Here is a 56570-nt window from a genome sequence, read left to right as displayed (position 1 = left end):
TATACAGCTGAACCGTTTCACGAGAGCGTTCTAAAACACGGCAAAAGATGCGGAGTAAACGGGATAATTCGTCAGCATTCGTTGCGTCATAGGCATCTGCGACTTGATGGAACAGGATGATCGAGACATCGACTTCTCCACTTGTAATCGAGGGAATGGCTAGCATCGAATGGCGATCGACAGGTAAATCGATTTGAATATCATTTCCCCAGTCGCACCGAAGACCATAAATGATTGGGGTATGCAGATCGTCAGCTTTCAGTGAGTGGAACAGAGGTAACACATCAATCGGCTGCTTCGTTCGAATGTTATAGATGACTTGCTTCCGTTGCTGTTGAATCGAGATCCACCCTTCTGAAAAAGATAAAAGATGTGTTAAATCGAAGAGCAGCGAGTCGATCGTCTCTCGTTCAAAGCGGGAAATCAATAAGTGTTCTTTCGCATCATCAAATCGTTTGGCATTATCGTTTGCTTCGAGTGAATCCCCACGTTCTTGCAATAGACGCTTGAATAAAAAGAGAATTAAGGCAGACACCGTTGCTGCGACAAGCGGGCTTTCATCATAAAACCAGATGCCAAGTAGAGCACTTAACATGCTGATTCCATAGACGAGAGATTGAAGCTTGACGAGACGTCGCCAATCATATTTCAAATAAAGGAAACGATTAACGAATAAACATTGGAAGTAAGAGACAAGGAAGACTGTGATCAAAAAACCGCTAAAAGGAATCAGTGCTTTCGTATACGTAAAACTCGAGCCGATTGGACCACCGAGTGCATAATACGCAAATGCCGGAAGCGAGATGTAGACTAAGTCAAATAGAGCGTTGATCGGATAGAGGTACACGAAACGTTTCCAGCGAATCGCTTTACGGTGAGACATGAATTGAAAGACGAGAATACCAATTTGGCTCAAAATCAAGGCATATGTTAAACCGTAATTTAAAAATAGAAATAAGATGATTCCTTCTTGGAACGTATAGTAAATACCGCCACGGCGGACATTATCGAACTGAAACAAGAGAACGAGTCCAAATAAGTAAAGCGTATTGATGATGGAGACAGAAGGATGGAAGGTCGGTGGATGAACGATACCAATCAATAACAATGTCAAAGCGACGAGACCGAAGACGATCCAGCTCGCCCGGGCTACGTGTTGATAGTAGCGCATGAAACATCCCTCCCCCTGAGAAGTATCTTTTATCCCTATACCCGAATTGTGGAAATTTTGATAAGGCATTTACCAAAAAAATAAGGTTGAGAGAAAAGAAAGAATTGCGTATAATGTGAAAGATATCAAATACAGTCGGTGATGAAGAGAGTAACGGTTGATTGTCGTCAACTAGCGAATCAGGGAATGGTGGAAGCCTGAGGACGAAACAGTCGTGAAACGCACTTCTGAGACGCTGCCCGATTCCTGATGGAAAAGGCGTAGCCGGGGGAACCCCGTTATCCCCGAACAAGGTGGGTGTCGAGTGACACCAAGAAGAGTGGTACCGCGGTTATTCCGTCTCTTTGCGCGTGGCGCAAGGGGCGTTTTTTATTGCAAAAAATCAGTGAAGCAGGAGGAAATAAAGATGAGTTATAAAGCGCAGTATGCAGAAGTGTTACATCAAGTCATGGAAGGTGCCTTATCGGTTGAACAAATCGAACAACTGATCGAGCAACCAAAACATGAAGATCATGGAGATCTGGCATTCCCATGCTTCATGCTCGCTAAAGCATTCCGTAAAGCACCAAACATGATTGCTTCGGACCTCGCAGAAAAAATCGACACGCCGTTGTTCTCAAACGTTCAAGCCGTAGGTCCTTACATCAACGTCTTCTTGAACCGGGAGGTCGTCTCGCAAGAAATCGTCAACCAAGTCCTGACGGAAAAAGAAACATTTGGATCAAGTGAAGCGAACGGAAAAACGATCGTCACGGATTTCTCATCACCAAACATCGCGAAACCATTCTCGATGGGTCACCTGCGTTCAACGGTCATCGGGAACGCGCTCAACCAGATCTCACGTAAAAAAGGGTATGATGTCGTCGGCGTCAACCATTTAGGAGACTGGGGAACACAGTTTGGGAAATTGATGGTGGCTTACACGATGTGGGGTGAGGAAGAAGCAGTCCGTGCAGAACCAATCAAAGAATTGTTGAAATTGTACGTTCGCTTCCATGAAGAAGCGGAAACGAATCCAGCACTTGAGGATGAAGGACGTCTCTGGTTCAAAAAACTCGAACAAGGTGATGAGCAGGCGACAACGCTTTGGACGTGGTTCCGCGAAGTCTCCCTCGTCGAATTCAACCGTGTCTATGACATGCTCGGCGTCAAATTCGATAGCTTGAATGGAGAAGCCTTCTACAACGATAAGATGCAACACGTCATCGATTTACTCGAAGAAAAGAATCTCCTCGTCGAATCAGAAGGGGCAATGGTCGTTGACCTAGAAGCAGAAGGTATGCCGCCTGCTTTGATCAAAAAGAAAGATGGCGCAACACTTTATGCAACGCGCGATTTAGCAGCTGCTGTCTACCGTCTTGAAAAATACCGTTTTGAACAGGCGTTCTATGTCGTTGGTGGCGAGCAAGCCCTTCACTTCAAGCAATTGTTTGCCGTCCTGAAGAAGCTTGGATTTGAAAATGTCGACGGCATGCACCATGTACCGTTCGGTTTAATCATGAAAGACGGAAAGAAAATGTCGACGCGTAAAGGTCGGATCGTCTTGCTTGAAGAAGTACTACAAGAAGCGATCGACGTCGCGAAGAAAAACATCGCGGAAAAAAATCCGAACCTAGCGAATGCAGAAGCAACGGCTCGTCAAGTTGGTGTGGGTGCGGTCATCTTCCATGACTTGAAGAACGAACGGATGAACAACATCGAGTTTGATCTTGAGCATATGTTGAAATTCGAAGGTGAAACAGGACCATACGTCCAGTATACGAATGCCCGTGCGCACTCGTTACTCCGTAAAGGTGGTTATGACGGGACACCATTCGCTGGCAGTACTGATGATCATGCATGGGGTGTCGTATCGATGCTGAACCAATTCTCAACGGTCATCGATCGGGCATTCGCGCGTCGTGAACCATCGATCATTAGCCGTTACGTCTTAGATCTCGCACAAAGCTTCAATAAATACTACGGGCACGTCCGTGTTCTCGAAGATGACGCAGCAAAACAATCACGTCTTGCACTCGTCAAGTCTGTCACGATTGTCTTGACAGAAGGTCTTCGTTTACTTGGTGTCGGCGCTCCAGAAGAAATGTAAGACCAATCCACGAATAAGAAGAGGTAGATTATGAAGACTGAAACGAAAGAACGATTACAGCAAGCTGCTTCACAGATGAAGCAGGAGCCTTTGGCGGAAACGGTCGCATTCATGGCTGATTTTCACGGGAAAGTCGCGGCGTGGTTACCGGGAGAGTCTGTCGATTTCGTTCACGACTTCGTAACGGCACCAGAAGCAGAATTGATCGCTCCAATTGAAGGCGATGCATTACGAACGAAAGATAATTTTGAATTTTTCATGCGTAAAAAACAGACGCGTAAAAAACTGGGCGAACTGTTGACGCTTTGGAAGTCAGCGCGCACGACAGAGACATTGAGTCAAATCGATGCGATTGGATTGAAAAAGTGGCTTGCACGTAATGAATTCCGTTCGGAAGACAAACCATGGGATTATTTGAACCGTCTGCACGTTCTGTTGTTCCTTGATTTGATGACGACAATCATCGATGATCATCGATTAACGAGTCTGCATGAGCAACTTGTTGGTACGACGCCAGTTCCGACGAGCTTCGTTCGTCGCCAAGGTGATGTCCGTCAAGTCATTGAAGCCTTTGCAGAAGAGTCAAACTTCACACAAGTCGATGTCGTTAAAGCATCGCTTGTCCGTTACCTCTGATATTAAAGATGCATGAACAAAAGCCATCGAGCCTTGCGCCCGACGGCTTTTGTTGTATCGCCTCAGTTTGCCTGATGGAATACGATCGATTGTTGCTCCGTATCGTAGAGACACCATTCCCGTTCGAAGACGACAGGTCCAAGATTGACCGCATAACGCTCTCCTGCGATCGATAAGGGTTCGTGTAATGGACTAGGGAGTGCATTCCCGTTTTGAAACAAACCTCTGATATGACTATGACCAAAAAAGAGTAACGGTTCGCGTTGCTGTGACAGATCGGGCAAAAAATCACGCGACCAACTTAATTGGTCTCCATGCATCAATAGCGCTCCCTCGATACGTTGTTTTCGAGGGCAATCGCGTAACGCATCGATGACAGGAGACAGATGCGGTGGAACGAGTGATAGGATGCGTTCTTCTTGATTGCCAAGCAATGTTTTAAAATCAATCAGTTCTAAAAAAGCATCATCGAGCGTCACGACGAGGGAGAGCGATTCAAAGGAATAGCGCTTCGCTCGCTTTTTACCGACGTGGCATTCGTGAATATCACCAAGACAAAACAGACGCGCATCGGGAGCGAGCCGCCGTATGTCAGCTAGGACAGCCGATGTGTCGGCTACTGAGCTGTGAAGATCTGCAAAAAGGGCATAACGCATAATCGACCACTCCTTTGTTAAGGAAATACCCGAAAATGCGTCATGCCCATCTTTTTTGAATCAAATCGTGCGTAGATTATTCAGTTTCGACTGTGACGCCTCGTTCTGCGAAGACGACTTTCGCGACTTCGAGTGCGTTCAAGACACGTGGGAATCCAGTGTAAGGAACAAGGTGCATGATAGCTTCGACGATTTCGTTTCCTGTTAAACCAGCTGTTAATCCAGTGTTAATGTGGAGAGCGAGCTGTGGTTCTGTACCTTGTGTGACGAGAGAAGCAATCGTGACGATCGCGCGGTCACGGTTGACGAGACCATCGCGGCTGTAAACTTCACCGTATGCGAAATCTGTGATCCACTCACCGACTGCTGGAGCGATATCTTTCAGGGATTCAGAGATTTTATCATGTGTCGATTGTGCAGCGTTTGCGTCTGTGAATTCGCTGAGTTTTTTGACGCCTGTTTCGTGACGTGATTCAAAATGAGTTGCCATGGTAAAGGACTTCCTTTCTTTTTTAACGATGTTCTTATCGTAAAGGAAGAAATACCATGCTACAAATACATGGTTTTTATAAAAGGTATGCTTATTTGGAATACATATCACTGACGAACTGAATCCATTTTCGCGTCACGTACGATTGATAGCGACCGGTCGGGACAGCAATTCCTAAATGCCATGGCACACGCGTTTTCAGGGGAATCGTTTTGACACCACGAATCGAAAAGCGATCTGCGATCGAACGCGGAAGGACGGTCGCAGCATTTCCTTCTGCGACCAGCAAACAGAGGAAGTCCCACTGCGAACTAATTCGGGAAACGTGTGGTGTGAACCCTGCATCGTGACAAGCATTCAAAACGACATCATGAAGCGAGAACGTTTCGTTAAACAAAACGAATGGCATATCAGCGACTTCTTCTAACGCAATTATCGACCGATCAGCGAGTGGATGATCACTAGGTAAAAACAAATGGAGTTCTTCTTCGATGAAGGGATGCGTCGTTAAATGCTCATCCGAAGGAAGGACCGTTGCGATTAGATCCACTTCACCGGCGACGACTGCTTTTTCTAACGCATGTCCACCGGCTTCGATCAATTCGATTTGAATCATTGGATATGTCTCTTCGAAACGCCGCAGGAGACCCGGGAAAAACAGCGAGCCGATGAGTGGAGGAACACCGAGGCGGATCGTTCCTTTCGTCAGATGCATGACATCATAGAGATGGGAAGGTAAATCGGATAACTGACGCAGAATCTTTTCACCTTCGATCAATAATGTCTCACCGGCATCCGTTAGGGCGATTTGTCGTTTACTCCGGTCGAACAATTCCATCTCGAGTTCTTCTTCTAAGTGACGAACCATTTTACTGAGCGTCGGTTGCGTGACATGGAGATGTTCAGCCGCACGAGTGAAGCTTTTGAAGCGTGCCACTTCCGTAAAGTATTCCAGTTGGCGGAAATCCATCAGTATTCTCCTATTCTTTTGAGTTATAGATGTCATAACAAGTATTCATTTTTATTATTCTTTCAATCAGCGTACAGTAAAGAAACCGAACACGTAAAGATAAAGAAAGAAGGAATCCATCATGATGAAACAACTCGAAGGAAAAGTCGCGTTAATTACAGGAGCAGCAAGCGGAATCGGTCTTGAGATCGCTGAAGAATTCGCTCAAGAAGGCGCGAAGGTCGTCATCGTCGATCTTCAAGAAGAAGCTGCTAAACGCTCAGCTGAAACGCTTCGTGAAAAAGGCTTCGATGCGTTTGCCGTCGCAGGTGACGTGACGAATGAAGAAGCAATCAAATCAAGTATCGATCAGACGGTCGCACATTACGGAACGATTGATATCGTCATCAACAACGCGGGAATGCAACACGTCTCACCAATCGAAGAGTTCTCGACTGAGAAATTCGACTTGCTTCAAAGCATCATGCTTCGTGCACCATTCCTCTATACGAAATACGTCTTCCCGATCATGAAAAAACAAGGCTCTGGACGAATCTTGAACATGTCGTCAATCAACGGATTGATTGGTTTTGCTGGGAAAGCTGCCTATAACAGTGCGAAACACGGCGTCATCGGTTTAACAAAAGTTGCCGCATTAGAAGGAGCAACTTCTGGTATCACGGTCAATGCGATCTGCCCAGGATATGTCGATACACCACTCGTCCAAAACCAATTGTCTTCGCTCGCTGAAACACGAAATGTACCGCTCGAACGTGTACTCGAAGAAGTCATCTACCCACTTGTTCCGCAACAACGTTTACTCCAAGTCAAAGAAATCGCGGATTACGCGATTTTCCTTGCAAGTGACAAAGCGGCAGGTGTTACGGGTCAAGCTGTCGTTCTCGATGGTGGTTATACAGCGCAGTAAGAAACAGAAAAAAGGGAGGTACTTTTTGGATACGATCCAGAAAGTACCTCTCTTTTTTTAGTTTGATGGACTGAGCAAGAACGTTCAGCCGATATGATGTGAATCGATTAACGGAAGTTAATGAATTGAACGTCGACTGATAATGGAAGCTCACGAACGATCTGCATGACTTGTTGTAAGTCGTCTCGTGATTTACCTGTGACGCGGATTTGGTCATCTTGGATCTGTGTCTTCACTTTTAATTTTGATTCCTTGACGGCGTTGTTGATCTTTTTCGCATCGTCACGATCGATTCCACTTTTGAGGATGACACGTTGACGGACCGTATTACCGGCAGCCTGCTCGACTTTTTCGTACTGCAGGTTTTTAGTCGGAACGTCTCGCTTGATCAATTTTGCTGTTAAGACGTCTTTGACTTGATCGAGTTTGAAATCGTCATCTGAGATCAAAATCAAATCCTCTTTTTCAAGCTTCATGTCACTCTTTGAACCTTTAAAGTCGAAGCGGTTCGTGATTTCCTTCAGTGCAATCTGAACCGCGTTCTTCACTTCCTCGATGTTGATTTGTGACACGATATCAAATGAATTATCTTTTGCTGCCATTTTAATCTCCCCTTTCATTCCACTCTCTATTTTAGAGAGGAATACCGGAAGCGTCCACTGCTTTAAAATTTTGTTATAATAAAAACCATGAAATGAAAGGGGTGCTTAGCTTTGAAACAAACAGCAGACATGTTGACGCTCACACCGCAAGAACTGGATGAGCGATTTGCCTATAGTGGAAATGATTTAGGAGCGACTTTCTCAGAGAAAGCGATTCACGTGCGATTATGGGCGCCGACAGCAGAGCATGTCGTGATTCGTCTCTACAAGACGTTACGCGCACGAAAAGTCGAAGAGATCGAGATGGTGGCGGGCGAACGGGGAACGTACGTCGTTGAACTCGATCGAGCGACATATGAAGGTTACTTCTATACGTTTCAAGCGAGCATCAACGGACAAAAGGTCGAAGCAGTCGATCCGTATGCAAAAGCCGTCGGAACGAACGGAAAACGCGGTGCGTTGATTGACCCGACAAGTGTGACACCAGAACGATGGATCGAAGAACGCCCACTGTTTCATTCTTCGCAAGACGCAGTTGTCTATGAATTGCATGTACGCGATGCAACGAGTCATCCGGCTAGTGGTGTCGTCGCACGTGGCACATTTGCTGGTCTAACGGAAGCAGGGACGCGGACACCAAATGGTGGATTGACAGGACTTGATTATTTAGCGGATCTCGGTGTGACACATGTCCAGTTACTGCCGATCTACGATTTTGGCTCAGTCAATGAGACAGCACCGAACGACCCGGATAACTATAACTGGGGTTACGACCCAGTGAACTACTTTGCGCCGGAAGGTTCGTATTCATCGAATCCCGATGATCCACGAACGCGGATCCTTGAATTAAAACAATTAGTACAAGCGTTACATGACCGTGGTATCCGTGTCATCATGGACGTCGTCTTCAATCATACGTATGATGCGGCAACAGTTCCGCTTGGTCAGTTCGTTCCTGGATACTTCTATCGTCAAGAGGCAGATGGTAGTCTGTCAAACGGTAGTTTCTGTGGAAATGATACGGCGTCTGAACGTCTGATGATGCGGAAGTTCATCCTTGATTGTGTGACGTACTGGGCGAAAGAATACCACCTGGATGGTTTCCGATTCGACTTGATGGGGCTTCATGATGTTGAGACGATGAATCAAGTACGTCATGCGCTTGATCGTATCGATCCGTCGATTTTAATCATCGGGGAAGGCTGGGATCTCGATACACCACTTGATCCGGAAGAGAAAGCGAATTACTTCAATGCACCGAAAATGCCAGGAATCGCTCATTTCAATAATGGCTTACGAGACGGCGTCAAAGGCGACGTCCAAACGCCGGAAGACCGTGGTTTCATCAGCGGTGCATTCGACCGAACGAGTGAAGTCAAACGGGGAATCGCCGGTAACGTCTCTTCGCAAGGATTTGCCGATGAACCGAATCAGGTCGTGTCGTACGTCGAAGCTCACGATGATTTAACGATTTGGGACAAGTTATCGGTATCTCGTCCAGAGGATACGGAAGAGATTCGACGTAAGCGTCAAATGCTCGCAAATGCGATCATCTTGACGGGACAAGGAATTCCTTTCCTCCACGCTGGACAAGAATTTTTCCGAACGAAGGACGGTATTCGTGACAGCTTCAATGCCGGAGAGGTCGTCAATCGTCTCGACTACGAACGGGCGGAAACAGAGCGTCCGGCAGTTGAGTACGTCAAAGGACTGATTGCCCTTCGTCGTCAGTATCCGATGTTCCGTCTCGCAAATGCGGCGATGATTAAAAAACATCTGCGCTTCCTTGAAGAAGGGGAAGGTGTTATTGCCTTTGAACTAAAACGCACCTATGAAGGATATGTCGAGCGGCAACGTGTCTACCACAATGCGACGGAAGAGGATATCACGATTGAATTGCCAAACGGTGAATTCGAGGTATTGGTTGAGTCGGGGGCCGTTAAGTTGCACGCACCACGGTTGCACGAAGAGAAACAGTTAGTCATCCAAGCATTGACGACGACGGTCATTGCCGAACGAAAAGCGGACTATAAGAAATATGCGGTGGCAGGTGGTGCTGCATTAACGATCATCGGATTGTTGTACGCAGCGAACAAGCGTCGAAAGAAGACTGATTAAATGCAGAAGGACGAAGCGTAAGATGGCTTCGTCCTTTTTTACGTGGATGACAGTCCGATGTCAGCCTGTCATGAAATTGACTTGCCTGAATTTATCGAAACTTTGTTTGAAGCGTCATCTTTCGGGAAAAAACCTCTTAAGTAGTATATAGGATGTTGTTTTTATGAAAGGATGTACGGTGTATGTTTGGTTTTGAGGATTTATGGAAATTCTTTTTGTCGTTCTTTTTACTGTTGCCTATCGTGACATTGATTCATGAGATGGGGCATTACTTTTTTGCCCGATTGTTCGGTGGAAACATGGAGATCAATATTGGTTCCGGAAAATCGTTACTTCGTGTCGGACCGATTCGACTGAATCGTATCTATTTTTGGGATGGGTGGTGTCAATATGAGGCACTACGTCATGAAACGAAATTTGCTAACATTATGGTCTATGCAGGTGGATCGATCGCAAACTTAGTGAGTATCTTAGTCGTCAATGGTCTCATTTATGCTGGTGTGTTCGAGGCATCGATTTTTACGTACCAATTCGCATATTTCTCATTCTATTTCGTCTTTTTCTCACTCTTTCCGATTGATCATCCGAATGGTTATCCGAGTGACGGGAAAGCAATCATTAATGTCTTTCGATACGGTAAATCAGATTATCATCCGCAATCCTAGATTTAAAGTAAAGCCTCTTTCCATCGTTGGATAAGAGGCTTTATTGCTTAAGATTCAGTTTCGTTAGACGGGTCAGTTTCTGTTTTCGCTTGTTCTTGCTCTAATTCGACGAGCTTTTGAATCAAGATATGGCGGGGCATATGCATCAATTGCTCGAGGGGTACGTTCAGACGTTTCGAAAGTTCGACAGCCGTCTCAGCGGATAGTTGTAAAGGTTTCATCCGGTTCATCCTCCTTTTTCCATGAGGTTAGTATAACAGGAGGTGCAAGTCGAGCGCATCAATAGTAGCGAGAAATGAAGAAGGTTGATACCGTATGAAGTAGGAAGTGATGCATATGTATAAACCTGCTGCAGAGCTGTTACTCCATGAATCCGTCTCACTGTTCGATCGAATCGGAGAGGATTTGCTTCTTTTTCGAGATCGCCACGGATTTATGAAATGTGATGCGGATTTAAAACCACTATGGGAAACAGCATGTGCGTATGTTCCATTCTCCTGGTACATTGAGCCAGGCGGTGGACGATTGTTCATCGTATTTGAAGAGTCAGCTTATTTTGGTTTATTAGATTTAGAGCAAGGGCATTTAGAATATATCAAGCGACCTGCTGCTTTTTCCGAGGCATGGTTCAGTAATTTATTCTTGTGGCAAGAAGATGAGATTTTCCTGTACACGGCAGAAACAGATGTCGTCTGCGTAAACGTTCAAACAGGGAACTGGCGGTACTCTGACTATGAAGAGGCACCGTTGTTCGGACGCTTGGTTGAGCGGGGATATGATACACGTTTGACGTTCGAACGATTCATTGCTCCTACTACGATCATCTCCTATGACGACCAAAAGGAACGATACGTCATTTGGGATGCTGCGACGAATGAGGAGTCGATCATTCCCTTTTCGGATTACGCGGAGTATTCGCTCGTTGACCACAGGCACCAATTGTTTTCGATCACCGATTCATCTCGTTTTTACTTGTATGAGAAGAATCAGCTGAAATATAAGTTTGAGGGATGTCATTCCTCCGTTTTACTCAAAAGTGTGTTACTCGATGAAGAGGCACGTCGTCTTGCTATCGTTTCGACGTCCGCGACGTTCGGCAACACATGGGTTCAAATTTTTCAAAAGACGTAATGGAAACATCCTTTTCGCTTTTCAGCAAGAAGGATGTTTTTTGTACGTTTGTTAGAGAAAGGGGACGCATCATGGAACGGCTTGGTCATCTGATTAGTGCGTATTTTCGAGGAGTATTGGTCGTTTGGGCGATCCTGCTCGTCGCGCTCGGTTATTTTGCGTATCAATTACCGGATCGCTTAGAAGGAAACGGATTTACACGTGACGGCGACTTTCAACGCGTCGAGACGACATTAGATAAGGATTTTGATCAGGATCCACACACAATCATCGTTTTATTTGAAGACCAAGAGAATCTACAACAAACGATGGTGCAGCATGTCGAGCGTTTCCGTGATATTAAAGGCGTCGGTAACGTGACTGGACCCGTCGAAAATCCACAAGCGATTCGTGATGATAAGGGATATGTAACGGTCGGTGTACCGAACCTTGATTCGAAATGGGCAGCTGCGGTCACCCGTCAACTGGATGATACCGGGACGATTCGGCTGACCGGTGAACCGGTCGTCGTCGATGATTTGAATACGGCTTCGAAAAATGATTTGATTCGAGCGGAGTTGATCGGTATTCCGGCGGCATTGATCGTTTTATTACTTGTCTTCGGTACACCGATTGCTGCGATTTTACCGTTGATCATGGGGCTTGTTACCTTTGTTTTTGGGGCAGGTGTCCTCTATTTTGTTGCCGGGCAACAAGAGTTATCGATTTTCGTCTTGAATGCAGTCGCGATGATTTCGCTTGCGCTTGGGATTGATTTTTCATTGCTATACGTCAATCGCTTCCGCGAAGAACGTCAGGGTGGGCAAAGTATCCGAGCAGCAGCGATTCGCTCGGTCGAGACGGCAGGGCGCTCGATTTTATTTTCGGGGATTTGTGTGTTCGTCGGACTTGCCGGACTTTTATTGATTGATGTTGATGTCTTCCGGGCTGTCGCGATCGGGACGCTCGTTTCGGTTCTTGGAGCAGTCGTCAGCGCGTTGACGCTCTTACCGGCATTGTTGATCGTCTTCGGAAAAGTGCTAGAGAAAGGACGACTCTTCCGACAGCGTGCAGGGCGTAGTGAAGATCGCTGGCGTCGTCTCGCTCGTTTCGTCATGAAGCGTCCGGTTGCCGTGACCGTGTTATCTCTGTTGCTATTGTTACCTTGTTTACTTCCTCTCCGTGATTTGACGTTGAATATTCCACAAGCAACTGCCTTACCGGAATCGTATCCGTCGCGTCTTGCCTTTGAATCATGGGAGAAAACATTCGGGAACGATGGAACGGATGCTGTTCTTATTTTATCTGCTGATGCTTCCTCAGAGGTGGGACGAGAAAAAATCGAAGATGTGACGATCCGACTCGAGTCGGATCCGGAAGTGCGTTCCGTTGTTTCGGCTGTAACAATCGCCGAGCAGCAACAGGTTCCGCTCGAACAGTTACTCGCTGTTCCTGCCGGGAGCGAAGCCTTGACAGCATTTCTATCAGAGGACGATCAAGCACGGATCGATGTCAATTTAAAAGGGGACCCGGGGGACGCTGCCTCGCAGGACTGGGTGCGAAACATGCAGGCGGATGGTTATCTCGTCGGGGGACCTGCAGCTTTCAATCAAGAAATTTACGACGCCATTGAATCGAAACTTCCCTTAGCAGTCGGTGTCGTCGTCTTGGCAACGTTCATCATTTTGCTGATCGCTTTCCGGTCTATCTTGATCCCAATCAAGGCGATTTTGATGAACTTACTCAGTTTAGGAGCAACATTTGGATTACTCGTTATCTTGTTTGAGTCCGGATGGATTCTTCCACAGGAGACGATTGGCATACTGACACCTGTTTTCATTTTCTCACTCGTTTTCGGTTTATCGATGGACTATGAAGTCTTTCTCGTTTCTCGGATGGAAGAATACTACGACGAGACGGGGGATAACGATTATGCGACCGAGATGGGACTTGCGAAGACAAGTAAGATCATTACGTCTGCTGCTTTAATCATGATCGTCGTCACTGGGGCGTTTGCCTTCACAGGTGTCAGTCCGATCAAACAACTGGGTGTCGGTATCGCACTCGCAATCTTCATTGATGCAACGATCGTCCGGATGTTGCTCGTTCCCGCATTGATGAAGCTCTTTGGTCACTGGAACTGGTGGTGGCCAGGTGGTCGTCGTAAAGTAATCCGTAAGTGACACATTGCGTAAGCACATCAGTAGCTATTCAGAGGAAGACGAGCGTATACTGTCGATATTCAATTCAAGAAATTAGAGGAGGCACTTCACTCATGGCAACTCAAGCAATGTTTGAACCATTTACATTACCAAACGGTGTGACGCTGAAAAACCGCGTCTTAATGGCACCGATGACGAACTATGCAGCGCAAGAAAACGGCGAAGTATCCGATGCTGAACTCGCGTATTACGCAGAACGTTCAGGTGGCGTCAGTGCAGTCATTACAGCATGTGCGAATGTTACAGCAGACGGTCAAGGATTCCCGAATGAATTCGGCGCGCACCGTGACGATCTCGTTCCAAGTCTGAAGCGACTTGCAAAAACGATTCAAGACAAAGGCGCAAAAGCAATCTTGCAAATCTTCCATGCTGGTCGTATGGCACCACCGGAACTCGTTGGTGGACAAACGGTCAGTGCTAGTGCTGTCGCACCAGTACGTGAGGGGGCAATGACGCCACGTGCGCTAGAAGCTGAGGAAGTCGAAGCGATCATCGAAGCATTCGGTCAAGCAACACGTCGTGCGATGGAAGCTGGATTTGATGGTGTTGAGATTCATGGTGCAAACACGTACTTGATTCAACAGTTCTTCTCTCCACACTCAAACCGTCGTGAAGATAAATGGGGCGGTAGCTTAGAGAAACGTCTTGCGTTCCCACTAGCTGTTGTCGATGCAGTCGAAGCCGTCGCAAAACAAGATCCTTCGTTCATCGTCGGATACCGATTCTCTCCAGAAGAGATCGAAAATCCAGGAATCACACTCGATGATACGATGCGTCTCGTCGATGAATTAGCGAAAAAAGACCTCGATTACTTGCACGTTTCAGTAATGGACTTCTTCGCAGGTTCGATTCGTGATGAAAACGAAAAAACTTCACCAATTACACTCGTTCAAGAGCGTGTTGGCGAACAAGTACCTGTCATTGGTGTCGGTTCGCTTCACACAGCGGACGAAGTCGAACAAGGCTTGACTGTCGTGCCGATGATCGCTCTCGGTCGTGAACTCATCATGGAACCGAAGTGGGTTGAAAAAGTCGAAGCGGGTGACCTTGCGTCAATCCGGACAGAACTTGATCCAGAAGCACAAGCCGAACTTGTCGTTCCGGATGCTTTATGGAAAGGCATCACAAGTCGTCCAGGCTGGTTCCCAATTAAACAAACAAGTAAATAATAGACTGTCATGAGAAACACTCCGGACTTAATTGTCTGGAGTGTTTTTGGTTTAGTAAGCCACCTGTCCCATGCGAACGCCACAAAACGTATGCAAAGTGACCGGATCCTGTAGATTCGTTCGTTCCAACATATCGTTTAAGAGTAAGGCGCAGACATAAGCATCCTCTTTTGCATCGTGGTGTTGAAAAGAAACATTGAGGAATTCTGCCATCGTATTCAATCGATGATTCGGTAACCACGGATACAGTTTACGGGATAATTTGACCGTGCAGCCATACGTAAAAGCGGGCATCTGGTACATATCGTATTTTTGAATCGCTTTTTGGAGCGCTCCCATATCAAATGAGGCATTGTGGGCAACGACGAGCTGAGCACCTGCAATCAATTCATATAAACCATGTGCTTCCATCGCTTCCGGTAACGTCGGTGCATCGAAGACATCGCTCGGACGAATCCCGTGGACACGAATGTTTCCAGCATCGAAGTTTTCTTCCGGGTTAATCAAAACCTGTTTACTCTCTATGACTCGACCGTTCGAGAGGACGGACCAACCAAACGCACAAATGCTCCGGCTGTTGCGGTTTGCCGTTTCGAAGTCAATCGCTAATGTATACATCAAGCAGGCTCCTTCCTGTCATTCACTAGTAACAGAATACATGTTCGTATTCTAGAAGTCTATCAAAAAAGATCATCTGCAGGGCAGACGACCTCAAGTGAATCACGTTCATTTTGCTTTTGCGACCTTTTGTTCCTCTTCGACGTACTCTTCCGGTTTGAATAAAAGAATCCGATCTTTATAGGCAAAGACGAGTGCCGTCAAGACAGCCATAGCGTCAGCAATCGGGAAGGCGAACCAGACACCATTGACACCGAAAAATACTGGCAAGATCAAGACGAGTGGAATCGTATAGAGCGTTTGACGCGACAAGGACAGGAATAAAGCGACTTTTGCTTTCGCAAGCGATTGGTACATCCCATTGATGATCATTTGAATCCCGTAGACGAATGATAAAGCGAATAAGATTCGCATCGCGCTTGAGCCTTCCTGTAGAAGTGTCGCTTCTTCCGTGAACAAGCCGACCCAAAAACGAGGGAAGAGCTGAATGAGTAACCATAAGCTGATCGATAACGTTAAGCCATAGCGGATCGCCAGTTTGATAGCAAGCGACATCCGGCTGAATTGTCGAGAACCAAAATTGTACCCGACGATTGGCTGCATCCCTTGCACGATCCCCATGATTGGCATACCGACGAGCGCCATGAACTTATTGATGACCGCAAACGTCGCGAGTTCTGTCGTACCGCCGTACCGAACGAGCATATGGTTGACGGTGATGAATAGAACGGATTGCGATACTTGCATGATGAATGAGGATGATCCGATTTGCATCATCCGAAACGTTAATCGAAAATCGGGTTTGAAGGCATTTCGATCGAGTGTTAATCCCGTTTGTCGACGTTTCGTAAAGAAGAAGCGGAAAACGAGCAGAGCACCGACGATTTGCGCGATGACCGTCCCGAGCGCGGCTCCTTGAATGCCCCAATCGAGACCAAAGATGAATAGTGGTGTCAGGACGATGTTGATCGCAACTGTCGTTAGCATGACGCGCATCTGATAGTTCGCTCGCCCTTCTGCCCGTAACATCGCACTCGACGCCATCGTCAACATGAAGAAGGGAGATCCGAGTAGCAGGACGCGTAAGAAATCGATACTATACGGCATGATTTCATCCGTCGCACCAAAGAGACGTAGCAGTGGTTCGACGAAGATGAAAGCACTGATGATGGCGAGCATGCTGATGAAGAAGACAGCCATCAAGACGTTGGCATAGGCACGACTGGCACCATCCGTCTGTTTTTGACCGAGCCGTTGCGACGCGATGGCAGCGCCACCGATCCCGATTGAGTTTGCGATTGCCATCAGGACGAGTTGAACGGGGAACGCGATCCCGACAGCAGCAACCGCGGCCGTACCGATTCCTTGGGCGACGAAAATCGTATCAATGATATTGTAAAGTGCCGTGACGAGCATCCCGACCATCGCCGGTAAGGAGAGACTAAGTAAGAGCTGATTGACAGGTGCTTCACCCAAACGGGCAGTGTTTTTATTCATGGAAGGAGAGCCTCCTTTTTTAGACAAGTGGTAAGTAGGGTTTTACTCAGAGTAGTCGCTTCTATGACGAGATGCAAGAAATCACTCTAATCAATGTGTTCGTTCCATAAAAAAAGGATGCGCAAAGGAGCGCATCCGATGGAACTCGTTTTAAGATGGTGTAGGCAAGTACCCCTTCGAGTACTCAAAAGCAATGAATAAAATCGCGCCAAGCGCCAAGTAGGCGAGTAGCGTGATCGTTTGTTGTTTTTTCGGCATCTGGTGATACTGGACGGACTCTTCAGCGAGACGGAGTGGTTCGATTCGTTGGTCGATTCGTCGCAACAACGCATCGTAATCGTTTGCGGCGTCATATTGATACCGTAACAGATCATCCGCTTCATGACGCGCTTCTTCTGGACTCGCTTGTCGGAGATCTTGTAAATCGAGACGAAGTGACCAAGCGATTGGATCGTACGTACTCTCGATGGGTTGTTCTTCCTCACCTTCGAGTTCCGGAGCAAGTGCGACTTCAGCGTTTGCACGTTCTTGCTCCGCCTTTGCGTGTAAGACGCGTTCGCGTGCAGCACGGTATAACATCAAGGTCGAGCGGTTCTCTTCATATTGTTTCGCGAACTTATACCGTTTCCAGACAGCGCTACCGCCGAAGAAAGCGATCAAGAGTAGAATCAGGCTGAAGTTCGTGATGCCGTAAGCAATCAGGGCAGCAAGACCGGCGACCCAGACGATGATCGGTAAACCGGCAAGGATCCGTCCACCGTCAAGTGGACTGACTGGGAGTAGGTTGAAGAGATTCAACAAGGCTCCGAGATGGAAGATGACGAGCCAGAAGTCATTTCCTGTCACAGCGTATCCGATTGCAAGTGGAATTAAGGACACGAGACCAGCAAGTGGTCCACCGTATGCGAGAATCGCTTCTTGTTTTGGCGTCCGGAACGTATCTTTGATCCCGATCACAGCTCCCATGAAGGGAACGAAGATTGCTGGTCCCGTTTTAAAACCGAGTCGTTTAGCTGCAAGTAGATGTCCCATCTCGTGAATGAACAAGAGATAAAGTAAACCGACGCCAAACCAGACACCGAATACTTGAGCGTAAAAGAGCAGAGACACTCCAAACGAAATCAGAGTACCTCCAAACTTTGAAAACTTCAATAAGGCAAGGATGACCTTTCCTTTCGTTAAGAGAAAGGCGCCTGCAACAGCAAGTCCACCCCAACGTTTTTTAGCCATCGTGAATTTCCTTCTTTCATCATGTGACGTTCTTCCTTAAGTGTACGACATAGATGAAGAAAAAGTTTCATTTGGACTGTTCTGGAATGAGGTAGAAACAGCTTCCATCCGATCGACGCGCTTCACTGCCAACTTGAAAATGGTGGGTCGTCGCTAGCGCAGCAGCAATCGACAATCCGAGTCCACTTCCTGAACGGTCGCGTGCTGCGTCGAGTCGGTAAAACCGATCGAATAACCGGGCGCGTTCTTCGTCCGTTAGAGACGTCCCGCGGTCGAGAACAGCCAGTCGTTCCTTACGCAGATGCAATTCTGGAGAAGTCGCATATTTCAGAGCGTTATCGATATAAATCGTCAAAATACGTAACACGGCCTCGCGATTTGCTCGGATCGTTCCAGAGGCATCAACAGGAATGATCGTCCCTGTCGCGTGATACATGCGATCAGCAAGTTCGCTCCCAAGCTCGGCTAAGTCAATCACTTCAACAGATGTCTCTTCATAACCGAGACGAGACAGTTCGAGCATGGGCTCGATCAAGGTCGTTCGCATCGCGTGTGTCTCCTGTAAGATATTTTCAATCGATTCATCAAGGACATCCGGCTTCGTTTTGCCCCATCGCTTCAACAATTGAGCATATCCTTCAATGACGGTTAGCGGTGTCTTCATCTCATGTGAGACATCGGCGACGAATTGGCGTTGCTGTTCCATCGTCTGATCGACACGTCCAATCATCTGATTAAAGACACGTCCGAGGCGACCGATCTCATCATCGCGTTCGGTCTGCACGGTCTCAAGCGTACCGGAAGACGAAATCCGTTGCATCGTATCATTCAGTTGCCTGAGCGGGCGGAGCGTCTGATAAGCAATCCAGAAGCTGCTGATGAAAGCAATAAGGATTCCAACGATTAACACGATGGTGAAGGTTAAGATGAGTGTCGAGACCGTATCATCGACGCCCTCATCTTCGAACAAATAAGCTTGGTCCTGATAAACGATCCCGAACCAATCGCCGGACTTGAATGGTTCATTCGAACGCGGGATACCGGGGAGATCACTTGCACGGACATCCCCATTGATGCTAGACGAGTCATCGTCATCTTCGTCATTTGAAATGACCCAGCGTCCATCTTCATTCGATAAGACGACGGAATCCTCATGAAGCGTCAGCAATGCCCGGACTGATGAATCATCCTCCATTAATTCCTCTGCCTGTTCAAGCTGAGTATAACGGGATTCAATCAGATGATTACGCACGACAAGGGTGACAACGACAAAGGAGAGTACTAATAACAGTGTCGTAAAAGCGGTGACGGATAAGGCGAGTTTTGTTCGAAGCTTCATGGGTTCGCCTCCCGTAGCACATAACCAACACCCCGAACGGTCTGGATTAGAGCAGGAGGATGGGCATCGACTTTTTTTCGAAGATACCGGATGTAGACGTCGACGATATTTGTTTCGCCAAAATAATCGTACCCCCAGACGCGGTTTAAGATTTGTTCGCGTGTCAGGACATGTTCTTTGTTTTCGAGTAAATACGTCAGGAGTTCGAACTCACGTGGTGTCAAATCGAGTCGCAGTTCGTTTCGAAATGCTTCATGTCGATCAAGATCGATTACAAGATCGGCGAACTGTAACGTGCGCGATGAGTTTGCAGTTGAAGTCGGAGTGCGTAGTAACGCACGGATTCGAGCAAGTAGTTCTTCCATTTCGAACGGTTTCGTCACGTAATCATTCGCACCGAGATCGAGTCCCGCGACCTTATCGTAGACTTCCCCACGTGCTGTTAGCATAATGACGGGGACGTGAATGCCTTTTCCACGGAGCCTGCGCAACACCTCGAAGCCGCTAAGCTCCGGCATCATCACGTCGAGTAAGACGAGATCAACCGAATGCTCAGCGGCAGCGAGACCATCTTTTCCGTTGGGAGCGACACGTGTCGCGTACCCGGCATATTGGAGTTCGAGTTCAAGGAGGCGTGCGATTTTCACATCGTCCTCAACGATTAAGATGGTGGTTGGCATAAACATCCTCCTTTAATGATCATTCATCGATTTCTGTCACTTCGTCTGACGCGTTCAACTCTAGTTTAACGGAACCGCCGACTCGGATGTCATCATCTTGTTCCATGTTCGATGCACGAGAGTATGACTTTTGCGCACCATTTTGTTCGATGACGATCTCTTGGCTTGTAATCTTAGCGAGCGTACCTCGGACTTCTTGCTCCCGTGTATCATCACGGTCTTCGTCGCGTGCATCATCACGATCCTGATCGTCATTATCCTCCCGGTCGATTTCACGGACTTGACCGTCACCATTCAATTCAATTTTCACGATATCTCCAGATTTAGCAGCATCACGTTCCGCACGATCAGCAATCGCGTAAACTGTTTCCTGTCCATCTTGTTCAAGTGTCAATTCACTTTGAGAGAGGGCACGAAGAACACCATAGCGTTCGCTCGCATCGTCTGATGAATCATCTGAGCGATTGCCATCGTCATCTCGGTCATTACGATCATCTTGATCTTCTCGTTCAAGTTCCGTAATTTGCTGATTCGCATTCAGATCGATTTTGACCCAATCGCCTTCTTGCACGGCTTCGCGTTCTACTGATGAAGCAAAGTCATACGTCTGAGTGTCACCGTTGACATCGATCGTCATCGAGCGATCCGATAGTTTCTGCAATGTGCCTTCGATTTCCTGATCGTCACGCATTGAAGCTGGGAGCTTTTGCTCGACTTGGCGCGAAGCGGCTTCGACTTTCTGCTCCGCCTGCTGTGAAGTGGTGACCGTTGAGTTGACGAGAGAGTGTCCTGGACCTGTGAAGAGTAGGAATGCACCGGCTCCTGTTAAGACCGTACCCGTTACGGCAAGTGTTGCAATTCCTTTTTTAAAGCGTTTATTCCCTTTATCTGTTCGTTTTTCAGTCATGATGTTTTCCTCCTTTAGTAGTGGCTGTTGTTCTTATACATAGAATAACCAGACTACGTGAAAGGAAGCTGAGGAATAGATTAGAATTTGATGAGAATTAGATTGTTTTGATGACTCGTGCTGGATTTCCACCGACGACACTGTTTGCTGGTACATCTTTGACGACGACACTGCCTGAAGCAATGACAGCATTATCTCCGATTGTAACACCAGGATTGATGACGGCACGTCCGCCAATCCAGACGTTATTGCCGATGACGACTGGTTTTCCGAATTCATAACCACTGTTGCGCTCGACAGGATCGAGTGGGTGAGTCGCAGTATAAATATGTACCCCTGGAGCGAGCATGCAGTTGTCGCCAATCGTAATCGGACAAATATCGAGGAAGACACAGTCATAATTAGCATAAAAACGAGTACCTAACGTGATGTTATAGCCATAGTCACATTTAAAGGTTGGTTCGATGTAAAAGTCAGCTTGCTCCGTCTGGAACAACTGCTTGAGAAGTGCCTTTCGTTTAGCACCATCATGGACGCTCAATTGATTGAACTCATGGCAGAGCGATTGTGCCCGGATGCGGTCAGCCACGAGTTCTGGATCTTGTGCTAAGTAGAGTTCTCCTTGAATCATCTTTTCTTTTTCAGTCATCTGATTCACTCCTTCATCATTATTACTTTCATTAGACTAAATGGTCCTCCGTGATGCAACTGATATCCCGTTAAGATGTACATAAACGGGACAAACTCAAAAAAAGAAGTACTCTTCTCACGCCCTTTCCTCAGGCGAGACACAAGCCAGTTTTCCTGCTTCTTTCAAGCAGAAAATCGGGTCTTGTTTGTCTCTGACAGCGCAAAAATGCGCTTTTTCCTGTAGGAGTGGCGTATAACGAGTACTTCTTTTTTACGAAATCAGGGTGGCAGATGATCATTCTGCCACCCTGATCTTAGTAGAGACGGACTTTTGAGTCATCCCCGTCAATATTTGATCCTTATGCTAATTCGATACCGCCAGTGACACCGTAAATTTGGGCTGTGACATAGCTCGCAGCGTCTGAAGCGAGGAAGACATAGACATCTGATAATTCGACCGGTTGACCACTACGTTTCAGTGGTGTTTCCTGTCCGAACTCTGGAATATTCTCGCTTGGCTGACCGCCCGAGATTTGAAGTGGTGTCCAAATCGGACCAGGTGCGACGGAGTTGACACGGATTCCTTTTGGCGCGACTTGCTTAGCGAGTCCACGCGTAAACCCGTTGATGGCGAACTTCGTCGACGCATAATCCAAGAGGTTCGCACTTGGGTTGTATCCTTGGACGGATGTCGTCGTGATGATCGAAGCTCCTTCCTTCAAGAGTGGCAAGGCTGCTTTAACGACCCAGAAGAGGGAGAAGACATTGATTTCATATGTTTTGCGCAATTGTTCCGTCGACAGATCGAGAATGTCTTCGACAGCTTGTTGTTTACCAGCGACAAGTGCCAAAATATCGATTCCACCGAGTGATTCGTGCGCTTCTTTGACGAGTTGCTGACAGAACGCTTCATCACTTAGGTCACCAGGTAAAAGATATGCTTTTTGTCCCGCTGCTTCAACGAGTGCTTTGACTTCTTCTGCATCCTGTTGTTCTTCCGGTAAGTAGTTGAGGACGATGTCAGCCCCTTCACGAGCATAGGCGATCGCTGCTGCTCGGCCGATGCCGGAGTCGCCACCCGTAATCAGTGCTTTTTTACCAATCAATTTGCCTGAGCCTTTATAACTCTCTTCTCCACAATCGGGAACAGGTTCCATTTTTGCTTGAACCGCTGGTGCGTCCTGATATTGTTTTGGGAAATCGTCATTGAAGTATTGTGTTAACGGATTTTTCGATGCAGCCATGTAAACATTCCTCCTGAAAGTTGGTTTTGGTATAGGGTGTATGTTCCCTCAACAAGTCGGATTAAACGTTTCTGATGGTAGTAAATTTGGAAATTGATGGTTTACACTAGAAAAAGAGGAGTGTGAAGAAGATGATTGCTGGATTGTATGAAGCTCATTTACCGGTCAAAGAACTCGAACGATCGATTGTCTTTTATGAAAAATTGGGTCTTGCATGTGCTTTCCAAAATGAACGTGTCGCTTTCTTTTGGATTGAGCACGGTAAGAGTTGGTTAGGTTTATGGAAAGCTGGTCAAGTCGAGTTACCGTATCATCCGTCGATTCGACATATTGCGTTTCGAATGGAGCAAGACGACATCAAAAAGGCACAGGATTGGTTGGAGGAGAGAGGGATTGAAGTTCGATCTGCGTTTGGTGTAGCGGCCGCCGATCAACCGCTCGTTCTCGATAATCATCCACATGCACACGCGGCGATCTACTTTGAGGATCCGGATGGCAATTCGCTCGAGTTGATTGCACCGTTACGGTTTGACATGGAAATAGTGAATGGCACGATGCCGTACCATGACTGGCAAGAAGTATACGAAAAATGAACGAGAATATATGAAAACAAGCAACGGGTCCCGTTGCTTGTTTTCGTGATCTGATGCATTTAGACGCGAGCTGATTGGCGTTCGTTCATTGCTTGCAGAGCTGCTTGGTTCAGCAAGTTCCACGGTTTGTTGTAGTGCGGTTGGAAGAAGAAATCGACGAAAGCGAGTTCTTCAAGTGTCATGTCATTTTGAATCGCGACAGACAGTGTATTCATCGCCTGTGTCAAATCGACTTTAGAGATGATTTGTGCACCGACGACACGATGTGTTGCTGTCTCAAAGACGAGTTTTAATTGGACGTCTTCTGCTGTTGGCATGAACTCTGGGCGATACGCATCCGTAACTGTCGTGCTGCTCACTTCAAGTCCGAACAATGGTGCTGCTTCTTCTGTCAAACCAGTCGACGCGATGTTTAAGTCATATAAGCGAAGACCGGATGTGCCTTGTGTTCCTTGGTAACGAATTTTAGGTGCGCGTAAGTTTTTTCCGATGAGCGTACCCATCCGGACAGCATTTGTTGCAAGTGGAATATAGGCATGTGTCCGAGCTGGGTTGTAATAGACGGCACAGCTGTCACCAGCAGCAAAGATGTTCGGGTTGCTCGTCCGCATATAATCGTCAACGATGATCGCGCCGTTCGGTAGCATATCGACCTGTCCTTTTAGGAGTTCCGTACTTGGACGGAAACCGACACAAAGAATGACGAGGTCTGTTTCGAACGTTCCTTTGTCCGTGACGACGTGTGTGACAGCACCGTTTTCTCCTTTGAAGCTTTGGACGGTTTGTCCGAGTTCGAGACGAATGCCGCGATCTGTTAATTCCTGTTCAATGACGTCAGTGAACGAGCGGTCGAGGTATTTGTTGAGAATGCGATCCGCGCTATCGATGAACGTGACGTCTTTTCCGTATGCTTCAAACGCTTCAACCAGTTCAGCACCGATATAGCCTGCACCAACGACTGTGATGCGCTCTGCATCTGTCGCTTTTTCAATGATCGTTTGGGCGTGATGATAGTTTTTACAGAGCTCGATCTGATTCAACTCAATGCCAGGAAGCATCGGAATGATTGGCCATGATCCTGTTGTCATGATGAGTTTATCGTACGTATCGTGAACGACTTCACCAGTCATGAGGTTTTTCGCAACGATCGTTTGACGTTCACTATCGATTTCAAGTACATCATGTTTTAGGCGCATCTCTGCTCCGAGTTCAGCAAGTTCACTTGGTGACGAGTAGAATAGCGATTCCGCATGTTTGACGACACCACCGACGTGAAGTGCGATCCCACAAGAGAGAAACGATACATTGTCATTCCGCTCATAAACGGTGATCTCGACATCTTGTTGTGAAGCGAGTTCTTTGACTGCTGCTGTTCCTGCGTGTGTACATCCGATGACTGCTACTTTCATGGGTAAAGTCTCCTTTGTGTTTTGTTTGTGATAAATATCACATTCATTTGATATACTTAGTGTAATCCTTCACAAGGTTGTTTTCAAGTAGTTTGTTCAATGTTGAGCATAACCTTGTCTAAATTGTGAATGAGTGAGCAAAACTGTTTGGATTATGTGAAGAATGCGTAAAACTGTTTTAGTTACTGAAATTCGGGTTATAATGAAAATAGATTTTTAATGAAGGGGTGGAAACCGATGGATACCGAGAGGACCAATCATCTATTTAGCTTACCTGATTTTTAGCAGTACCGGTCAAAACGAACAAGACGGTAATGGCTTATAAAAATCAGGGAGAGCGAAAATAGATGAATACCCAAACGGGACGTATAAAACCTCTCCCACGATGTAAACGGGAGAGGACAATAAAACATGAAACGAATCGCAACCATCTTAACCGGAACGCTGATTATGGCGTTCGGTTACTACACATTGAATGAACAGTTCGGATTAGCAGAAGGCGGCTTTATTGGATTATCGCTGCTCGGTCGATACTTTTTTGATATCAATCCTTCAATCTCGATGATTGTGCTTGATATTCCATTCTTCATTGGTGCCTTGTACTTCAAAGGCAAGCGCTTCGTCAGTGAAGCGTTACTTTCAGCAGGTGCGTTATCACTCTTTTACGAGATGTGGCATCGACTCGATTTGTTCCACTTTCCAGAACAAGCTTGGCCAGCGACACTCATCGCAGCAATCGCTAGCGGAATCGTGACCGGATATGGTCTCGGACTTGTTTTGAAAAGTGGAGCAGCGACAGGTGGAGACGATCTACTGTCGATGGGACTCAGTAAACTGACAGGTCTATCGATCGGGACGATTTTGTTCGGACTCGACGCCATCGTGTTAGTCATTTCACTTGTTTATCTGCCACTTAGCTTGACGTTATACACGTTACTGGCCGTAGCGATTGCCGGTCGTGTCGTTGCTGTCATGACACGGGAACCTGTTATCGTACCGGTACCTGTCGCGCAAAAAGTCACGCAGTAAAACAAATGGAAGTCTAAAAAAATTAAGTATCGGATTCGACATTGTCGAGTCCGATTTTTCAGGTTCATTGATTAGAAAATAAGTTCAAAGGAGAATAACGATATGATTCGACAAGCAGATGCTTCAGAAGCAAAACAGATTGCTCCCTTAATTGAACAAGCGATTCATGAAATCGCTGAGACGCTGACGGGGACGACGGAAAAAGAAGAGGTTCTAGAAAGACTCGCCTATTTCGTTTCCCAAACCGGAAACCGACTCAGTCATGAAAATATCCTCGTGAAAATCATCGAGGGTGAAGTAGCGGGCATCGTGATTGCGTATGCTGGGACAGAAGCGAAACAACTCGACGAACCAATTAAAGAACAATTGAAACTGTGGACGGGGCAAGATGTCCAGATCGACGTCGAGACGGAGGGACCGGTCTATTACTTGGATACACTATCTGTTGACGCGCGTCATGGTGGTAAAGGAATTGGAACGGAATTGTTGCAGGCAGCAGCGGAAGAAGGAGAAAAACGAGGACTACAAGCATTCACCTTAAACGCTGATCAAACGAACGGAGGAGCGCAGCGACTGTATCGCCGTCTCGGCTTCGAACCGGTAAGAACAATCGAAATCAGCGGTGGCACCTTTGATTATATGGAACGTCGTTATGATACTCAGAAATAAAAGAACCATGTCGATTTCCCCGGAGTCATTCGGGAGTCGACATGGTTTTTCGTTTGTATATAGTGATGCAATCAAGGTGCTATTAACTGATATAGCCTCGCTTTTGCATCTTCCGGTTCGTATCGGGAATCACTCGTAAAGCGGACGACCTGTTTGACTTTAGGTCGAACACCTTGAGCATAAAGACGCTCGAGTAATCGACCAGTTACGTAACTCTGGTCGGATTTTGGTTCTGCATTCCATTTACTGACGGAACCGATCGGAACGATTGAAGCATTTGGTCGTTCAGACTCGAATTGGCGAGCTTCCTCATCCGTGAAGACGGTTGCTCCTGGTGAAAGGGTCGTCACGTAACGCGCTAGTTCAATCGTTGCTGGCGGACGCGTTGCTTGTTCGTTCAACGCTAAACTACCGATTGTTAACTGAACGACTAAAAACGGCAGGTACATTCGTAACGGAAGCTGACGGATCGACCAGACGAGAAACAGGAGCACGAGCGGTAAGACATGACGGGGCTTATCAATATTTTGTCCGAGCCAAACCCAGATGAAATAGAGTCCAGCCGTCGTCCCCCAAGCGAGATCGATCGTCCAACGTTTGCGTAAGAACAGCATCATCCCGGACACCAACCCAATCCACGTGCCATAGCCGATGCCATGCCAGACGAGTTGCTGAAGCGTCTTGACGAATCGTTGGAAAAACGAGGCGTCATCAGTCTGAGCAGAACCACCCCAGTCGGAAAAATGACCACTGACGAAGCGAAGCGAGAGCTGAAGAAACGAGTAAGGACCGCCAACGGAGAAGGCGACCGGGAGCAACCAAGCGAGTTGTGCAAGTAGAAGCAGCGCACACTCGGATAAGAGTTGCCAATAATCCTTTCGCACTTGCCACAGTAGGACGAGGAGCATGAAACCAAACGGCGCATAGGACAAGCGCGTCGCCATCAGTAAACCGAATAAGAGATACGGGAGCCAGCGGCGAATCTTATGCCGTGCGCGTTCGATGCTCCAGCCGTACCAGACGAGTAATCCAAGGGCGAGTCCATCCGACATCCCTGTCGCAGCGAACGTAACGAGTGAGGCAGTAGAGAGAACGGTAAAGGCAGCAATCAACCGAGTCGTATCATAGGCATGACGACGAAAGAGCGAGTAGAGTGGCAACAGGGCACTTGCTAGTCCAAGTGTAGAAACGAGACCGAGCGCTTTGATAGCTGTCGTCAGTGGAAGAAAAAGATTCGCCAATAAAATGAAGAATGGATAGCCCGGGAAGTGCGGGCGTAAATCTGCTAAATCATAATCGGTCACAGCTAGCGTAAAGTTCGCGATATCGTAGCTCGCGATGAACGGACTGACATACAAAATCCGTAAACCGATCCAGCCACCGATGAACAGAAGGGTGATCCAAAAAAGCGATCGTCCACGCGGACGTGAACGATCGCTTCGAACGGTCAAGAAACCTCCTGTAAGGACTTCGATGACTTCGATGGTTTGTTTTGGCGGAGTAACATCCAACCAGCAAAGGCGAAGTAGCCCCACCAAGCGACGACTTGTTCAAGAGATGGATTATGACTATATCCGAACATCGCGCCCATGAACGTTCCGATTTGTCCACTGATCAACGTCGAATTGCCGGTATCGCGCAGGTATTGTACCTGATCGATGTAATGCTCCGGCATGAAGCCGACGATGTTATAGACAGCAGCTGGAGTGCCGTCAGCATTCATCAGGAGACTACCGAGCAAACCAAGATCTTGGAATCGTCCAATCGTTTGGACGAGCATGCCTGCAGCGATGAATAGGATCAGTACACCGGTCACTTGGAAGAAGCGTTTGACTGGGATTTTCATTGATCCTGAGACGAATAAGTATCCGAAAATCAACGCGAGTAAGAGACCGGAAACCGCACCGTAACTTGTCAGGACTTTCTCGATTTCCCCACCTGAGATGGCAGCGAAGAAAAAGACTGTTTCGATTCCTTCTCGAACGATGACGAGAAACGAGTGGATGATCATCGTAATCGCACTACCTGTTGAGACAGCAGCGGCGACTTTCGCTTGGGAAGCTTTTTGATTCTCTTTCGCTTCCTTACCCATCCACAGCACCATGTGCGTCAAGAGAAGGACAGAGACCATCATGATACCGAGACGAAGATACGTATCACTTCCGAAGCTTGCAAAGCTCGTGAAGACGACTTGGAACAAGAACGCGACACCGAGACTGGCAAGAAGCGCTAGTCCAACACCGGCATAGACCCATTTCTTATATTGCGGGGCGTTCAATCGATCGAGATAACCTAAGATCAAACCGACGATCAGAACAGCCTCGAGACACTCCCGAAGCGTAATCAAAAACGCTTGAAAATCCATCTGTCTTCCTCCTTATGAGCGACGTTTCTTCTTCCATTGACCGATGACGACGATGACGATGAGTACGACGACAAGTCCGAGCGCAATCAGCTTCCAGATCGCGTCTGTTCCGAACGTTTGACCGAGGAAAGAGTCCTCTTCCGTAAAGACGCCTGTTTTTTCTTCACCCGGCAGGACGAAGAGCGGTGTTAATGTATCTTCGATCATCGTAATGTTTTTCTTGAAGGATTCTTCATCACTCGCTTTTTTCCCGACACCAAACAGTCCAGGATTTCCGAGTGCCTTTAATGATTCATCAAATGCAGTATACACATCATCGGATGTCTTTGCATCCTTGCTTTCCTTGACGTATGGTGCGAGCACATCATACGTGCCACGAGCTTTCGCGAGTAAGAGTTTCGCTTGCCCGAAATCTTCGAACTGCTCTTCAGCAAAGTGCAGGCGGCGTTCGATATTTTGGCGAAGAGCGACGCGGTATGCTTGTTTAGCAGCCTCGGCATCTTCTTGTTCAAGAGCCGTGTCGATCTTCGCTTTCGCTTCAGGGAAATACAGTTTGAACTCTTTATCATAGGCGGCAAGTGTTTCTTTCGCAAGCGCGTAATCTTTAGCATCGAGCTGTTCTTCAAATTGTTTGTACGCTTCCGCAAAAGCTTCCTTTCCGGGGTCTCCGTAACTATAAGCGGAGACAGAAGGGCTACCTACGAAAAGGGAGAGCAAGAGTAGCGGTAGCAAAAGAAGGCGTTTCATCCGAGATGCTCCTTTCGTTCAGTGCGTTCTTCGACGCTGAGTTGAGTGATAGGACGTCGCCACTCCCGGTAAATCGCCGGGAGAACACGTTGGACATAATTCAAACGGATAAAGGACTTTCCGGCTTCTCGGACTCGATAACGAATCGGGACTTCGTGAAGGCGGAACCCTTTTCGAACGAGATTGAGGGTCAATACTTGTGCATAGTTATAATCATGAATAATCTCAGCATGGTGACACGCTGCGCGTGAAAACGCCCGCATCCCACTTTGACCGTCATGAATTCTGCGTTTCAGCAATAGACACTGTAACCATGTGAAGACATGATTGCCAATATAGCGATAGAGTCGCATCCCGTCAACGGTACCGAGGAAACGAGAACCGAACACGTAATCGGCTTGATCGTTTAGGATTGGTCGAACGATATCCGGGATTTGATCAGCAGGGTACTCATTATCGGCATCGATCATGACGGCAACATCAGCTCCGAGTTCGTGCGATTGGCGGAGTCCTTCGCGGACAGCAGCGCCGAGACCTTGATTCTGCTCGAACCGATAGACATGTGCACCGTGTTGGCGTGCGATCGCACTCGTTGCATCCGTCGAACCGTCGTCGATGACGAGGGTCTCGACTGGTATACCGTCAATCATATCGGGAATTCGTTTCAAGACGAGCGGTAGCGACACTTCTTCATTGTGTGCCGGTAAAAAGACGATGATCTTCATTTAGATGTCGCCTCCTTGAACGCTTCCGTCAACAAGACGCCACGGCTATCGTGCGGGATGTCTGCCCCTAGTACTTTTGTGATCGTTGGTCCGAGTGACAAGATATGGCGGTGCGTATCGACTTTTAGACCGGCGTGCACATTCTTGCCATACATCCAGAAGGGAACGAATCGTTCGCCCTCATCTAAGTGACCGTGTCCACCGATTCCGTCCGCTTGACCATGATCCGCCATGACGATGAGTGTTGCATCATCGAGTTTACCGAGACGATCGAGTTCTTCACAAAACTCAGCAAGGAGCGCATCTGCTTCTTCTATTTTTTGAACATACTCGGAATAGAGTGTTCCCCGACTGTGTCCCGTTTGGTCCGTTCCGATCAACTGGATTGCGAGCAGATCAGGGTCTTCTTCGTGGACGATTTGTTTGGCACGTTCCACGATATTTCGGTCAGCAACATCGTTATGCATGACTGCTGTGACGGTCCGTACGTCGGTTGAACCGAACGCATCGACGAGATGGGCGATACCGAGAATCTTCCCGGATTTATCGACGGCACGAAGACGATCGAAGACAGTGTCTGTTTTGACGCCTGTCGTGTTCCAAACCATGTTCGAATGAATACCGTGATCTTCCGGTCGAGCACCTGTGAACATCGAGCTGAAGCAGACGACGGTCCGGGCAGGGTAGACGGTTTCCATGTTCGTATATTCCGTTCCTTCCTGACGCAATCGTTCGAGGAACGGTGTGTTTGCTGCCATGTAGCGATCTTTGCGCATCCCGTCGACGATCAGGACGTACACTTTTTCTGAAGTCGGAAGATCAGCATCGACCGTCATTGCCTCGGGCAACTTCGGTTTCCAGTCAAAGAGATAATGATGCAAAATCCAAGCAAAGATGAATAGACCAATCGGAAACCAGACGAACGTCATGTCGAGCGACGAAGCGTCACTTGCTGTCCACCAGTACATAAGCAATAGGGCAACTTTCGGGAGCTGCTCTTGTGCGTTACCGCTCGTTGAATCACTATTTTTTAGAACGAGTTTCCAAAAACGCGTGAAGTTCGTCCAGCGTGTTCCGATTCGGAGATGATAGTAGATCGTTCCCCAGAAAAAGATCGTGAAGAAGAAATAGAGACCCGCACCATAGGCGAATAAAGGCAAATAATCAGCATTCGTACCGCGAAGGAACAGCCAAACGATAACCGGGATCCAAAGGTAATTTCGTAAAAATAACGGAAAGTCATAACGCCAAAGCAAGATAAATAAAGGAAGCGTCACGATGAAACCAAGACCAGCTTCTGCGAGTGGCATCTGCGTCCATAAGGCGTACGTCAAGAAGACGCCGATCGTAAAAATGGGTGTGAAGGGTTTTCCTTCATTGAGTAAGTTCCAGGCGCGTGCTGCGACTTTTTCAAAGCGAGAAGCACTTTTCATCGTCTTCCTCCTTTCCAATCAGTGTATTTGAGCTGACGAACCAACAACCGAAGCGTAGCCGGATGCCGAATGAGAATGTACAGCGGGATAAGAAAAGCAAAGGCATATTTAAAGAAATGCGTCATCAAGGCAACATCGTACGCATGGGCAACACCGGCTTGTCGTAACACGGTACCCATCGCGAGTTCGTACGTACCAAGTCCACCCGGCGTGAACTGAATCACACCAGACAGGACACCGGCACTCATCGCAATCAATGTCGTCGGAAACGAAACATCGACAGCTGCTCCATGCAAGAGGAAGAACACGGCGAGTGCCTCGATTCCCCAAGCGAGTGTTCCGAACAGAACGAGCGATGGGAGGTGCAGGACATGTCGGCGTAGCACGAGCAACAATCCGCTCGCAAGCACAGCGAAGAGCAAGACGATTGGATGAAACAACCAGCCGATCAGAATGAAGGTACACAGAACAATCAAGTCAATACTTCGTTGTAAGACGAAGATGGCACTTGTCTGTTTCCATGGACTTCCGACGGCTCTCGCCGTCACGAGTCGGATCATCTCACCGAGTTTGACCGGTGAAAGGTGATTGATCGTCAGTCCGAGATACAGACTTGATAGATAAACAGCTGTTGGTGCACGTTTTGAGTCGGCGCGACGCCAGGCGACCGCGCGTAAATAAAAGGCGATCGCGTATGTCAAGGTCGCAAGGATCGTCCAGGGACTCTTGAACAGAGCTTCGATATACCGATACGAGACCGGTAACTCCAGGAAAAAACGAAGGAGCAAAAAGATGACGAGCCCGGTAAGCGTCAGATACAGAAGCGTTCGGATCAGCGATTTTGATGCCACGCGATCACCTGCTCCAGTCCAACATCGATCTCGATTGACGGTTGGTAACCGAATGCTTCCCGTGCCGCTGTCGTATCACTCCATGTCATCGTCACGTCTCCGCGTCGTGCAGTTTGAGTCTGCACGGGCACATCAAACCGTTGACCGATCCGTTCAGCTAGAGTGCGGACGGAGACCGGCTGATTCGCGCCGAGGTTATACGTCCCTACTGCACGAGCCAGCAACGCCTGTTCCATTCCACGGGTGATGTCATCGATATACGTGAAGTCACGGATCGGATCACCGAAGACGGTGAGTGCCTCTCCGCGTAATGCCTGTTCGATGAATCGAAACAGCGCCATATCAGGACGACCCGAAGGACCATAGACCGTAAAGAAGCGAAACAGCGTCACGTTTACATCATATAAATGAGCATAAGCATGACAAAAGCTTTCGGCACTATACTTGGCTGCCGCATAAGGGCTGGAGACGTGTCCCGTTGCCTGATCTTCTTTCAGCGGACCAGTCTGTTCCCCGTAAACGGAAGAAGAAGACGCGAAAAAGACATGCGGCATGCCATGTCTTTTTGCGGCTTCTAACAAGGTCACCGTCATATCGATGTCCTCACGAATATAGTGATGCGGTTCCTCGAGCGAACGCGGAACACCTGGAAGAGCTGCGAGATGAAAGACGGCGTCGAACGATGTCTCCATCCAGGCGTCGAGATCGTGATGAACGTCACCTGTCGTAACGATAACGCCGGCACGCCTTAATGCAGCTGCTCGTTCTTCTTTCAGTTGAACATCATAGTAGTCCGTGAAAGCATCAAGAACATGGACGGTATGCTGTTGCTGAAGCCGGAGGGCGAGGGCGGCGCCAATGAAGCCGGCACCTCCCGTAATTCCGATATTCATCTTATCCCTCCGTTTCCATTTTCCTTCTTAATTAAGTGGTTCGAGTGCGTCGGTGATCCGTTCGCCTGTCGTTTCAGCCTTGACGTCACCTTTTTCGACGAGTGCGAACCATTCGTTTGCGTCTTTTGCGACTTGCGCTGCTTTTTCTTTACCGAGACGGTTCTCAAGCGTCGGTTTCATCGCGACGACGAACATGTTCGCTTCCATTGCTTCTACGCGTGCTGTATCGACGTCTTTCTTCTCGATCGCTTCTTGTGCCTCTTCATGATAACCGTCGACTTTTTCTGTTAATGCTTTTGCGAATAGACCTTCGATTTCTTTGTAAGAGACGTCAGCCGGTTTTGTTTTTGAGAAATCATAACGTTCTTTTAACGTTTTGACAGCCTCTTCGTCTCCGCCTGCTAATGATTCTTCGATCGCGAGGAGGAAACCGTATCCTTCTGCTTGTTCCATCTGTAATTCTTTTTCGTCCGTACCAGCTTTGACGCCATCCTCGATTTTTTGAGCATAACCGAGTGCAGCTAAATAGAAGGAACGGTAAATCGATTTATCCGTCACTTGTTTCGCAACGTTGAAGTCACCGATTTCTTTCGCGTCGATTGCTTCTTGTTGAGCTGCAAGACCTGATGTGATTGCTTGAGCGATTGCGTCTTCATTTTTAAAGCCGTAGCTCGCGTCACGTTTCTCAGCTGTTGGGATGAAGACGGTCTTTGCCATCGCTTCGATGTCCTTGAGTGCTTCCGTTGCCGCTTCCGGTTTACCAGCGACAAGTGCTTCTTCAGCTTTTGCTTGTGTTGCTTTTTGTAATTTATAGAAGTAGGATTGTAGACCTTTATCGACAAGTTGACGAGCGATGTTCTCATCGAGATCCTTCGCTTCAACGCCTGCTAAAGCAGACTGGATAACTTGTTCGATTTCTGGTGCTGTCGTCTCGACGCCACCTTTTAGTTTCGATTCATAACTTGTCTTGACCATCTTCCAATCAATTGCTTGTCCTTCTTTTGCTTTATCGAGTTCTGTTTTGATTGAGCTGAAGATCGTCAATTCATCTGTCAGTGTCGTTGCAGCGATCCCCGCATCTGCTGATTTTGTTTCTGTTGACTGTTCCGTTTTCTCTTTTTTCGGTGCAGTCGTATCCGTTTCATTCGAACCGCAGGCAGCCAAGATACCGGCTACCATGAAGATAGAAGCTACTTTTAAACGCTTTTTCATAATCGTGATTCCCCCAGAAGAATTAATAAGACGTTTCCGTCATGTAGTCGTTTTCACAAATCTAACTATAGCGAGAATAATTCTCATTGTCAATTGAACTTTAAAGAAAAAAACGGCTTTGGAGCAGGGCTCCAAAGCCGTTCGGAAAGGAAAAATCAGAACTGTTCATACAGTTTTGTCAAATACGTGTAGACTTCGTCTGATGCTTGGAACATCATGACAGAATGTCCGAAGATCGCAGCTGGGTTAAATCCGTGATCGAGGTCGATTGTCGATGCGATCGTGACATCACGGTCGCTGTCGAGAACGACGCGGAAGTATTTGAATTCTTGGTTGAAATCGTTGATTGCGTTAAGAATCGGAAGATCCTCGACACCGTCTGGTACGTGTGTCACGGTACGAGCGAACAATTCGACATCCGTCGTTGTCTTACTGAAGACGATCATCATCATCGGTTCTGCTCCAGCAGGTGTTTTTTCTTGTGTCATGAAGAAGACGTGTGTCTCATTTTCACGAGCTTCCATCGGGATACCTTTTTCAACGAGGAAAGCTTGGAAAGTTTCCAAGTGTTGTTGCTGTTGCGGTGCAATTCCTTGTTCGTTTGTTTCGGGTTGACGATCTTGGTGAATCGGTGTCACTTTATTATTCTCGTTTGATTCGTTCGAGTTACGTTCCTGGTCCATTGCAAAATCCCCCTTTATATACTATAAATTCAGTTTCAAGCATTTCAGAAGGAATTGCAACTAATGTCCGTTAAGATAGGAAGAAAATACAAAAGAGCAGAGATATGTCTTGTTTGTGAATCTACGAGCAACTGACTTGAAATGACATACCTAACAGGGTATATTAAGTGGCAGATAGAAATTCAAGGAGGAATCATCAGATGAAAACGATCATCGTAGGTGGCGTCGCTGGTGGCGCTACGGCAGCAGCACGATTGCGTCGGATTGACGAAACGGCAGAAATCATTTTGCTTGAACGGGGAAAAGAGATTTCGTTCGCGAACTGTGGACTGCCTTACTATATCGGAGATGTCATCAAAGATCGCAATAAATTACTCGTCCAAACGCCAGAAGGCATGCATGCACGGTTTAATTTAGATGTTCGTAATTTGTCGGAAGCGATTCGCATCAACCGTAAAGCGAAGACAATCACGATCCGCAATGTCGAAACAGGTGAAGAATACGATGAATCGTACGATCATCTAATTCTTTCTCCAGGTGCGAAACCGATTCGTCCGAACATTCCGGGACTGAGTGATGCAACGAACGTCTTTACGTTACGGAACATCCCGGATACGGACCGGATGCGAGAATACGTTGATACGACTCGTCCGGATACAGCACTTGTCATCGGTGGTGGTTTCATTGGTCTCGAGATGGCAGAAAATCTCGCTGAACGGGGAGCACACGTCACCCTCGTCGAGATGGCGGATCAAGTCATGGCTCCGATCGACCCGGAAATGGCGGCGATCGTTCATGAACATCTTCGGGCGAAAGGTGTCGAGTTGATTCTAGAAGATGGCGTTGCTCGTTTTGAAGAAGCTGGTCGTCGTGTCGTCCTGACAAGCGGACGCGTGATCGATACAGAGATGAATATCCTGTCGATTGGTGTCGCACCAGAAAGTACGTTAGCCGCAGATGCTGGTCTAACGCTCGGAATCAAACAGACGATTCAAGTCGACGATCAACTGCGGACATCCGATCCATCGATCTTTGCGATTGGTGACGCGATCGAAGTCAAAGACTTCATCACGAAGGAAGCGACGCATGTGCCACTCGCGTGGCCGGCGAACCGGCAAGGTCGTCTTGTTGCCGATATCATTGCTGGACGTGACGTCCGGTACAACGGCACACTCGGAACAGCAGTAGCAAAAGTCTTCGACTTGACGGTTGCTTCGACAGGTAACAATGAGAAACGGTTGCGTCAGCTCGGTCTGCGTTATGAAGCGGTGCACCTCCATCCGGGATCGCATGCGGGGTACTACCCAGGGGCAAGTCCGATTTCGATGAAGTTACTGTTTGATCCAATTGAAGGAACGATCTACGGAGCACAGGCAATCGGCATGACAGGCGTTGAAAAACGAATCGACGTCCTCGCGACAGCAATCAAAGGTGGATTGACGGTTCTCGATTTACCAGATCTCGAATTATCGTACGCACCACCGTATAGTTCAGCAAAAGATCCGGTCAATATGGCAGGATATATCGCATCGAACATCGTTCTTGGTGACAGTGCGAATGTTCATTGGCATGAAATTGATGCGATCGTTGCGAACGGTGGTTTGTTACTTGACGTCCGTGAACCTTCAGAAAACGAGTTAGGCGCGATTCCTGGATCGGTCAATATCTCGTTACCGACTTTACGTGAGAAGTTGGATGATCTGCCGAAGGATCAAACGATTTATGTGACGTGCCAAGTCGGATTACGTGGATATGTTGCGAGTCAACTGTTGCAACAACACGGTTATGAAGTGAAGAACTTAAGCGGCGGCTACAAAACATGGTCAGTCGTCCATCGTGATCAAGAAGCACGAAGCCAAGCGAAGGAGGAGACAGCTGTGACGGTAACGAAACGTGAACCAGAAACGAAGACTGCACCGGAACAAGTGACGCTGCTCGATACGTGCGGCTTACAGTGCCCTGGTCCAATCTTAGAGCTGAAAACAAAAATCGATCAGATGACGGACGGCGAGCAAATTTTCGTCAAGGCGTCTGATCCTGGTTTCTTGCCAGACGTTCAAGCATGGGCGAAAAAACTAGGTCACACGGTCCATTCAGCGGAAATGAATCAAGGAGTTGTCGAGGTCTTGCTTGAAAAAGGACAAGGGGAGACACCTGCTGTAGCACCTGTTCAGGTTAATCCGGCGGATGATGCGACGATGGTCGTCTTCAGTGGCGATCTCGATAAAGCACTTGCCTCTTTCGTCATCGCGCAAGGTGCACAGGCGATGGGGAAACAAGTGACGATGTTCTTTACGTTCTGGGGTTTGAACGTCATTCGAAAACCAGATGCACCAGCAGTCGAAAAAGCAGGCATCGAACGAATGATGGGCATGATGATGCCGAAACATGCGGGAGAGTTACCACTCTCGAACATGAACATGGCAGGAGCCGGTCAAAAGATGATGAAAAAAGTCATGAAGGATAAACAAGTCGATGCGCTCGAGACGATGATGGCAAAAGCGCAAGCAGCGGGTGTCCGAATGATCGCTTGCACGATGTCGATGGACATCATGGGTATTAAGAAGGAAGAACTTCTCGATGATATTGATTATGGTGGTGTCGCGAGTTACCTTGGTGCAACGGATGGCTCTAATTTGAATCTGTTCATCTAATCTAAAAAATTATTTATGTGAACGTGCTAAACCTAACATCCGATGTGAGGTTTAGCACGTTTTTTGTGGTTTGAAGTATAGATGAGTTTGATTTTTCAAAAAAAATTGCGTATGATAATTCACATGTGAAAAAAGTTTACATCTAAAAAGAGAAACTATGTGGTGGAAGTGGAGGGAATCGGATGGAGAAGCAGGTAATGGATGTAGTCAATAGAATCAGTGACACGTTATGGACGAACGTACTGATTATCTTACTCGTCGGATTAGGCATTTATTTTACATTCCGGATGCGGTTCGTTCAATTTCGGATGATACCGGAGATGTTACGTTTACTGTTCCAAGGAACGGATAAAGGGAAAGATGGCGTGTCACCGTTCCAAGCATTCGCAATCAGTACGGCAGCACGTGTCGGTACTGGTAATATCGCGGGCGTCGCGACAGCAATCGCACTCGGTGGACCAGGAGCGGTCTTCTGGATGTGGTTGATCGCCTTGATCGGCTCGGCATCGGCGTTCGTTGAAAGTACACTCGCGCAGATCTACAAGGTGCGAGATGATAAGGCATGGCGTGGGGGCCCTGCCTATTATATGGAGAAAGCACTCGGTCAACGTTGGTTAGGGGTCTTATTCAGTATTTTGATTACGATCTCATTCGGATTTGTCTTCAATTCCGTTCAATCGAATACGATCTCGCTTTCACTTCAAAATCAATATGGCTTTGATAAGACATGGATTACGGTCGGACTAGTCGTGCTGACGGCACTTGTCATCTTTGGTGGCGTCCGTAGTATCGCAACCGTCGCGTCGTTCCTCGTACCGATCATGGCCGGTGGTTATATCCTAATCGCGCTCTATATCATGGCGACGAATCTTGAAGTCTTACCAAGTATTTTTAAATTGATCTTCCAAGAAGGTCTGTTCGAGTTCAAGACACTAGCAGGTGGTGCGGTAGGAGCAGCACTCTTGAACGGTATTCGCCGCGGTTTATTCTCGAACGAAGCTGGTATGGGTTCAGCACCGAACGCAGCGGCAACAGCGGAAGTCTCTCACCCGGTCAAGCAAGGATTGATTCAATCGTTTGCGGTCTTCGTTGATACGTTGATGGTCTGTTCGGCGACAGCGATGATTGTTCTCGTCAGTGGAGTGGCAACAAAAGATGCAAGTGGTCAACCGGTAGCCGGGATCGACTTAGCACAAGGTGCTCTCGCATCACAAGTTGGATCACTCGCGACAGGATTCATGGTCGTCGCGATTTTCCTCTTTGCTTTTAGTTCCGTCGTTGGAAACTACTACTACGGTGAATCGAATATCAACTTCATCCGTGAAAATAAACAAGTTTTGTTGGCATATCGTGTACTCGTTCTCGTCATGATCGTCTTCGGTTCACTCGTTGAATCGGCGAATCTCGTGTGGGCGTTAGCAGATATCTTCATGGGACTGATGGCGATCGTTAACTTGTATGCGATCTTCCGTCTCTCGAAAATCGCGAAACTTGCGCTCGAAGATTATGTCGGGCAACGAAAAGCTGGAAAAGAGCCACGATTCTATGCGGACTCGATTCCGAACTTGCCAGGGAAAGATACGCTTGAAGCATGGCAAGAATCAGAAAAAGACGAAAAAGCGATCTAAGGAAAGGGAGTCAGAGAAATCTGGCTCTTTTTTTGTATAGAACGAATTTAAAAAGGGAATACAGAGTACAGAAGGGAGGGGGAGAATGGAAAACGTACATTTCGTCCGCGTCACGGATGCGGTCTGGGAGTCGTTCGGAAACGATCCCCACATCATCATGGACTGGATTTTATTCATTCATGAGACGCAACCCGATCATGAACAATTGTTCGCCCTCGAACAGACGAATGCCATCTATCATTTGATGAATCAAATCGATATCTATATTGATCAAGACACGCATTACAATCTGGGACGAGCAATCGTTGGCGAAGAGTTAATCGTTAATGAGGAGAAAGCGGCGATTGTCGGCATTCTTCCCTTGCCACTCCTCATCATCTCGGCTGAGGTGATGCGAAATTTCGATCAACGGGCACTCGCTTCGATTCATGATGAAGCCGGAACACCGGGCGAATTCGAGGATGTCTGGGAACAGTTCGCCGATTTACGCGCCTATTTTCAAAAGGCAGAAGAAGCGGAAGATACGATTTTAATTTATTATGTCTGATCAGCTAAAATCATAAAAAAGAGACCCGCTTCCAAGTCGTAGACTGGAAACGGGTCTCTCGTCGTTCATATGAATCAAGACGACTTCATATGGAAGACGTTCTCTTTTACGTGAATCGTCAGATTAAAAATCGATTTCGTCCGGATCCGGTCCGAGGCGGACATCCGTTGCCAGACGGTCAATTTTCTCAAGATCATCGGCATCGAGTTGGAAATCAAAGACGTCGAAGTTTTCCGCAATGCGTTCTGGTGTAACGGATTTTGGAAGAGCGACGATGCCGTTGTCGAGATGCCAACGTAAGACGACTTGTGAAGGTGTCTTGCCGTGCTTCTCTGCGATTTCCTTGAAGTCGTTGATTTCGAGGAATTTCCCTTGCATGAGTGGGCTCCATGCTTCGACTTGGATGTTGTGATCTTGCAAGTATTCGTGCAGTTCGTGTTGCGGCAATTGTGGATGCAACTCGACTTGGTTGATCATCGGTGCCATCAAGCCCTCTTCTGCCAATGTATCGAGGTGATGTTCCTTGAAGTTCGAGACACCGATCGCCTTGATCTTGCCTGCTTCATACAGTTCAACCATTGCTTTCCACGCTTCGATATAGCCTTCGACCGGCCAGTGGATCAGGTAGAGATCAAGATAATCTGTTTCAAGACGTTCGAGCGATTCTGCGAATGCTTCCTTCGTCCGACCGGCACGAATGTCATCGTTCCAGACTTTTGACGTTAAGAAGAGATCCTCACGTTTCACGCCGCTTTCCTTGATTCCTTTTGCGACACCGCGCTCGTTTTTGTAGACAGCAGCTGTATCGATGTGACGATATCCGACGCGTAATGCTTCAGCGACAGCAGCAGGTGCTTCTGTCTCTTCATCTACTTGCCAGACACCGAATCCGATTTGGGGAATCGTAATACCATTCGAAAGTTTTGCGTATTGCATGTGTTACTCCTCCTCATAAAACGTAGTTTTAGATTTGCTCGTTTAGTTTAGCATGAACGAACGAAGACGTCCGTTTCCATGCTCATGGAGGAATGAAGTAAGGTAAAATAGAAAGGAAACATGAGATTTAACCGCGTGTTAGAAAAGGGGGAGAGAAGATGGCTCAAAAGAATAAAAAGCTATCTAAATGTACTTGGCTTAGTATTGGTGCCTTATTAGTAACGCAAGCAGTAGGTCTGTTTCTCAGTGCTCGAAAATCAGGACGTAATCCATGGGTTTGGGGAGGAGCTGGACTTGTTCAATTCCCGCTTCCGGCAATCGCCTATTTGATCTTAGAAAGACAAGCAAAGCAGAAAAAATAATGAAACAGGTCCAATCATGACGATTGGACCTGTTGTCGATTAAGAAGAAATTTTTTCTTGCTTCGTCGCTGTCTTCTTCATGCGTGGCAATCCGAAGAAGATGGCGATTGATCCACAGACGAAGAGAAGGAACGGGTAGAACAGATACGGAATCAGTTCAGGAGAAGCCGTCTTCGTCAACTCCGCTGCAATCAACAGCTGTGCGCCATACGGGATGATGCCTTGAATACCACAAGAGAAGATATCGAGAATACTCGCTGATTTCTTACGATCAACTTCATACGTATCGGCAATCTCAGCTGCCAGTGGTCCAGCGACAAGAATCGAGATCGTATTGTTTGCCGTCGCAAGATTTGTTGCGCTGACGAGTGCTGCCATACTGAATTCGGCACCGCGACGCTGTGAAATCTTGCGTGTCAGCGTCTCTTTTAAGAAAGCAATTCCACCGTTGAACGTAATCAAGCTGACGAGACCACCCATGAGGAGTGTCAAAATTGAGATCTCCGCCATACCCATCATTCCTTCAGACATCGAGAGGACGAAGCCACTCAAGCCGAAACTCCCATTGATTATGCCGATGATGCCAGTGAGTAACGTACCACCAATTAAGACAAGGATGACATTGACGCCAAATAGTGCAAGGACGATGACAGCAAGATATGGAATCAACTTATAGAACTCGAATGCTTTTGCTTCGACGACGTCCCCAGAACCGGAAACGAAAGCGAGCAAGATGATCGTCAAAATAGCAGCCGGTAGGACGATCATGAAGTTCGTCCGGAACTTATCGCGCATGTTCGTTTTTTGTGTTCGAACGGCAGCGATCGTCGTATCCGAGATGAACGACAAGTTATCACCGAACATCGATCCACCAACGACAGCAGCTGCTGCGATGGCAACATTGATGCCTGTCGCTTCATGAATACCGAAAGCGATTGGCGCGAGTGCAGCAATCGTTCCAGTAGAGGTTCCCATTGCCATTGAGATGAACGCGGCGATGATGAACAGACCACTCATGAGGAGCGAGGGAGGTAAAAACGTCAAAGCAGCATTAACAGTTGCGTCAATCGCGCCGATCGCTTCTGCTGTACCAGAAAACGTACCGGCTAATAAGAAGATGAAGACCATGATCATGATATCAGGATTCCCGGCACCGGTCGCAATTCGTTCGACGGTCTGGTTGATACTCCCTTTCGTCGTGATTGCAGCAAAGATCAAAGCGATCAAAGCAGCGATAAGAATCGGGAATTTGTAAAAGTCGTCATAAAAGATTCCGGCACCGATAAAGAGGACTAGGAATACGACGAGAGGAAGCAGTGCCCATTTGTTAGGCGTGATCGTTTCATTCATTGTTGACACCTCGTTTCTCAAAGATACAAAAAAAGACCCCTTCGCAAGAAAGAAGGAGGTCTTTATAAAATAAAGACGCTCTTCTTATCTCTCAAGCTTTCGCTTGCTGGATTTGGCACAGTACGAATCAAATCGTCCGCTGCCGAAACATCATTGGGCCAGTCCCTCCGTTTCTCGCGATAAAAAGAAGTCATTCAATTGTTGTAAAACACGTTTCTTACCGTACCGCATTGAGTAACGCGTGTCAACTGTACTTTACTGAAGTGCTTTTTTCAATGTCTGAACGTTTTCTTCCATCAACTTGAAATAAGAGCTGTTTTGTTGCGCTTTCGTGACCGACTCTAGATTATGAATCGTCACGGATTCAGCTCCGATTTCTTTTTGAATGACACGGGCAACTTTCGGAGAGACGGTCTCTTCAAAAGCAACGTATTTCAAATCATGCATCCGTGCCTCCTTGACTAAAGCAGCCAATTGTTTTTGAGACGGTTCATCGGAAGGCGAAATTCCGGCGATCGGAAGCTGCGTGAAACCATATCGTTCTGCGAGGTAACCGTAAGCAGCATGCGTAACGAGAAGCTCTTTTTTCGAGCCATCAGTAACAGCTTGCTTGAATTGTTCGTCCAATTCATTTGCTTGCTGATCGAAGGCTTTCAAGTTTTTCTCGAACGTTGCTTTATCCTTTGGTACTTCTTTTGATAAAGCAGTTGTGATCGAACGCGCCATTGCTTTTGCGTTTACAGGATCGAGCCAGACGTGTGGATCGTATTTTCCGTGGTCGTGTCCTTCTTCTTCATGAGCATGCTCATCTGTTGCGTGATCATCGTGCCCTTCTTCTTCGTGAGCGTGCTCGTCTTCTGTATGCCCCTCCTCTTCATGTGTATGAAGCGTAGCATCCGATTCTAGCAAGTTGACGTTTTTACTCGTCTCAATGAAGCGGACGTCCGTGCCTTTTAAGCTCTCCTGGATTTTTTTTGAGTATGGCTCGAGTGTCGTACCGGTCAAAAGGAACAAGTCTCCTTTAGCAATCTCAGTGAGTTGCTTCGATGTCGGTTCATAAGAGTGTGGATCTGCTCCAGGTGGGACGATCATCTTGACATTGACTTGATTACCACCGATTTCACGAGCGATGGCAGCTGTCGCGAATGTTGATGCGTAGACTTCTGTTTGTTTGTTATCTGAAGTTGATGAATCGGTATTCGATCCGCAAGCCGCGAGGACACTTGCACTCGCAAATGCGACTGTTAAAGCAGGAATGATTTTTTTCATTATATGATACCTCCATTATTAAAACGTAACTATTCCGATTTGGACTTTCTCACTATAGCGGAACGTTGAGGAAGCGTCAAGTAGGAATACCAAGACGTTCGACTTCTTTTAAAACTGGGTAAAAGGATAATAAAGTGAAGAAACTGGTACGTCTTTTGGAGGTGATCAAGTGAAACGTGAAACTGCATGGCTAATGGGGGGGGCTGCATTACTAACGACGGCAGCGGCGGGAGCGAGCATCTGGAACAATTATGGTGCGTTACTTCGGTGGACCGAACCCGCCTTGCCACTCACAGAAAAACAACTTGCACCGCGGACGCTCGCCTATAAACAGGTGGGGGACTGCACCTTACAACTCGATCTCTATTATCCGCCGGGGGAAGGACCGTTTCCAGTCGCAATCTACGCACACGGTGGAGCATTCGTTCGTGGAGCGCGCGAGGACATGTTCTGCTTTAGCCCAATCGTTGATCGCCTACTTGAACTCGGAGTAGCCGTCTGTAGTATCGATTATCGTTTGTTCGAAGAGGGTAGTTATTTTCCGGATAACTTGGAGGATGTACGGGATGCATTATGCTTTTTGAACAAGGAAGCAGAGGATCTTCGTATTCTAAGAGGACGGATGATGGTATGGGGAGACTCAGCCGGAGCTGCACTCATGCTGACGACGGCACTTGCCCCAACTGCGTTCGTCGGTGAGCGCGATGAGCGACACATGCCATTGATCAGTGGTGTCATCGCTTTATACCCGCCGACGAACTTTTTATTGTTTAATTTCATTCAGACTTGGATCGCTCACATTAAGTTTTATAAAGGCGGACGGGAAGAGTGGCGCAAGCTCATGACCCACGTTTCACCTGTGACGCATCTCTCGTCAGACGCCCCACCGATCATGCTCTTGCATGGAAAAAAAGATCCAATCGTTCCATTTTCGCAAGCGCTCCATTTCGTTGAGAAAGGAGCCGATGTCGGAGCCGATGTTCGTCTGTTTTCTTTTCCGAACGGGACCCACTCGCTTGCTAGTTTTGCGCAGACCGAAAATCCATTGAAGATTGAGCGACTGCTCGAACGAATTGAACGCTTCACCTGTCAGGTGTTGTTGTTGCCACCGCGACAACTCTCAAATGAAAAACATGATACAATCAGTCATATTTCTTGAATGAAGGAGACAGAGACATGACTGAAATTTGTTTAGTGCGGCATGGTCAGACAGATTGGAATTTAAATGAACGGATCCAAGGAAGAGAAGATATTCCATTAAATGCAACAGGAAGAAGACAAGCGGAGCTCAGCGCCGCTTATCTAGCGAATGAGAAGTGGGATGTCTTGTTAGCGAGTCCGCTATCGCGTGCGGTTGAGACAGCGGAAATCATCGGTCGTGCTGTTGGTTTAGCGATCACGGCGACAGATGACCGACTCGTTGAACGCGAGTTCGGTGCAGCGTCTGGTGAACTGGTCGCAGCGATTTATGAAGCGGTTCAAGCGAACGATACGAACCTCGTTCCGGGTCTCGAAACGGAACAAGCGATTCAGGACCGTGTGTTCGAAGCGTTACAAGAAGTGACGCAAGTGCATGAGGGGAAGCGCATCTTAATCGTTTGTCATTCGCATACGATCAAGGCAGCCTTATCATCGATTGATGAGACGTTTAGTTACCGGACACCTTTAAAAAACGCGTGTGCGAATTATATCCAATATACGGATCACTATACGATCGACCGAATCAATGTAGCGGATCATATCACGGATGAGGTTGAAAAACCTTAAGAAATCGGTGCTTCCGGATGTTCTGCTAAATACTGTTTGAATGTTTCCTTCGCAATGCTCGTAATGTGTGCGCCACGTTTTGAACGACGATCCTTGTATTCCTGTACGAGCTCCTCGCCGGCGAATCCGTCCTCGACGACTTCGCGTAGGATCGATTCAGATAAATCATTTTTCATCATGACCATCTTACCGGTGAAGACATACGAGACGTGTTCGCTTAGGGCAGTCCGTTCAAGAGGCGTGACGATCATCGCGGCAGGGTCATTATCAGGTCGTGAGATCGTAATTTCAATCAAAGCACGTAAATGTTTTGTGAATAATTCATCGACGATCGGCTGATCCGTCGGAGGAACAACGATTTCTGCGACCCACTGTGCCGTCTGTTCAGTACTAACCGTCAATCCGTCCTGAATGGCGACAGGAATCGTTGTATCGCGCCCGGACTCATCCATTAAAATGCGTAATGTGCATAATTTAAAGGTTTTCATGAAAAAAATGCCCTCCCTTGATCGCTTACGATTTTTCTACAGTATAACGTGCGGAATGTGGGACGGGAAACTTTTCCTGACGAAATTCGTATGAACTATGTTTAAATAAGACTAGATACTACTAACAGGAGGATCGTTCATTATGCCGCAAGTACTCATTGGAATATTAGGAATCCTGGGTATCGTCCTGCTTGCCCACCATATCATCATGTATTGGCATGCTGAACCGACAGACCGCCCGTCGCTTGCATATCGCATTGCGCTCCTGATTGCCTGTTTGCTACTCATTAGTGGAAGTGATCATTTAATCAGTATTTTTTACGCGGATTCCTTAGCTGAATTCGGTCAACGCATAACGTATATCGTCTTCATCGGAGGTGCGCTCGGCTTCGCGTGGTACTTTCGTAAGAAGATGGAACAAGCGCCAACAGAAATGACACCTGTCGGAAACGAAGCAGGATTGACATGAGAAAAAGCGCCGTTCATCCTGAGGGAGGAAGAACGGCGCTTTTTGGCGTCTTATTTTAACCCACTTGCTAGGCGCGTATCCCGAATCATGTCGAGTTTGAGTTTCCAGAGACGATCGCTGAATGTGACAGCATAGATCTCTGGCAAACGCAGCCGTTTGTATTCTTCCCACAGACGTCCGATCTGTGTTTCGTGGAAGTGCCGGCTCTCTTCGATTGTTGGAACCGTGTAGATCAACTCGCCGTCTTTAAAGATTGGTTCAAGCAACCGTTCGACCTTGAACTGCTCGACGCGGTTACGGAACGACGGATCCCGGACATCTATTAAATCAACAGCATCAAGCGTCGATGGATCTTCATCCATCAACGTGACGTAATCGCCTTTGAACTTATCCGTCACTGGGTCGATGATGCGGTAGACTTCTTTGATGTGAGGCGTCGTCGTCTTGGCTTTTGACGAGGATACTTTGATGACGGGTGCGAGCTCGCCATCGACTTCACGCGCGACCAGTTTATAGACCATTCCGAGGGCTGGTTGTTCGTAGGCCGTTATGCCACGTGTTCCGACGAGGAACGTGTTGGCTTGGGCGCCTTGGATCCGTAAGTCTTGGATGACATATTCATCGAGGTCACCCGACAAGACGATGTCGACTTCCGGGAAGCCGGCCTCGTCAAGCATGTTGCGGGCACGTTTTGACAAGTAGGATAAGTCACCAGAGTCGATGCGGATGCCACGGAGTTTGTGTCCTTTTGCTTGCAACTCTTTCGCGACCGTGATGGCATTCGGAAGACCACTCTTGAGCGTATCGTACGTATCGACGAGTAATGTCGCTTGATCCGGATAATGGGAAGCGAACGTTCGGAATGCTGTCAATTCGTCATCATGGAATTGAATGTCGGCATGCTCCATCGTTCCACCACACGGAATGCCGAAGTCACGGCCTGCTGAAGCAAGGCTTGTGACGTCAAAACCAGCGAGGTACGACGCGCGTGTTCCGAAATAAGCGGCATCGATCCCTTGGGCGCGACGGGCACCTGCTTCTAGGAACTTCGCACGGGGAGCCGATTGACGAATGCGTGCGTATTTCGTAGCGATGAGCGACTCGTGATTCGCGATGTTCAAAATTGCGGTTTGTAGGAGTTTCGCTTCAAAGATTCGCGCTTCGATCCGGATCAATGGCTCGTTTGGGAAGACGATCTCGCCTTCTTTGACACTTGAAATCGAACCGTTGAACTTGAACTGACGGAGTTCATCCTTGAATTCATCCGGAAAACCAATCATCTCTTGCAAGTACGTGATGTCTTCTTCCGTGAAACGGAGTGTTTGGATGTACTCGATGATATTCTCAAGACCTGCAAAGACGACATATCCGCCTGCGAACGGATTTGAACGATAATAGACATCAAAGACGGCACGTTCGTTATGACGTCCTTCTTTCCAGTAGATATACATCCATCGCGGTAAGTATAGATCAGTATGGAGTGCAAGATTACGTTGTAACATGACGGACAGATCCCTTCTTATTCGCCGACGACTTCTGCGCCGATCGATTGTTTAAAGTGTGTGAGAGCCCAGTCGTGACCTGTCGCGTTAAAGCTTGCGACAGCATCCGCATGGACGACGATACGATATCCGAGATTGTAGGCATCAACAGCTGTATGCAGGACACAGATGTCCGTACAGACGCCGACGAGGTGGACTTCGCGGATACCGCGTTCACGCAAGCGTAGATCGAGGTCCGTCCCAGCGAACGCACTATAGCGCGTCTTGTCGATGACGTGATCGGCGACCCGTGCCATGGCAGCGACTTTCCCGAAAAGATCACGTCCATGTGTCCCGCGGATATTGTGCGGCGGGAAAAGGACAGTCTCTGGATGGAACGTATCGCCTTCTTCGTGAATATCGTTGGCGATGACGACGTAATCCTCCGTTGAAAATTCCTCCATCAACGTAGCAATTCGATCTTCAATCGCTTGTCCTGGTTTTCCACAAGTCAGCTTTCCTTCGTCAGCAACGAAATCGATCGTGTAATCAATGACAATCAGAGCGCGCATATGCGTTAGCCCCTTTCCGATTTTGAATTAGTGTTCTCTTTCACATTGTACTCTATCTCACACAGAAGGCAAAAGGAAGAAATCGGATACAAATAGGTATAGAGAAGTAAAAGAATGGGGTATAAAGTATAGGACGAAAATGATAGTAGAGGAGGAGAAAGGGATGGCTAGGTTGAATGAATATGAAGTGGAAGAGCGCCTGGAGCGGTTGCAGGATTGGAGTGTCGTCGATGATGAAATCGTTCGGACGTACACACTGCCATCGTTTCCCGCAGCACTAGATTTCGTACAGGAAGTTGGGAGTGTTGCTGAAAACTTGAATCATCATCCACGGATTGTGATCGATTATAAAAATGTTACACTTGCGGCGACGACTCATGATGAAAACGGATTGACGGAAAAAGACTTTCAACTTGCGGAGGCCTGTGATGCCATCTAAACTTTCGATTACATTCGGTAGCGGTTCGTTCGTTGAACAAATTCGTTCCCGTGATGCTCATATTCGTGTCGCTAGCGGAAGCGGCGATGCCATCCTCTGGATGGAAACGGACTCGAAATCGCCTTTTCAAAGTGGTAATACCTACACGTTGCTCGAATCGCGTGGGAATTTTTCAAATGAAGGTAGTCTCTTCTATTGGTCGATTCCGGCAGACCAAAATAGCGGGGATCTATTCGTGCACCAAGTCATGTCGAATCCGAAAGTCATCGGAGCAGAGTATAGTGGCTTCCAGGCATTTCGGATTGGACGTGTCGAGAAAGGAACGGATCTTGCCTTATTGATTCAGTTTCACGAGACGGGGGACGGCGCCCGTTATGCAAAATCAGTTGAACGTCTTACGGTAGACCAGTATGCTGAAGAGGCAGGGAAGTCGTTCGCGCCTTCTCCCGTCATGAAACGGTATCAAATCGTACCACCAACAAATGAGTGAGATGCAGGGGGACTAACAGATGAAGAAGAACTATTTTGTCGTAGCAACACTTGGTGGCGCACTCGTCGGCGCGACTTTATCACTACTGCATAAAGATACGCGCCAAGCGCAGTTCGCAGCAGTGAAACGGACATTCAGCGGTGCAGGAACACAATTGTCTGCTGTCAAACAAGATCCAAAAGGACGTTTTGAGGAACTAAAAGCACTCTATACGGATAATCAGGAAACGATCCATAACTTGATTGACGATGTGAAGGACTTGGCAGAAGTGCTTCGCAAATAAGACTAAAAAGGGACTCGCGCTTTGTAGCGGAGTCCCTTTTTGATGGCGTTTTACAAATAGCGGAAGAATAATCCGAGTACAGCAAACGCGATGATGATATAGAAGAAGATCCGACCGAATTGACCAGAGCCACTTACGAAGACAGGTCCACCGCTCGTACGACGACCCGTTTGGAACGGACGTGTGAATGGAACAGCACGATTACCGAAGACGAATCCGAAGAGGAATCCGAGGACGAAACCGTACAAGTGACCAAAAACAGCGACGTTCGACCCAAGTAACGTAAAGACTGCTGTGACCGCAGTGAAGATATACACAAGACGTGTATCATCTGCCATGATGACCGTCCGCTTGAATCGACTCAAGTAGACATAAAAACCAAGCAAACCAAGAATGGCACCAGATGCTCCAGCTTGTCCATAAAACGGTTCATTGATTTTCGTGAAGTACGTCAAGATATTCGCCAGTGTACCAACGAGCAAGTAAAAGGCAGCAAATCGACCATGACCAATCATTCGCTCGAGTGGTGGAGCAAAGATGACAAGGGCAAACGTATTGAATGCAATGTGCCAAAAATCGTAATGCAAGAAAGTTGCCGTGACGACACGCCACCATTCACCTTGTTCGATTAAGAGATTGATGGATGCCCCTGCACTTAGAGGAGAGAATGTCAGATTAAGGAGCACACCTAACTGTTCGATGACAAACAGGGCGACTTGGATTAAAATGAACAACGAAACGACCGGATAAGAACGTGTGAACGTTTGTAGGTTTTCCGTTCGACTAAACATGACAACACCTCGCTTCTTCTTCATTCTATATGAAGATGGCGAAGAATAGAACTGTGGAGGCGCCTCGGATGATTTATGGAATTGGAATCGATTTGGTGGAACTGAATCGAATCGAGCAAACGCTCGAGCGACAACCACGTTTTGCGGGAAGAATCTTAACGCAGGCAGAGCAGGAGCGGTTTCAATCGCTCTTAGGACACCGCCGTATCGAGTACCTCGCTGGACGCTTCGCCGCAAAAGAAGCATTCGTCAAGGCATTCGGAACCGGCGTTGGAAAAGAAGTCTCCTGGCAGGACGTCGAAGTCTTAAACGATGAGACGGGAAGACCAATCATGACTGGACCGTTCGATGGCGTCATCCACGTCTCGATCACACATTCTGAGCACTATGCGTCTGCGCAAGTCTTATTAGAGAAGAGGGAATGGGATGTACCGACCAACTTGGATTGAAATCGATCGGGAAGCGATCGCACATAATATACGCGAAATTAAACAACGAATGGGCGAGCAACAGGTGATGGCGGTCGTCAAAGCGGACGGCTATGGTCACGGGGCAGTGACAGTCGCTGAGATTGCTTTAGATAATGGAGCCGACTTACTCGCTGTTGCGCTTCTTGAAGAGGCAATCGAGTTGCGGGAAGCAGGCATCCAAGCGCCGATCCTGATGCTTGAAGCCTTACTGCCGGAGCATGCGCCCGTCGCTTCGAATTATGACGTCGCTGTTCCCGTCTTCTCAGCGGAGTGGCTACGGGAAGCAAAACAGCATTTGACGGAAATTGATCATCTTCGCTTGCATATCAAAGTCGATACGGGAATGGGTCGACTCGGACTACAACATGTCGATGAATTGAAGCAAATCCTTACTGAATGTGATGATGATCTGATTGAACTCGAAGGAATCTATACGCATTTCGCGACCGCGGATGAGCTGAACAGTCGGTTGTTCGAACGTCAGCTTGAAACGTTTTTATCTTATGTTGCACACGTACCAGACATTCGATATATCCACTGCGCGAATTCAGCGGCAGCGATTCGTCTAGCAGGTCAAGCACCGTTCAACGTCGTTCGAGTCGGCATCGCGTTATATGGTGCGTTGCCGTCTGATGAGATGGTGGGATATTATGAGTTCTTAAAACCAGCCTTTTCCCTGAAAAGCCGCTTGATGCAAGTCAAACAAGTCGAGCCGGGTCAATCGATTAGTTACGGCGCAACCTATACAGCGCCGACCGATGAATGGATCGGAACTGTTCCAATCGGTTATGCGGATGGCTGGTCACGCAAGTTCCAAGGTTATTCACTGATCGTAGACGGTCTACCGTGTGAAATCGTCGGACGTGTTTGTATGGATCGACTCATGATTCGTTTACCAAGAGAATATCCGACTGGGACGGAAGTCATCTTGATTGGGGAAGGTGCACCGATTGAGGAAGCAGCGCATTGGCTCGGGACGATCAACTATGAAGTTCTTTGCCAATTCTCGAAGCGTGTTCCGCGTCAATGATTCGTACAGGACATCAATAAGATGGCAAAAATATGTTATTTGTTTGAATTTTGATTGTATTTTCTGAATTCGACTGATATATTGAAGTAGAAAGTGAGTCGTTCGTTAAGGTTTCAGTGAATCTGGAGGTGCCATTATCTTGGTCCAACAACGGGAAATGCAGTTTGTTGAGCGAAATGTAGCGAAGGAGACGATTGGGATGAAGTCGAACCATACGACCGAAGAACGCAAGCGTCAGCTACGTGAGGAATTGAAGCGTGGTTACGAAGAAATGGCAGCAATCAATTTATCGATCGTAGGCGAAATGTTCCAGATTGAAACGGAGGCGGAGTTCTCACTCCTACGTCAAGTAAGCGGGGTGTAAGCTTTGATAGTCAAACGTGGCGACGTGTTTTATGCAAATTTGTCACCTGTGGTCGGATCGGAACAAGGGGGAGTTCGTCCCGTGCTTGTTCTACAAAATGATATTGGTAACCGATTCAGCCCGACAGTCATCGTGGCTGCGATCACGGCACAGATCGACAAAGCCAAACTACCGACCCATGTGGAAGTATATCGAGAGCGACACGGATTAGAACGTGATTCGGTCATCTTACTTGAGCAAATCCGGACAATTGATAAACGACGTCTAACGGATAAAGTCACACATCTAGATCCAGACACGATGATGAAAGTAAATAGTGCCGTCGCAATCAGCTTAGGCTTGGTTGATTTTTAGGCACTTACATAGAAGCGCAACACAAGAAGAGTCGATACTAGCGTATGCGACTTTTTTTGACCTCTTTTTTTATAAAATGGGTTTCAAAGTTTTCTTTACGGGGAAACATACCCAAGTGACCTTTTTATAAAGGGATGAGGTAGGATAAATAGAAAGACCACATAGACAGATTTTCCTTGAGGAGGAACTTGAAGATGGATTTAACAATTAAAACAGAGCAGCTTGACGGTCAGACGCATCTTTATATCGCAGGTGAGATTGATACGTATACGGCACCAAAGCTTCGCCAAGAATTAGTCCCAGCAGTCGAAACAAATGACGTCATTGTGCACTTGGATGAAGTTCACTATATGGATTCAACAGGTCTTGGCGTTTTCGTTGGCGCACTCAAAGCAGCGAAAAAGAACGGCACATCGTTCACGCTCGTTGGTGTTTCTGAACGAATCCGTCGCCTGTTCGAGATCACTGGTCTTTCAAGCATCATTACAATTGATAGTGGTGTACGAGGTGGTACGCAATGAAGAACGAACAACTGAACATGACATTACCGGCAAAACCGGAATATGTAGCGATTGCACGTTTGACAGTTTCAGGCGTCGCAAATCGGATGGGATACACGTATGACGACATCGAAGATATCAAAATCGCGGTCTCAGAAGCGTGCGCGAACGCTGTCCAACATGCATATGAAGGAAAAGAAGATGGTAGTATCGCATTGACATGCAACGTCTACCCTGACGATCGTCTGGAGATTGTCGTCAAAGATAACGGCATTACGTTTGATAAAGATGAGGTCAAACGCCAAAGTGAACCAATCACGGATTCACACGATCTCGATTCCTTGCATGAAGGAGGACTCGGTATCTTGATGATCGAAGCATTGATGGATCAAGTAACGATCGAGAAAGCGAACGGCGTCACTGTCCATATGACAAAATATATGAATAGAGATGAGGTGGGTCAAAGTGCCAGCAAAGTCTCAACAACGCCATCACAGTGATGATGAAGTACTTCGACTGATTGATTTGTATCAGCAAGACGACCAAGATGAGGAAGTGCATGCGGCATTACTCGAGCGTTATTCAGACTTGGTAGAAGCTTTGGCCCGGAAGTTCTCGCGTGGTCGACCGATTCATGACGATCTTGTTCAAGTCGGAATGATTGGGTTACTCGCAGCACTTCGCCGATTCGATAAGGAATTTGGTCGTAGTTTTGAATCGTTTGCTGTTCCGACGATCATCGGAGAAATCAAACGTTTCATCCGCGATAAGACATGGAGCGTCCACGTTCCACGTCGCATCAAGGAACTTGGACCAAAAATCAAAAAGGCAGTCGAGGAATTGACGACGGAGCTACAACGTTCTCCACGCATTGACGAGATTGCTGCTCGCCTTGAGGTATCAGAAGAGGAAGTCCTTGAAACACTCGAGATGGGTAAGAGCTATCAAGCTCTATCCGTCGACAGCTCGATTGAGGCAGATCAGGAAGGTAGTACCGTCACCTTGCTCGACCTCGTTGGTAACCAAGAGAATGGCTATGACTCTGTCGATCAGCGTCTGATTCTTGAAAAGGCATTTGCTGTCTTAACGGACCGCGAGCGTTCGATTCTTGAATGTGCTTATTATCGCAATATGAGCCAAAAAGAAACGGGAGAACTACTCGGCATTTCACAAATGCACGTGTCCCGTCTCCAACGACGTGCTTTGCAGAAGTTACGTGAAGCAATTAAAGTTGAACCAAATGAAGTATTCTCAAAAGACTGACCTCATGTCAGTCTTTTTTCTTTTCCATGCATTCTTCGGTATAATGAATGAGAGGTGAAGCAGATGGAAAAGAGAATCGCAAGTGAATTGAATGTACGTCCTGCTCAAGTGAAGGCAGTCTTACAATTGACGGAAGAAGGCGGTACGATTCCGTTCATCGCCCGCTACCGGAAAGAACAAACAGGTGAACTCGATGAGGTCGCGATTAAAGCGATCCTCGACCGACATAAACAATTAACACAACTTGAAAGTAGACGAAGTGACGTCCTTGAAAAAATCGAGGAACAAGGTGTACTGACGCCTGAACTCCGTCGAACGCTCGAAGAAGCGACGACGTTACAGCAAGTCGAAGATATCTACTTACCGTTTCGACCAAAACGTCGGACGAAGGCTGAAATTGCACGGGAAGCGGGGCTTGCACCACTCGCTGACTGGTTACGCGACAAGTCTGCCTATGATGAGGCAGTGTTCCAGCGTTTGAGCGGTACACTCGATTCGGAAGAAGCCCTTACCGGGGCGCAATCAATCATCACCGAGGAGTGGGGCGAACAAGCGACAGTGCGTGAGTTCATACGCAAGCAAATACGTCGTTCAGCAGAAATCGTCACGAAGCAGAAAAAGGATGCAGTTGATGAAAAAGGTGTGTTTGCACAGTATTATGCCTACAACGAACGAATTCAACAGATCGTTCCCCACCGGATTCTTGCGATCAATCGTGCCGAGTCGTTGAAAATTGTCTCGGTGAAAATCGTTTTAGAGGAGCAACAGATTTTACCAACATTACTTCGTTCCTATGCACAACTGGCGCCAAAGAAACGTGACATCGTTGAAGCGGCGATCACGACGGGGTATAAAAAGTCTGTTTTCCCTGCTATCGAACGAGAAATCCGGAACGAACTGACTGAAAAAGCAGAACTTCAGGCGATTGACGTCTTCGGTAAGAACCTCCGCCAGCTCTACATGCAGCCTCCGATGAAAGGGAAAGTCATGCTGGGACTCGATCCGGCTTACCGGACAGGTTGTAAGTGGGCGGTCATCGATCCGACAGGTGAGATGAAGGAAGTCGGTGTCATCTACGTGACGATGTCAGAGCAAAAAGCGAAAGAAGCGCGCCAAACCCTTTCAAAGCTCGTCGACACGTATGGTATTGAATTGATTGCAATTGGTAACGGTACGGCTTCCCGCGAGACGGAAGCATTCGTTGCAGACTGGATGAAAGGGCAAACGGATATCGCTTTTACGATCGTGGATGAAGCAGGCGCGAGTATTTACTCTGCGTCGGAGATTGCACGGACTGAGTTCCCGGAGCTTCAGGTCGAACAACGATCAGCGATTTCGATTGCACGTCGCCTGCAAGATCCACTTGCTGAACTCGTCAAAGTCGATCCACAATCGGTTGGTGTCGGTCAGTACCAACATGATGTCTCACAAACGAAACTGAAGGAGACACTTGATTTTGTCGTCGAAACAGTTGTCAACCAGGTTGGTGTTGATGTTAATACAG

60 protein-coding genes, 1 riboswitch and 1 other annotated feature (2 of these 62 running past the window's edge) are annotated in these 56570 nt (G+C 47.5%); of the genes, 29 read left to right on the top strand and 31 right to left on the bottom strand.

Translation table 11 applies throughout. The annotated features are described in order from the left end of the window. Positions 1 to 1171, bottom strand: the 5' portion of a protein-coding gene (locus K6T22_RS15570; RefSeq protein WP_238238142.1) for a GGDEF domain-containing protein. 506 nt of this gene lie to the left of the window's left edge; 1171 of the gene's 1677 nt are visible here — the first part of the coding sequence; it begins with the start codon at positions 1169 to 1171; its stop codon lies off the left edge, out of view. Positions 1172 to 1300: 129 nt separating this feature from the next. Beyond that, positions 1301 to 1518, top strand: a binding site (T-box leader). Positions 1519 to 1577: 59 nt separating this feature from the next. Between K6T22_RS15570 and argS the strand changes: the two genes are divergently transcribed. Further along, a complete protein-coding gene (gene argS, locus K6T22_RS15565; protein WP_238238140.1) occupies positions 1578 to 3260 on the top strand; it encodes an arginine--tRNA ligase in 1683 nt (560 codons plus the stop codon). 30 nt (positions 3261 to 3290) lie between these two features. After that, positions 3291 to 3896 carry a hypothetical protein gene (locus tag K6T22_RS15560; RefSeq protein ID WP_238238138.1) on the top strand — a complete coding sequence of 202 codons (606 nt, stop codon included), beginning with the start codon at positions 3291 to 3293 and terminating at the stop codon, positions 3894 to 3896. 62 nt (positions 3897 to 3958) lie between these two features. Here K6T22_RS15560 and K6T22_RS15555 read toward each other — a convergent pair whose 3' ends face one another. The 3 genes from K6T22_RS15555 to K6T22_RS15545 form a co-directional block, all read right to left on the bottom strand. Further along, positions 3959 to 4552, bottom strand: coding sequence for a metallophosphoesterase family protein (locus K6T22_RS15555; protein ID WP_238238137.1), 594 nt, complete (start codon positions 4550 to 4552; stop codon positions 3959 to 3961). Positions 4553 to 4628: 76 nt separating this feature from the next. Further along, positions 4629 to 5042 (bottom strand): carboxymuconolactone decarboxylase family protein, encoded by a 414-nt coding sequence (locus K6T22_RS15550; protein ID WP_023469674.1) that lies wholly within the window; start codon positions 5040 to 5042, stop codon positions 4629 to 4631. Between the two features lie 91 nt (positions 5043 to 5133). Then, positions 5134 to 6012 carry a LysR family transcriptional regulator gene (locus K6T22_RS15545; protein WP_238238136.1) on the bottom strand — a complete coding sequence of 293 codons (879 nt, stop codon included), beginning with the start codon at positions 6010 to 6012 and terminating at the stop codon, positions 5134 to 5136. 121 nt (positions 6013 to 6133) lie between these two features. Here K6T22_RS15545 and K6T22_RS15540 point away from each other — a divergent pair, with 121 nt between their 5' ends. Next, positions 6134 to 6919 carry a 3-hydroxybutyrate dehydrogenase gene (locus K6T22_RS15540; RefSeq protein WP_238238135.1) on the top strand — a complete coding sequence of 262 codons (786 nt, stop codon included), beginning with the start codon at positions 6134 to 6136 and terminating at the stop codon, positions 6917 to 6919. Positions 6920 to 7026: 107 nt separating this feature from the next. Here the strand turns inward: K6T22_RS15540 and K6T22_RS15535 are convergent, their stop codons facing one another. Further along, positions 7027 to 7521, bottom strand: a complete 495-nt coding sequence (locus tag K6T22_RS15535) for a YajQ family cyclic di-GMP-binding protein (RefSeq protein ID WP_238238134.1) — start codon at positions 7519 to 7521, stop codon at positions 7027 to 7029. A 111-nt stretch (positions 7522 to 7632) separates the two neighbouring features. On the opposite strand from K6T22_RS15535, the gene pulA reads away from it, so the two are divergent. Together pulA and K6T22_RS15525 are read left to right on the top strand one after the other, a co-directional pair. After that, a complete protein-coding gene (pulA, locus tag K6T22_RS15530; RefSeq protein ID WP_238238133.1) occupies positions 7633 to 9639 on the top strand; it encodes a type I pullulanase in 2007 nt (668 codons plus the stop codon). A gap of 182 nt (positions 9640 to 9821) precedes the next feature. Beyond that, positions 9822 to 10304 carry a site-2 protease family protein gene (locus tag K6T22_RS15525; protein WP_023469669.1) on the top strand — a complete coding sequence of 161 codons (483 nt, stop codon included), beginning with the start codon at positions 9822 to 9824 and terminating at the stop codon, positions 10302 to 10304. Between the two features lie 47 nt (positions 10305 to 10351). On the opposite strand, the gene K6T22_RS15520 is transcribed toward K6T22_RS15525, so the two are convergent. Continuing rightward, positions 10352 to 10525: a YycC family protein gene (locus tag K6T22_RS15520; protein ID WP_238238132.1), complete on the bottom strand. Its 174-nt coding sequence runs from the start codon at positions 10523 to 10525 to the stop codon at positions 10352 to 10354. A gap of 115 nt (positions 10526 to 10640) precedes the next feature. On the opposite strand from K6T22_RS15520, the gene K6T22_RS15515 reads away from it, so the two are divergent. The 3 genes from K6T22_RS15515 to K6T22_RS15505 all read left to right on the top strand — a co-directional run bounded on the left by K6T22_RS15515 (position 10641) and on the right by K6T22_RS15505 (position 14805). Continuing rightward, a complete protein-coding gene (locus tag K6T22_RS15515) occupies positions 10641 to 11435 on the top strand; it encodes a hypothetical protein (RefSeq protein ID WP_238238131.1) in 795 nt (264 codons plus the stop codon). 71 nt (positions 11436 to 11506) lie between these two features. Next, complete coding sequence (locus K6T22_RS15510) at positions 11507 to 13597, top strand: MMPL family transporter (RefSeq protein WP_238238130.1); 2091 nt, start codon at positions 11507 to 11509, stop codon at positions 13595 to 13597. Between the two features lie 92 nt (positions 13598 to 13689). Beyond that, positions 13690 to 14805 carry an NADH-dependent flavin oxidoreductase gene (locus K6T22_RS15505; RefSeq protein ID WP_238238129.1) on the top strand — a complete coding sequence of 372 codons (1116 nt, stop codon included), beginning with the start codon at positions 13690 to 13692 and terminating at the stop codon, positions 14803 to 14805. 51 nt (positions 14806 to 14856) lie between these two features. Here K6T22_RS15505 and K6T22_RS15500 read toward each other — a convergent pair whose 3' ends face one another. From K6T22_RS15500 to K6T22_RS15465, 8 genes are all read right to left on the bottom strand, one after another. Next, positions 14857 to 15423, bottom strand: a complete 567-nt coding sequence (locus tag K6T22_RS15500) for a 3'-5' exonuclease (RefSeq protein ID WP_238238127.1) — start codon at positions 15421 to 15423, stop codon at positions 14857 to 14859. 108 nt (positions 15424 to 15531) lie between these two features. Next, positions 15532 to 16920: an MATE family efflux transporter gene (locus K6T22_RS15495; protein WP_238238125.1), complete on the bottom strand. Its 1389-nt coding sequence runs from the start codon at positions 16918 to 16920 to the stop codon at positions 15532 to 15534. A 150-nt stretch (positions 16921 to 17070) separates the two neighbouring features. Beyond that, positions 17071 to 18150, bottom strand: a complete 1080-nt coding sequence (locus K6T22_RS15490; RefSeq protein ID WP_238238123.1) for a site-2 protease family protein — start codon at positions 18148 to 18150, stop codon at positions 17071 to 17073. A 67-nt stretch (positions 18151 to 18217) separates the two neighbouring features. Beyond that, positions 18218 to 19489 (bottom strand): sensor histidine kinase, encoded by a 1272-nt coding sequence (locus K6T22_RS15485; protein ID WP_238238122.1) that lies wholly within the window; start codon positions 19487 to 19489, stop codon positions 18218 to 18220. After that, positions 19486 to 20169: a response regulator transcription factor gene (locus tag K6T22_RS15480; protein WP_238238121.1), complete on the bottom strand. Its 684-nt coding sequence runs from the start codon at positions 20167 to 20169 to the stop codon at positions 19486 to 19488. Before K6T22_RS15480 ends, K6T22_RS15485 begins: the two co-directional genes overlap by 4 nt. A 19-nt stretch (positions 20170 to 20188) precedes the next feature. Beyond that, complete coding sequence (locus K6T22_RS15475) at positions 20189 to 21076, bottom strand: hypothetical protein (RefSeq protein WP_238238120.1); 888 nt, start codon at positions 21074 to 21076, stop codon at positions 20189 to 20191. A gap of 97 nt (positions 21077 to 21173) precedes the next feature. After that, positions 21174 to 21725, bottom strand: a complete 552-nt coding sequence (locus tag K6T22_RS15470; RefSeq protein ID WP_238238119.1) for a maltose acetyltransferase domain-containing protein — start codon at positions 21723 to 21725, stop codon at positions 21174 to 21176. 340 nt (positions 21726 to 22065) lie between these two features. After that, positions 22066 to 22950: an SDR family oxidoreductase gene (locus K6T22_RS15465; RefSeq protein WP_238238118.1), complete on the bottom strand. Its 885-nt coding sequence runs from the start codon at positions 22948 to 22950 to the stop codon at positions 22066 to 22068. 131 nt (positions 22951 to 23081) lie between these two features. Here K6T22_RS15465 and K6T22_RS15460 point away from each other — a divergent pair, with 131 nt between their 5' ends. Further along, entirely contained in the window at positions 23082 to 23543 is a 462-nt protein-coding gene (locus K6T22_RS15460; RefSeq protein ID WP_238238117.1) for a VOC family protein, read from the top strand. A 59-nt stretch (positions 23544 to 23602) separates the two neighbouring features. Here K6T22_RS15460 and K6T22_RS15455 read toward each other — a convergent pair whose 3' ends face one another. Continuing rightward, positions 23603 to 24952, bottom strand: a complete 1350-nt coding sequence (locus K6T22_RS15455) for an FAD-dependent oxidoreductase (protein WP_238238116.1) — start codon at positions 24950 to 24952, stop codon at positions 23603 to 23605. A 411-nt stretch (positions 24953 to 25363) separates the two neighbouring features. Between K6T22_RS15455 and K6T22_RS15450 the strand changes: the two genes are divergently transcribed. Both K6T22_RS15450 and K6T22_RS15445 read left to right on the top strand, forming a co-directional pair. Further along, positions 25364 to 25981, top strand: coding sequence for a YitT family protein (locus K6T22_RS15450; protein ID WP_238238115.1), 618 nt, complete (start codon positions 25364 to 25366; stop codon positions 25979 to 25981). A gap of 102 nt (positions 25982 to 26083) precedes the next feature. Continuing rightward, complete coding sequence (locus tag K6T22_RS15445; protein ID WP_238238114.1) at positions 26084 to 26650, top strand: GNAT family N-acetyltransferase; 567 nt, start codon at positions 26084 to 26086, stop codon at positions 26648 to 26650. A gap of 71 nt (positions 26651 to 26721) precedes the next feature. Here the strand turns inward: K6T22_RS15445 and K6T22_RS15440 are convergent, their stop codons facing one another. From K6T22_RS15440 to K6T22_RS15400, 9 genes are all read right to left on the bottom strand, one after another. Beyond that, positions 26722 to 28101, bottom strand: a complete 1380-nt coding sequence (locus K6T22_RS15440; RefSeq protein WP_238238111.1) for a hypothetical protein — start codon at positions 28099 to 28101, stop codon at positions 26722 to 26724. Then, entirely contained in the window at positions 28098 to 29015 is a 918-nt protein-coding gene (locus K6T22_RS15435; RefSeq protein ID WP_029342865.1) for an FTR1 family iron permease, read from the bottom strand. The genes K6T22_RS15440 and K6T22_RS15435 overlap by 4 nt, the downstream gene beginning before the upstream one ends. A 12-nt stretch (positions 29016 to 29027) precedes the next feature. Beyond that, a complete protein-coding gene (locus tag K6T22_RS15430) occupies positions 29028 to 29762 on the bottom strand; it encodes a hypothetical protein (RefSeq protein ID WP_238238110.1) in 735 nt (244 codons plus the stop codon). After that, complete coding sequence (locus K6T22_RS15425) at positions 29759 to 30487, bottom strand: glycosyltransferase family 2 protein (protein WP_238238109.1); 729 nt, start codon at positions 30485 to 30487, stop codon at positions 29759 to 29761. Before K6T22_RS15425 ends, K6T22_RS15430 begins: the two co-directional genes overlap by 4 nt. Then, positions 30484 to 31920 (bottom strand): alkaline phosphatase family protein, encoded by a 1437-nt coding sequence (locus tag K6T22_RS15420; protein ID WP_238238107.1) that lies wholly within the window; start codon positions 31918 to 31920, stop codon positions 30484 to 30486. Before K6T22_RS15420 ends, K6T22_RS15425 begins: the two co-directional genes overlap by 4 nt. Next, positions 31917 to 32771, bottom strand: coding sequence for a lysylphosphatidylglycerol synthase domain-containing protein (locus K6T22_RS15415; protein WP_238238106.1), 855 nt, complete (start codon positions 32769 to 32771; stop codon positions 31917 to 31919). Before K6T22_RS15415 ends, K6T22_RS15420 begins: the two co-directional genes overlap by 4 nt. Further along, positions 32753 to 33664, bottom strand: coding sequence for an NAD-dependent epimerase/dehydratase family protein (locus K6T22_RS15410; protein WP_238238105.1), 912 nt, complete (start codon positions 33662 to 33664; stop codon positions 32753 to 32755). Before K6T22_RS15410 ends, K6T22_RS15415 begins: the two co-directional genes overlap by 19 nt. Positions 33665 to 33691: 27 nt before the next feature. Then, positions 33692 to 34876, bottom strand: a complete 1185-nt coding sequence (locus K6T22_RS15405) for a hypothetical protein (RefSeq protein WP_238238103.1) — start codon at positions 34874 to 34876, stop codon at positions 33692 to 33694. A gap of 155 nt (positions 34877 to 35031) precedes the next feature. After that, entirely contained in the window at positions 35032 to 35559 is a 528-nt protein-coding gene (locus K6T22_RS15400) for a type III secretion system chaperone family protein (RefSeq protein ID WP_238238101.1), read from the bottom strand. Positions 35560 to 35759: 200 nt separating this feature from the next. Between K6T22_RS15400 and K6T22_RS15395 the strand changes: the two genes are divergently transcribed. The 3 genes from K6T22_RS15395 to K6T22_RS15385 all read left to right on the top strand — a co-directional run bounded on the left by K6T22_RS15395 (position 35760) and on the right by K6T22_RS15385 (position 40388). Next, on the top strand, positions 35760 to 38213 hold the full coding sequence (locus K6T22_RS15395; RefSeq protein WP_238238100.1) for a CoA-disulfide reductase: 2454 nt from the start codon (positions 35760 to 35762) through the stop codon (positions 38211 to 38213). 182 nt (positions 38214 to 38395) lie between these two features. Continuing rightward, entirely contained in the window at positions 38396 to 39841 is a 1446-nt protein-coding gene (locus K6T22_RS15390) for an alanine/glycine:cation symporter family protein (protein WP_238238099.1), read from the top strand. 85 nt (positions 39842 to 39926) lie between these two features. Beyond that, positions 39927 to 40388, top strand: a complete 462-nt coding sequence (locus K6T22_RS15385; RefSeq protein WP_023469641.1) for a hypothetical protein — start codon at positions 39927 to 39929, stop codon at positions 40386 to 40388. Between the two features lie 123 nt (positions 40389 to 40511). Here the strand turns inward: K6T22_RS15385 and K6T22_RS15380 are convergent, their stop codons facing one another. Beyond that, positions 40512 to 41324 carry an aldo/keto reductase gene (locus K6T22_RS15380; RefSeq protein WP_050678472.1) on the bottom strand — a complete coding sequence of 271 codons (813 nt, stop codon included), beginning with the start codon at positions 41322 to 41324 and terminating at the stop codon, positions 40512 to 40514. A 158-nt stretch (positions 41325 to 41482) separates the two neighbouring features. On the opposite strand from K6T22_RS15380, the gene K6T22_RS15375 reads away from it, so the two are divergent. Further along, positions 41483 to 41686 carry a hypothetical protein gene (locus K6T22_RS15375; protein WP_023469639.1) on the top strand — a complete coding sequence of 68 codons (204 nt, stop codon included), beginning with the start codon at positions 41483 to 41485 and terminating at the stop codon, positions 41684 to 41686. Between the two features lie 39 nt (positions 41687 to 41725). On the opposite strand, the gene K6T22_RS15370 is transcribed toward K6T22_RS15375, so the two are convergent. Next, on the bottom strand, positions 41726 to 43036 hold the full coding sequence (locus tag K6T22_RS15370) for a Na+/H+ antiporter NhaC family protein (protein WP_238238097.1): 1311 nt from the start codon (positions 43034 to 43036) through the stop codon (positions 41726 to 41728). 81 nt (positions 43037 to 43117) lie between these two features. Beyond that, positions 43118 to 43222: riboswitch (SAM riboswitch) on the bottom strand. Between the two features lie 69 nt (positions 43223 to 43291). Next, the gene (locus tag K6T22_RS15365) at positions 43292 to 44305 is read right to left on the bottom strand and encodes a metal ABC transporter solute-binding protein, Zn/Mn family (protein WP_238238096.1); all 1014 of its coding nucleotides are present in this window, start codon (positions 44303 to 44305) and stop codon (positions 43292 to 43294) included. Positions 44306 to 44474: 169 nt separating this feature from the next. Between K6T22_RS15365 and K6T22_RS15360 the strand changes: the two genes are divergently transcribed. Next, positions 44475 to 45464, top strand: coding sequence for an alpha/beta hydrolase (locus tag K6T22_RS15360; RefSeq protein WP_238238095.1), 990 nt, complete (start codon positions 44475 to 44477; stop codon positions 45462 to 45464). A 17-nt stretch (positions 45465 to 45481) separates the two neighbouring features. Further along, positions 45482 to 46072: a histidine phosphatase family protein gene (locus K6T22_RS15355; RefSeq protein WP_238238094.1), complete on the top strand. Its 591-nt coding sequence runs from the start codon at positions 45482 to 45484 to the stop codon at positions 46070 to 46072. On the opposite strand, the gene K6T22_RS15350 is transcribed toward K6T22_RS15355, so the two are convergent. Further along, complete coding sequence (locus tag K6T22_RS15350; protein ID WP_238238093.1) at positions 46069 to 46560, bottom strand: YwpF family protein; 492 nt, start codon at positions 46558 to 46560, stop codon at positions 46069 to 46071. The two genes, K6T22_RS15355 and K6T22_RS15350, sit on opposite strands and share 4 nt — an antisense overlap. 142 nt (positions 46561 to 46702) lie before the next feature. Between K6T22_RS15350 and K6T22_RS15345 the strand changes: the two genes are divergently transcribed. Then, the gene (locus K6T22_RS15345; RefSeq protein ID WP_238238092.1) at positions 46703 to 47029 is read left to right on the top strand and encodes a hypothetical protein; all 327 of its coding nucleotides are present in this window, start codon (positions 46703 to 46705) and stop codon (positions 47027 to 47029) included. A gap of 50 nt (positions 47030 to 47079) precedes the next feature. On the opposite strand, the gene K6T22_RS15340 is transcribed toward K6T22_RS15345, so the two are convergent. Together K6T22_RS15340 and K6T22_RS15335 are read right to left on the bottom strand one after the other, a co-directional pair. Beyond that, positions 47080 to 48531 (bottom strand): nicotinate phosphoribosyltransferase, encoded by a 1452-nt coding sequence (locus K6T22_RS15340; protein ID WP_238238091.1) that lies wholly within the window; start codon positions 48529 to 48531, stop codon positions 47080 to 47082. Between the two features lie 17 nt (positions 48532 to 48548). Next, positions 48549 to 49082, bottom strand: coding sequence for a cysteine hydrolase family protein (locus tag K6T22_RS15335; RefSeq protein ID WP_058705197.1), 534 nt, complete (start codon positions 49080 to 49082; stop codon positions 48549 to 48551). A 163-nt stretch (positions 49083 to 49245) separates the two neighbouring features. Between K6T22_RS15335 and K6T22_RS15330 the strand changes: the two genes are divergently transcribed. The 3 genes from K6T22_RS15330 to K6T22_RS15320 are packed head-to-tail and all read left to right on the top strand — an operon-like array spanning position 49246 to position 50294. Beyond that, positions 49246 to 49521, top strand: a complete 276-nt coding sequence (locus K6T22_RS15330) for a 4a-hydroxytetrahydrobiopterin dehydratase (protein WP_238238090.1) — start codon at positions 49246 to 49248, stop codon at positions 49519 to 49521. Beyond that, positions 49511 to 50011: a hypothetical protein gene (locus K6T22_RS15325; RefSeq protein WP_238238089.1), complete on the top strand. Its 501-nt coding sequence runs from the start codon at positions 49511 to 49513 to the stop codon at positions 50009 to 50011. Before K6T22_RS15330 ends, K6T22_RS15325 begins: the two co-directional genes overlap by 11 nt. Before the next feature lie 19 nt (positions 50012 to 50030). Then, positions 50031 to 50294, top strand: a complete 264-nt coding sequence (locus tag K6T22_RS15320) for a hypothetical protein (RefSeq protein WP_023469628.1) — start codon at positions 50031 to 50033, stop codon at positions 50292 to 50294. Between the two features lie 50 nt (positions 50295 to 50344). On the opposite strand, the gene K6T22_RS15315 is transcribed toward K6T22_RS15320, so the two are convergent. Next, the gene (locus tag K6T22_RS15315) at positions 50345 to 51085 is read right to left on the bottom strand and encodes a rhomboid family intramembrane serine protease (RefSeq protein ID WP_238238088.1); all 741 of its coding nucleotides are present in this window, start codon (positions 51083 to 51085) and stop codon (positions 50345 to 50347) included. Between the two features lie 68 nt (positions 51086 to 51153). Here K6T22_RS15315 and acpS point away from each other — a divergent pair, with 68 nt between their 5' ends. The 8 genes from acpS to K6T22_RS15275 all read left to right on the top strand — a co-directional run. Beyond that, positions 51154 to 51534 carry a holo-ACP synthase gene (acpS, locus tag K6T22_RS15310; RefSeq protein ID WP_238238087.1) on the top strand — a complete coding sequence of 127 codons (381 nt, stop codon included), beginning with the start codon at positions 51154 to 51156 and terminating at the stop codon, positions 51532 to 51534. Then, positions 51512 to 52585, top strand: a complete 1074-nt coding sequence (gene alr / locus K6T22_RS15305; protein ID WP_238238085.1) for an alanine racemase — start codon at positions 51512 to 51514, stop codon at positions 52583 to 52585. The genes acpS and alr overlap by 23 nt, the downstream gene beginning before the upstream one ends. Positions 52586 to 52724: 139 nt before the next feature. After that, positions 52725 to 52949, top strand: coding sequence for a hypothetical protein (locus K6T22_RS15300; RefSeq protein ID WP_023469624.1), 225 nt, complete (start codon positions 52725 to 52727; stop codon positions 52947 to 52949). Positions 52950 to 52952: 3 nt separating this feature from the next. After that, positions 52953 to 53303 (top strand): type II toxin-antitoxin system PemK/MazF family toxin, encoded by a 351-nt coding sequence (locus K6T22_RS15295; RefSeq protein ID WP_023469623.1) that lies wholly within the window; start codon positions 52953 to 52955, stop codon positions 53301 to 53303. 194 nt (positions 53304 to 53497) lie between these two features. Next, entirely contained in the window at positions 53498 to 53824 is a 327-nt protein-coding gene (locus K6T22_RS15290) for an STAS domain-containing protein (protein ID WP_029342841.1), read from the top strand. Beyond that, positions 53821 to 54303, top strand: a complete 483-nt coding sequence (rsbW, locus tag K6T22_RS15285) for an anti-sigma B factor RsbW (protein ID WP_050679021.1) — start codon at positions 53821 to 53823, stop codon at positions 54301 to 54303. Before K6T22_RS15290 ends, rsbW begins: the two co-directional genes overlap by 4 nt. Next, positions 54269 to 55066 (top strand): RNA polymerase sigma factor SigB, encoded by a 798-nt coding sequence (gene sigB / locus K6T22_RS15280; RefSeq protein ID WP_023469620.1) that lies wholly within the window; start codon positions 54269 to 54271, stop codon positions 55064 to 55066. The genes rsbW and sigB overlap by 35 nt, the downstream gene beginning before the upstream one ends. 63 nt (positions 55067 to 55129) lie before the next feature. Next, positions 55130 to 56570, top strand: the 5' portion of a protein-coding gene (locus K6T22_RS15275) for a Tex family protein (RefSeq protein WP_238238084.1). It continues 680 nt past the right edge of the window; only the first 1441 of its 2121 coding nucleotides appear in the window; its start codon is at positions 55130 to 55132; the stop codon falls past the right edge of the window.

The sequence above is a fragment of the Exiguobacterium acetylicum genome, assembly GCF_022170825.1.
GTDB classification, from domain to species: domain Bacteria; phylum Bacillota; class Bacilli; order Exiguobacteriales; family Exiguobacteriaceae; genus Exiguobacterium_A; species Exiguobacterium_A acetylicum_B.
This window is presented reverse-complemented; position numbering and strand designations above follow the sequence as displayed.

Bases quoted from the DNA above. Each gene is read 5' to 3' on its own strand.
- K6T22_RS15450 (WP_238238115.1), top strand. From the start codon at position 25,364: ATGAAACGAATCGCAACCATCTTAACCGGAACGCTGATTATGGCGTTC.
- K6T22_RS15545 (WP_238238136.1), bottom strand. From the start codon at position 6,012: ATGGATTTCCGCCAACTGGAATACTTTACGGAAGTGGCACGCTTCAAA.
- K6T22_RS15485 (WP_238238122.1), bottom strand. From the start codon at position 19,489: ATGAAGCTTCGAACAAAACTCGCCTTATCCGTCACCGCTTTTACGACA.
- K6T22_RS15525 (WP_023469669.1), top strand. From the start codon at position 9,822: ATGTTTGGTTTTGAGGATTTATGGAAATTCTTTTTGTCGTTCTTTTTA.
- K6T22_RS15490 (WP_238238123.1), bottom strand. From the start codon at position 18,150: ATGGCTAAAAAACGTTGGGGTGGACTTGCTGTTGCAGGCGCCTTTCTC.
- K6T22_RS15480 (WP_238238121.1), bottom strand. From the start codon at position 20,169: ATGCCAACCACCATCTTAATCGTTGAGGACGATGTGAAAATCGCACGC.
- K6T22_RS15320 (WP_023469628.1), top strand. From the start codon at position 50,031: ATGAAGAAGAACTATTTTGTCGTAGCAACACTTGGTGGCGCACTCGTC.
- K6T22_RS15400 (WP_238238101.1), bottom strand. From the start codon at position 35,559: ATGGACCAGGAACGTAACTCGAACGAATCAAACGAGAATAATAAAGTG.
- K6T22_RS15465 (WP_238238118.1), bottom strand. From the start codon at position 22,950: ATGGCTGCATCGAAAAATCCGTTAACACAATACTTCAATGACGATTTC.
- K6T22_RS15370 (WP_238238097.1), bottom strand. From the start codon at position 43,036: ATGAATGAAACGATCACGCCTAACAAATGGGCACTGCTTCCTCTCGTC.
- K6T22_RS15375 (WP_023469639.1), top strand. From the start codon at position 41,483: ATGGCTCAAAAGAATAAAAAGCTATCTAAATGTACTTGGCTTAGTATT.
- K6T22_RS15510 (WP_238238130.1), top strand. From the start codon at position 11,507: ATGGAACGGCTTGGTCATCTGATTAGTGCGTATTTTCGAGGAGTATTG.
- K6T22_RS15470 (WP_238238119.1), bottom strand. From the start codon at position 21,725: ATGACTGAAAAAGAAAAGATGATTCAAGGAGAACTCTACTTAGCACAA.
- K6T22_RS15520 (WP_238238132.1), bottom strand. From the start codon at position 10,525: ATGAAACCTTTACAACTATCCGCTGAGACGGCTGTCGAACTTTCGAAA.
- K6T22_RS15460 (WP_238238117.1), top strand. From the start codon at position 23,082: ATGATTGCTGGATTGTATGAAGCTCATTTACCGGTCAAAGAACTCGAA.
- alr (WP_238238085.1), top strand. From the start codon at position 51,512: ATGTACCGACCAACTTGGATTGAAATCGATCGGGAAGCGATCGCACAT.
- K6T22_RS15430 (WP_238238110.1), bottom strand. From the start codon at position 29,762: ATGAAACGCCTTCTTTTGCTACCGCTACTCTTGCTCTCCCTTTTCGTA.
- K6T22_RS15395 (WP_238238100.1), top strand. From the start codon at position 35,760: ATGAAAACGATCATCGTAGGTGGCGTCGCTGGTGGCGCTACGGCAGCA.
- K6T22_RS15540 (WP_238238135.1), top strand. From the start codon at position 6,134: ATGATGAAACAACTCGAAGGAAAAGTCGCGTTAATTACAGGAGCAGCA.
- K6T22_RS15390 (WP_238238099.1), top strand. From the start codon at position 38,396: ATGGAGAAGCAGGTAATGGATGTAGTCAATAGAATCAGTGACACGTTA.
- K6T22_RS15355 (WP_238238094.1), top strand. From the start codon at position 45,482: ATGACTGAAATTTGTTTAGTGCGGCATGGTCAGACAGATTGGAATTTA.
- K6T22_RS15555 (WP_238238137.1), bottom strand. From the start codon at position 4,552: ATGCGTTATGCCCTTTTTGCAGATCTTCACAGCTCAGTAGCCGACACA.
- K6T22_RS15290 (WP_029342841.1), top strand. From the start codon at position 53,498: ATGGATTTAACAATTAAAACAGAGCAGCTTGACGGTCAGACGCATCTT.
- K6T22_RS15445 (WP_238238114.1), top strand. From the start codon at position 26,084: ATGATTCGACAAGCAGATGCTTCAGAAGCAAAACAGATTGCTCCCTTA.
- argS (WP_238238140.1), top strand. From the start codon at position 1,578: ATGAGTTATAAAGCGCAGTATGCAGAAGTGTTACATCAAGTCATGGAA.
- K6T22_RS15380 (WP_050678472.1), bottom strand. From the start codon at position 41,324: ATGCAATACGCAAAACTTTCGAATGGTATTACGATTCCCCAAATCGGA.
- K6T22_RS15385 (WP_023469641.1), top strand. From the start codon at position 39,927: ATGGAAAACGTACATTTCGTCCGCGTCACGGATGCGGTCTGGGAGTCG.
- K6T22_RS15550 (WP_023469674.1), bottom strand. From the start codon at position 5,042: ATGGCAACTCATTTTGAATCACGTCACGAAACAGGCGTCAAAAAACTC.
- K6T22_RS15315 (WP_238238088.1), bottom strand. From the start codon at position 51,085: ATGTTTAGTCGAACGGAAAACCTACAAACGTTCACACGTTCTTATCCG.
- K6T22_RS15500 (WP_238238127.1), bottom strand. From the start codon at position 15,423: ATGTATACATTAGCGATTGACTTCGAAACGGCAAACCGCAACAGCCGG.
- K6T22_RS15340 (WP_238238091.1), bottom strand. From the start codon at position 48,531: ATGTTACAACGTAATCTTGCACTCCATACTGATCTATACTTACCGCGA.
- K6T22_RS15335 (WP_058705197.1), bottom strand. From the start codon at position 49,082: ATGCGCGCTCTGATTGTCATTGATTACACGATCGATTTCGTTGCTGAC.
- K6T22_RS15495 (WP_238238125.1), bottom strand. From the start codon at position 16,920: ATGAATAAAAACACTGCCCGTTTGGGTGAAGCACCTGTCAATCAGCTC.
- K6T22_RS15420 (WP_238238107.1), bottom strand. From the start codon at position 31,920: ATGAAAAGTGCTTCTCGCTTTGAAAAAGTCGCAGCACGCGCCTGGAAC.
- K6T22_RS15435 (WP_029342865.1), bottom strand. From the start codon at position 29,015: ATGGATTTTCAAGCGTTTTTGATTACGCTTCGGGAGTGTCTCGAGGCT.
- K6T22_RS15515 (WP_238238131.1), top strand. From the start codon at position 10,641: ATGTATAAACCTGCTGCAGAGCTGTTACTCCATGAATCCGTCTCACTG.
- K6T22_RS15365 (WP_238238096.1), bottom strand. From the start codon at position 44,305: ATGAAAAAAATCATTCCTGCTTTAACAGTCGCATTTGCGAGTGCAAGT.
- K6T22_RS15455 (WP_238238116.1), bottom strand. From the start codon at position 24,952: ATGAAAGTAGCAGTCATCGGATGTACACACGCAGGAACAGCAGCAGTC.
- K6T22_RS15330 (WP_238238090.1), top strand. From the start codon at position 49,246: ATGGCTAGGTTGAATGAATATGAAGTGGAAGAGCGCCTGGAGCGGTTG.
- K6T22_RS15425 (WP_238238109.1), bottom strand. From the start codon at position 30,487: ATGAAGATCATCGTCTTTTTACCGGCACACAATGAAGAAGTGTCGCTA.
- K6T22_RS15350 (WP_238238093.1), bottom strand. From the start codon at position 46,560: ATGAAAACCTTTAAATTATGCACATTACGCATTTTAATGGATGAGTCC.
- K6T22_RS15345 (WP_238238092.1), top strand. From the start codon at position 46,703: ATGCCGCAAGTACTCATTGGAATATTAGGAATCCTGGGTATCGTCCTG.
- K6T22_RS15560 (WP_238238138.1), top strand. From the start codon at position 3,291: ATGAAGACTGAAACGAAAGAACGATTACAGCAAGCTGCTTCACAGATG.
- K6T22_RS15475 (WP_238238120.1), bottom strand. From the start codon at position 21,076: ATGACTGAAAAACGAACAGATAAAGGGAATAAACGCTTTAAAAAAGGA.
- K6T22_RS15325 (WP_238238089.1), top strand. From the start codon at position 49,511: ATGCCATCTAAACTTTCGATTACATTCGGTAGCGGTTCGTTCGTTGAA.
- rsbW (WP_050679021.1), top strand. From the start codon at position 53,821: ATGAAGAACGAACAACTGAACATGACATTACCGGCAAAACCGGAATAT.
- K6T22_RS15505 (WP_238238129.1), top strand. From the start codon at position 13,690: ATGGCAACTCAAGCAATGTTTGAACCATTTACATTACCAAACGGTGTG.
- K6T22_RS15535 (WP_238238134.1), bottom strand. From the start codon at position 7,521: ATGGCAGCAAAAGATAATTCATTTGATATCGTGTCACAAATCAACATC.
- acpS (WP_238238087.1), top strand. From the start codon at position 51,154: ATGATTTATGGAATTGGAATCGATTTGGTGGAACTGAATCGAATCGAG.
- K6T22_RS15410 (WP_238238105.1), bottom strand. From the start codon at position 33,664: ATGAATATCGGAATTACGGGAGGTGCCGGCTTCATTGGCGCCGCCCTC.
- K6T22_RS15405 (WP_238238103.1), bottom strand. From the start codon at position 34,876: ATGAAAAAGCGTTTAAAAGTAGCTTCTATCTTCATGGTAGCCGGTATC.